48 protein-coding genes and 2 pseudogenes (2 of these 50 running past the window's edge) are annotated in these 57,671 nt (G+C 67.2%); 36 read left to right on the top strand and 14 right to left on the bottom strand.

Going from position 1 to position 57,671, the window contains the following annotated elements; translation table 11 throughout:
* Positions 1–211, bottom strand: partial view of a bacteriorhodopsin gene (locus CFE50_RS02585; RefSeq protein WP_027599977.1) — the start only. Its footprint begins 482 nt before the window's first position; only the first 211 of its 693 coding nucleotides appear in the window; it begins with the start codon at positions 209–211; its stop codon lies off the left edge, out of view.
* 217 nt (positions 212–428) lie between these two features.
* On the opposite strand from CFE50_RS02585, the gene CFE50_RS02580 reads away from it, so the two are divergent.
* The 3 genes from CFE50_RS02580 (at position 429) to CFE50_RS02570 (ending at position 4,974) form a co-directional block, all read left to right on the top strand.
* Entirely contained in the window at positions 429–821 is a 393-nt protein-coding gene (locus CFE50_RS02580; RefSeq protein WP_286730752.1) for a globin domain-containing protein, read from the top strand.
* 509 nt (positions 822–1,330) lie between these two features.
* The gene (locus CFE50_RS02575) at positions 1,331–3,193 is read left to right on the top strand and encodes a 3'-5' exonuclease (protein ID WP_286730750.1); all 1,863 of its coding nucleotides are present in this window, start codon (positions 1,331–1,333) and stop codon (positions 3,191–3,193) included.
* 107 nt (positions 3,194–3,300) lie between these two features.
* The gene (locus CFE50_RS02570; RefSeq protein ID WP_286730748.1) at positions 3,301–4,974 is read left to right on the top strand and encodes a hypothetical protein; all 1,674 of its coding nucleotides are present in this window, start codon (positions 3,301–3,303) and stop codon (positions 4,972–4,974) included.
* Positions 4,975–4,991: 17 nt separating this feature from the next.
* Here CFE50_RS02570 and CFE50_RS02565 read toward each other — a convergent pair whose 3' ends face one another.
* Positions 4,992–5,876 carry a LysR substrate-binding domain-containing protein gene (locus CFE50_RS02565; protein ID WP_286730746.1) on the bottom strand — a complete coding sequence of 295 codons (885 nt, stop codon included), beginning with the start codon at positions 5,874–5,876 and terminating at the stop codon, positions 4,992–4,994.
* 148 nt (positions 5,877–6,024) lie between these two features.
* Here CFE50_RS02565 and CFE50_RS02560 point away from each other — a divergent pair, with 148 nt between their 5' ends.
* The 22 genes from CFE50_RS02560 to CFE50_RS02455 all read left to right on the top strand — a co-directional run bounded on the left by CFE50_RS02560 (position 6,025) and on the right by CFE50_RS02455 (position 25,087).
* Positions 6,025–7,260: an MFS transporter gene (locus CFE50_RS02560; RefSeq protein WP_286730744.1), complete on the top strand. Its 1,236-nt coding sequence runs from the start codon at positions 6,025–6,027 to the stop codon at positions 7,258–7,260.
* Positions 7,261–7,627: 367 nt separating this feature from the next.
* A complete protein-coding gene (locus CFE50_RS02555; protein WP_278438666.1) occupies positions 7,628–8,350 on the top strand; it encodes a beta-ketoacyl synthase chain length factor in 723 nt (240 codons plus the stop codon).
* On the top strand, positions 8,347–9,114 hold the full coding sequence (locus CFE50_RS02550) for a lysophospholipid acyltransferase family protein (RefSeq protein ID WP_286730741.1): 768 nt from the start codon (positions 8,347–8,349) through the stop codon (positions 9,112–9,114). The genes CFE50_RS02555 and CFE50_RS02550 overlap by 4 nt, the downstream gene beginning before the upstream one ends.
* Entirely contained in the window at positions 9,107–9,367 is a 261-nt protein-coding gene (locus CFE50_RS02545; RefSeq protein WP_007161049.1) for a phosphopantetheine-binding protein, read from the top strand. Before CFE50_RS02550 ends, CFE50_RS02545 begins: the two co-directional genes overlap by 8 nt.
* A gap of 10 nt (positions 9,368–9,377) precedes the next feature.
* Entirely contained in the window at positions 9,378–9,632 is a 255-nt protein-coding gene (locus CFE50_RS02540) for an acyl carrier protein (protein WP_286730737.1), read from the top strand.
* A gap of 10 nt (positions 9,633–9,642) precedes the next feature.
* A complete protein-coding gene (locus tag CFE50_RS02535) occupies positions 9,643–10,215 on the top strand; it encodes a COG4648 family protein (protein WP_286730735.1) in 573 nt (190 codons plus the stop codon).
* On the top strand, positions 10,212–11,858 hold the full coding sequence (locus tag CFE50_RS02530; protein WP_286730733.1) for an ApeI family dehydratase: 1,647 nt from the start codon (positions 10,212–10,214) through the stop codon (positions 11,856–11,858). Before CFE50_RS02535 ends, CFE50_RS02530 begins: the two co-directional genes overlap by 4 nt.
* Positions 11,855–12,592, top strand: coding sequence for a glycosyltransferase family 2 protein (locus CFE50_RS02525; protein ID WP_027601013.1), 738 nt, complete (start codon positions 11,855–11,857; stop codon positions 12,590–12,592). Before CFE50_RS02530 ends, CFE50_RS02525 begins: the two co-directional genes overlap by 4 nt.
* Entirely contained in the window at positions 12,589–13,509 is a 921-nt protein-coding gene (locus CFE50_RS02520; protein ID WP_150339765.1) for a lysophospholipid acyltransferase family protein, read from the top strand. Before CFE50_RS02525 ends, CFE50_RS02520 begins: the two co-directional genes overlap by 4 nt.
* Positions 13,499–15,025, top strand: coding sequence for an HAL/PAL/TAL family ammonia-lyase (locus CFE50_RS02515; RefSeq protein ID WP_286730730.1), 1,527 nt, complete (start codon positions 13,499–13,501; stop codon positions 15,023–15,025). Before CFE50_RS02520 ends, CFE50_RS02515 begins: the two co-directional genes overlap by 11 nt.
* Entirely contained in the window at positions 15,018–15,452 is a 435-nt protein-coding gene (locus CFE50_RS02510) for an acyl-CoA thioesterase (RefSeq protein WP_286730728.1), read from the top strand. The genes CFE50_RS02515 and CFE50_RS02510 overlap by 8 nt, the downstream gene beginning before the upstream one ends.
* Complete coding sequence (locus tag CFE50_RS02505) at positions 15,440–16,024, top strand: outer membrane lipoprotein carrier protein LolA (RefSeq protein WP_286730726.1); 585 nt, start codon at positions 15,440–15,442, stop codon at positions 16,022–16,024. Before CFE50_RS02510 ends, CFE50_RS02505 begins: the two co-directional genes overlap by 13 nt.
* Positions 16,021–18,345 (top strand): MMPL family transporter, encoded by a 2,325-nt coding sequence (locus tag CFE50_RS02500; protein ID WP_286730724.1) that lies wholly within the window; start codon positions 16,021–16,023, stop codon positions 18,343–18,345. The genes CFE50_RS02505 and CFE50_RS02500 overlap by 4 nt, the downstream gene beginning before the upstream one ends.
* Positions 18,338–19,585 (top strand): NAD(P)/FAD-dependent oxidoreductase, encoded by a 1,248-nt coding sequence (locus CFE50_RS02495; RefSeq protein ID WP_286730721.1) that lies wholly within the window; start codon positions 18,338–18,340, stop codon positions 19,583–19,585. Before CFE50_RS02500 ends, CFE50_RS02495 begins: the two co-directional genes overlap by 8 nt.
* A complete protein-coding gene (locus tag CFE50_RS02490; RefSeq protein ID WP_286730719.1) occupies positions 19,582–20,082 on the top strand; it encodes a hypothetical protein in 501 nt (166 codons plus the stop codon). Before CFE50_RS02495 ends, CFE50_RS02490 begins: the two co-directional genes overlap by 4 nt.
* A complete protein-coding gene (locus CFE50_RS02485) occupies positions 20,079–21,263 on the top strand; it encodes a beta-ketoacyl-[acyl-carrier-protein] synthase family protein (RefSeq protein ID WP_286730717.1) in 1,185 nt (394 codons plus the stop codon). The genes CFE50_RS02490 and CFE50_RS02485 overlap by 4 nt, the downstream gene beginning before the upstream one ends.
* Positions 21,260–21,709: a hotdog family protein gene (locus CFE50_RS02480; RefSeq protein WP_183633332.1), complete on the top strand. Its 450-nt coding sequence runs from the start codon at positions 21,260–21,262 to the stop codon at positions 21,707–21,709. Before CFE50_RS02485 ends, CFE50_RS02480 begins: the two co-directional genes overlap by 4 nt.
* Positions 21,706–22,443, top strand: coding sequence for a 3-oxoacyl-ACP reductase FabG (gene fabG, locus CFE50_RS02475; RefSeq protein ID WP_007161063.1), 738 nt, complete (start codon positions 21,706–21,708; stop codon positions 22,441–22,443). Before CFE50_RS02480 ends, fabG begins: the two co-directional genes overlap by 4 nt.
* Positions 22,443–23,675, top strand: a complete 1,233-nt coding sequence (locus CFE50_RS02470) for a beta-ketoacyl-ACP synthase (protein WP_286730713.1) — start codon at positions 22,443–22,445, stop codon at positions 23,673–23,675. Before fabG ends, CFE50_RS02470 begins: the two co-directional genes overlap by 1 nt.
* A gap of 23 nt (positions 23,676–23,698) precedes the next feature.
* Positions 23,699–24,097, top strand: a complete 399-nt coding sequence (locus tag CFE50_RS02465) for a hypothetical protein (protein WP_007161065.1) — start codon at positions 23,699–23,701, stop codon at positions 24,095–24,097.
* A gap of 101 nt (positions 24,098–24,198) precedes the next feature.
* The gene (locus tag CFE50_RS02460) at positions 24,199–24,648 is read left to right on the top strand and encodes a hypothetical protein (RefSeq protein WP_007161066.1); all 450 of its coding nucleotides are present in this window, start codon (positions 24,199–24,201) and stop codon (positions 24,646–24,648) included.
* Between the two features lie 202 nt (positions 24,649–24,850).
* Positions 24,851–25,087 (top strand): hypothetical protein, encoded by a 237-nt coding sequence (locus tag CFE50_RS02455; protein WP_286730710.1) that lies wholly within the window; start codon positions 24,851–24,853, stop codon positions 25,085–25,087.
* A 504-nt stretch (positions 25,088–25,591) separates the two neighbouring features.
* Here the strand turns inward: CFE50_RS02455 and ilvA are convergent.
* Complete coding sequence (gene ilvA, locus CFE50_RS02450) at positions 25,592–27,118, bottom strand: threonine ammonia-lyase, biosynthetic (RefSeq protein WP_286730984.1); 1,527 nt, start codon at positions 27,116–27,118, stop codon at positions 25,592–25,594.
* Between the two features lie 113 nt (positions 27,119–27,231).
* On the opposite strand from ilvA, the gene rpiA reads away from it, so the two are divergent.
* The gene (gene rpiA / locus CFE50_RS02445) at positions 27,232–27,906 is read left to right on the top strand and encodes a ribose-5-phosphate isomerase RpiA (protein WP_058792673.1); all 675 of its coding nucleotides are present in this window, start codon (positions 27,232–27,234) and stop codon (positions 27,904–27,906) included.
* Positions 27,907–28,172: 266 nt separating this feature from the next.
* Here rpiA and serA read toward each other — a convergent pair whose 3' ends face one another.
* Complete coding sequence (serA, locus tag CFE50_RS02440; protein WP_027598764.1) at positions 28,173–29,402, bottom strand: phosphoglycerate dehydrogenase; 1,230 nt, start codon at positions 29,400–29,402, stop codon at positions 28,173–28,175.
* 224 nt (positions 29,403–29,626) lie between these two features.
* Here serA and CFE50_RS02435 point away from each other — a divergent pair, with 224 nt between their 5' ends.
* From CFE50_RS02435 to CFE50_RS02425, 3 genes are all read left to right on the top strand, one after another.
* A complete protein-coding gene (locus CFE50_RS02435) occupies positions 29,627–30,292 on the top strand; it encodes a fumarylacetoacetate hydrolase family protein (RefSeq protein WP_027598765.1) in 666 nt (221 codons plus the stop codon).
* 88 nt (positions 30,293–30,380) lie between these two features.
* Positions 30,381–31,286: an SdiA-regulated domain-containing protein gene (locus CFE50_RS02430; protein ID WP_286730704.1), complete on the top strand. Its 906-nt coding sequence runs from the start codon at positions 30,381–30,383 to the stop codon at positions 31,284–31,286.
* Between the two features lie 70 nt (positions 31,287–31,356).
* Positions 31,357–32,280, top strand: a complete 924-nt coding sequence (locus tag CFE50_RS02425) for an SdiA-regulated domain-containing protein (RefSeq protein WP_286730702.1) — start codon at positions 31,357–31,359, stop codon at positions 32,278–32,280.
* Positions 32,281–32,808: 528 nt separating this feature from the next.
* On the opposite strand, the gene CFE50_RS02420 is transcribed toward CFE50_RS02425, so the two are convergent.
* Positions 32,809–33,333, bottom strand: coding sequence for a gamma carbonic anhydrase family protein (locus CFE50_RS02420; protein WP_027598768.1), 525 nt, complete (start codon positions 33,331–33,333; stop codon positions 32,809–32,811).
* Between the two features lie 301 nt (positions 33,334–33,634).
* Between CFE50_RS02420 and CFE50_RS02415 the strand changes: the two genes are divergently transcribed.
* The 5 genes from CFE50_RS02415 to CFE50_RS02395 all read left to right on the top strand — a co-directional run bounded on the left by CFE50_RS02415 (position 33,635) and on the right by CFE50_RS02395 (position 39,928).
* Positions 33,635–35,086 carry an anion permease gene (locus CFE50_RS02415; protein WP_241808188.1) on the top strand — a complete coding sequence of 484 codons (1,452 nt, stop codon included), beginning with the start codon at positions 33,635–33,637 and terminating at the stop codon, positions 35,084–35,086.
* Between the two features lie 959 nt (positions 35,087–36,045).
* Positions 36,046–37,581 carry a succinyl-CoA:acetate CoA-transferase ScpC gene (scpC, locus tag CFE50_RS02410; RefSeq protein ID WP_286730698.1) on the top strand — a complete coding sequence of 512 codons (1,536 nt, stop codon included), beginning with the start codon at positions 36,046–36,048 and terminating at the stop codon, positions 37,579–37,581.
* A 240-nt stretch (positions 37,582–37,821) separates the two neighbouring features.
* Entirely contained in the window at positions 37,822–38,733 is a 912-nt protein-coding gene (gene pbpG / locus CFE50_RS02405; protein WP_502694665.1) for a D-alanyl-D-alanine endopeptidase, read from the top strand.
* 176 nt (positions 38,734–38,909) lie between these two features.
* The gene (locus CFE50_RS02400; protein WP_027598772.1) at positions 38,910–39,626 is read left to right on the top strand and encodes a carbonic anhydrase; all 717 of its coding nucleotides are present in this window, start codon (positions 38,910–38,912) and stop codon (positions 39,624–39,626) included.
* Positions 39,627–39,685: 59 nt separating this feature from the next.
* Entirely contained in the window at positions 39,686–39,928 is a 243-nt protein-coding gene (locus tag CFE50_RS02395) for a hypothetical protein (protein WP_027598773.1), read from the top strand.
* A gap of 12 nt (positions 39,929–39,940) precedes the next feature.
* On the opposite strand, the gene CFE50_RS02390 is transcribed toward CFE50_RS02395, so the two are convergent.
* The 9 genes and pseudogenes from CFE50_RS02390 to CFE50_RS02360 form a co-directional block, all read right to left on the bottom strand.
* Positions 39,941–40,375, bottom strand: coding sequence for an NUDIX hydrolase (locus CFE50_RS02390; protein WP_286730692.1), 435 nt, complete (start codon positions 40,373–40,375; stop codon positions 39,941–39,943).
* Complete coding sequence (locus tag CFE50_RS02385) at positions 40,375–41,385, bottom strand: AI-2E family transporter (RefSeq protein ID WP_286730691.1); 1,011 nt, start codon at positions 41,383–41,385, stop codon at positions 40,375–40,377. The genes CFE50_RS02390 and CFE50_RS02385 overlap by 1 nt, the downstream gene beginning before the upstream one ends.
* Before the next feature lie 131 nt (positions 41,386–41,516).
* Positions 41,517–42,458: a diguanylate cyclase domain-containing protein gene (locus CFE50_RS02380; RefSeq protein ID WP_286730688.1), complete on the bottom strand. Its 942-nt coding sequence runs from the start codon at positions 42,456–42,458 to the stop codon at positions 41,517–41,519.
* The gene (locus CFE50_RS02375) at positions 42,455–47,317 is read right to left on the bottom strand and encodes a PAS domain S-box protein (protein ID WP_286730685.1); all 4,863 of its coding nucleotides are present in this window, start codon (positions 47,315–47,317) and stop codon (positions 42,455–42,457) included. Before CFE50_RS02375 ends, CFE50_RS02380 begins: the two co-directional genes overlap by 4 nt.
* Positions 47,318–47,661: 344 nt before the next feature.
* Positions 47,662–48,426 carry a methyl-accepting chemotaxis protein gene (locus tag CFE50_RS22715; RefSeq protein ID WP_430695102.1) on the bottom strand — a complete coding sequence of 255 codons (765 nt, stop codon included), beginning with the start codon at positions 48,424–48,426 and terminating at the stop codon, positions 47,662–47,664.
* Between the two features lie 93 nt (positions 48,427–48,519).
* Positions 48,520–49,551, bottom strand: a pseudogene (locus CFE50_RS22710) (HAMP domain-containing protein); the annotation flags it as partial.
* Between the two features lie 121 nt (positions 49,552–49,672).
* The gene (locus CFE50_RS22705; protein WP_430695103.1) at positions 49,673–50,437 is read right to left on the bottom strand and encodes a methyl-accepting chemotaxis protein; all 765 of its coding nucleotides are present in this window, start codon (positions 50,435–50,437) and stop codon (positions 49,673–49,675) included.
* Between the two features lie 93 nt (positions 50,438–50,530).
* Positions 50,531–51,565 (bottom strand): annotated as a pseudogene (locus CFE50_RS22700) (HAMP domain-containing protein); the annotation flags it as partial.
* A gap of 182 nt (positions 51,566–51,747) precedes the next feature.
* Complete coding sequence (locus tag CFE50_RS02360) at positions 51,748–52,698, bottom strand: AEC family transporter (protein WP_286730681.1); 951 nt, start codon at positions 52,696–52,698, stop codon at positions 51,748–51,750.
* Positions 52,699–53,022: 324 nt separating this feature from the next.
* Between CFE50_RS02360 and CFE50_RS02355 the strand changes: the two genes are divergently transcribed.
* Together CFE50_RS02355 and pqqF are read left to right on the top strand one after the other, a co-directional pair.
* Positions 53,023–55,455, top strand: a complete 2,433-nt coding sequence (locus CFE50_RS02355) for a glucose/quinate/shikimate family membrane-bound PQQ-dependent dehydrogenase (protein ID WP_286730679.1) — start codon at positions 53,023–53,025, stop codon at positions 55,453–55,455.
* Positions 55,456–55,844: 389 nt separating this feature from the next.
* On the top strand, positions 55,845–57,671 hold the 5' portion of the coding sequence (gene pqqF, locus CFE50_RS02350; protein ID WP_286730677.1) for a pyrroloquinoline quinone biosynthesis protein PqqF. It continues 564 nt past the right edge of the window; 1,827 of the gene's 2,391 nt are visible here — the first part of the coding sequence; it begins with the start codon at positions 55,845–55,847; its stop codon lies off the right edge, out of view.

Genomic DNA, 57,671 nt, shown 5'->3' with positions numbered 1-57,671 from the left:
AGCGGGCGACATAGGTGATGCTGCCGTCCGGCTTGATCAGGTTGCCGACCCCCAGGTACATGGCCAGATAGGCCGTGGCGGCGATGAAGGGCACGGCGGCGTGGACCAGGGTATGGCCACGCAGCGGTCCGCGGTGGGCGCCCTTGGCATAGATGGCCAGGGAGGCGAGCGACATGATGACGAAGCCGATTAGCAGAGGGGTCGGACTCATGGGTTTCTCCAGGGGGACGATAGGGGCGCCGCGACGGACCAGGCCCTCTGGAGTAGGGGTTTCTCGGCGATCGCTGCGCTTAAGGTAGAGAAGCCGCCGCGCGAGTTGGTTCAAAATGTTTCAGCGCTGCCGATTGGCTGTTGCCTTGACCCGGATCAAGACGCCGGCCCCCGTCCCCAGGCAGGCTGCGCCGCTTCATGCCCGCCCAGGAATCCGCATGCTGCCGGCCCAGAACGTGATGCTGAGCTACGGACGCTGCTGCGCCAGCCCCGCCTTCTTCGATGACTTCTACCAGCGCTTCCTAGCCAGTTCGCCCCGGGTGCGGGAGAAATTCGCCCACACCGACATGGCCGCCCAGCAGTTGCTGCTGCGCCACGGCATCATGAACCTGGTCCTCGTCGCCCGCGGCATGCCCGCCACCCGGCTGCGCCAGCTCGGCGAAAGCCATTGCCGCGCCCGGCTGGACATCGACGCCGAACTCTACGACCTCTGGGTCGACTGCCTGCTCGCCACCCTGGCCGAGCACGACCCCGATTTCTCTCCCGCACTGCGCCAGGAATGGCGGGACGTGCTGGAGGCCGGGATCTCGGTGATGCGCAGCTACTACTGACCGGGCTGGGTCCTGTTGGGCTTCGCTGCGCTCAACCCAACCTACGCTCGCCACCGCACCATACCTGCCCCAAAAACTCTCCCTCGCCCATCACCGTAGGTTGGGTTGAGACAGCCTCACCGTCGAAGCCCAACACGCCACGGCACCCTACCCAAACGCCCCCTCCCACAGAGCGAGGACAGCCCATCACCGTAGGTTGGGTTGAGACAGCTCCACCGTCGAAGCCCAACAACCCTACCCACCGCACCCCGCCCAAACGCCCCCTCTCCCCCAGGGAGAGGGCCGGGGTGAGGGCAAACCAGACCTCGAACAACCCCTATACCCACCCAAGAGAACCCAATACCGGCCACCTGCCAGCCACCATCGGTCGGCCAACCGGTCCAGTCGCCCCGCAAACGGCCTCCCTCGCTTTACCCGCTTCGCCTGCGTGGCTAACGTATGACGAAAGGATTTTTGTGCGTCAGGTCTCGCTTTACTGCACCCTGACCCGCACCTCGGATGGATGACCGATGGCCCGCTTTTTCCCCGCTCGCAGCCAATGCCAGTTCGATACGCCCGGTGAACGCCGCTTCGCCGAACGCCTGGAAAAGCTGCTCGAAGACGACTACCTCTGCTGGAGCAATGTCCCGGTCGGCCCCAAGGCCCGCTATCCGGATTTCGTCGTGCTCCATCCACGGCGCGGCATCCTGGTGCTGGAGGTCAAGGACTGGAAGCTCGCCACCCTCGAATCCGTCACCCACGGCAAGGTGCGCCTGCACACCCAGGGCGGCCTCAAGACCGTTGCCAATCCCCTGCTGCAAGCCCGCTCCTACATCCTCGAAGTCGACCTGCTGCTGAAGAAGGATCCGTTGCTACGCCAAAGCGCCGGCTCGCCCCATCCGGGCCAGCTGATCATGCCCTGGGGCTGGGGCGTGGTGCTCACTGGCATCACCCGCCGCCAATTCGAGCAGACCGACCTCGCCGACGTCCTCGATCCCCAGCGGGTGCTGTTCCAAGACGAGATGACCGAGTCCGCCGACCCGGAAGCCTTCCAGCAGCGCCTCTGGGACATGTTCCCCCACGTCTTTCCCTGCGCCCTCAGCCTGCCGCAGATCGACCGAGTGCGGTATCACCTCTATCCCGAGGTGCGGGTCAACAGCCAACCCGGCCAATTCGGCCTGTTCGACGCCGCCCAAGCGCCCCTGCCCAGCCTGATCAAGGTCATGGACCTGCAGCAGGAACAACTGGCCCGCTCCCTGGGCGACGGCCACCGCGTCATCCACGGCGCCGCCGGCAGCGGCAAGACCATGATCCTCGGCTATCGCTGCGCCCACCTGGCCAAGGTCTCGGTTAAACCCATCCTGGTGCTCTGCTACAACAAGTCCCTGGCCGGCCGGCTGCGCCAGGTGATCGAGCAGAAGGGCCTGGGCGAGCGGGTGGTGGTGCAGAACTTCCACGCCTGGTGCGCCGAGATGCTTACCGCCTACCAGGTGGACAAGCCGGATCACCGCCTGCCGGTGGCGGCCAAGATGGAGCAGTACGTGCTGCGCACCATCGCCGGCGTCGAGCGCGGCCAGATTCCTCGCGGCCAATACAGCGCCGTGCTGATCGACGAAGGCCATGACTTCGCCCCCGAGTGGTTCAAGCTGGTGGTGCAGATGGTCGACCCCAGCACCCAATCCTTGCTGGTGCTCTATGACGACGCCCAGGCCATCTACCGCGGCAAGGGCGGCAAGAAGGCGCTGGACTTCAGCTTTGCCAGCGTCGGCATCCAGGCCCAGGGCCGCACCACTATCCTCAAGCTTAACTACCGCAATACGGTAGAAATTCTGTCCGTCGCCCGCGCCTTCGCCACCGAATTGCTGACCAGCCGCGACGCCAGCGAAGACGGCGTACCCCTGATCGCCCCGGAAAGCGCCGGTCGCCGTGGCCCCTTCCCCGAACTCATCCAGTGCGGCAGCGACCGCGAAGAGTGGGACCTGCTCATCGCCCGCATCCGCGACGAACAGGCCGCCGGCCGCCTGCTCAGCGACATGGCCATCCTCTACCGCAGCACCAGCCAGGCCCATCAGGCCGAATACGAACTCCAGAAGGCCGCCATCCCCTACCGCTCCGGCGCCAGCACCAGGGGCCGCGGCCAACTCTACGACGCCGAGGACAGCGTCAAGATCGTCAGCATGCACTCCAGCAAGGGACTGGAGTTCGGCTTGGTACTGATTCCGGGCCTAGGCGAGATGCCCAAGCAGGGCGAGCCGGAAGCGGATGAGGCGCGGTTGCTGTATGTGGCGATGACGCGGGCGATTGATCGGTTGGTGATGACGTATCAAGCCTCGTCAACAGCGACGATGAGAATTAGGAAAGCAATAGACCAAAATACTCCACCCCAACAATGAAAAGGATTTTAAATTGAACATAAATGACATATCAACAACCAAAAGCGCACAATTTTATAAACTTAAAAAACCTTTAACAAAGACAAAAATTATTTTAGCTTTAGGAAATGCTTCCGAAAAAAAAGATTGGCAATTACATTGCAAAAGAGATAAAAACAAACTACATCACACCAAGCCACATAGAAATCCATTACTCATTTGTATGTTTCAAAATCAGTACCGAACCCTCCTTTTTACAGGGAACAGACTTAAGAGAGATTAAATTTTCTTTTGTTCTTTTAATTGAATTTGACGATACCCTGGTGGTTTTCAAAAAAAACGCAGACCTACCAGAGACTGGTCTTTCTGAGTTTATTGAGGACTTCGAATACGAACAATTTTGCCATTTCCAAGGAGACAAAAATCCTGAATACGAGCGAGTAACCATGAAAAATATGAGCATATCAAATGCTGTTATACGCTCTCGGTCACTCGAAGCAAAAAATCTCGACGGAATAGTTTCATCGAATTACTCAAGCAGAGCCATACCAAGCAATTTCCGATTAAAATCAGGACAAGAAGTTTTCACCTTGACACCCAATACTGCCCGAATAGGATATAGAGACAAAAAATCCAATTTCGATCAAATAGTAGACTGGGCATTCGAGACAAAAGAAGAAATAAAAAGAACGACAAGATGCAGCACATTCATTAACAGCTTTGCATCCCCAATAAATCTGAGCGATATATTAGAAAAAGGATACAACCTATCAGCACTACTTATAGATACCAGTGAAATAGAAGAAAAAATAGAAAAGGGCGAGCTTTTTCTATACGTCAATGGGGCAACTCTTAGTCAAGAAAAGGCAAACCACTTATTTGGTGCACTGAAGTCCCCACTATTAATAGAAAATAATTTTCTAAAGTCAAAAGGACGCAATACGGGCTCGTCCGTAAAAACGTCAACTCGATCCATATCAATTAAAAGCAAAATTTTCGAAAGCATAACGTTGGCAGAGGATGGCGTTGCCGACATCACCCTAAATTCCTATCTAAACAAAACGAAACCCTTCTCTGCGGTTTTTGACACGCCCACTTACTCTTACTACTCTCGTTCCTGCTTCGAGGATAGAAATTTAGTCAATAGCCTGCCGTCAATACTAAACGTCTTTGATGACAGTTTTGATTTGGGAGAAATCTTCAGTGAAAAACAAAAGCCCCACCTCCCAAATATCACTGAATTCCCAGAAAATTCTCTGTTTAGATCTATCGAAAGCACATATTGTGAAGATCACGAAATCATCATCTGTGACGACATGAATGATGAGTGGGCTGACCACATAGCAATAGACTACACAAGCCCTACCCCATCAATATCCTTTATACATTCGAAGTTCATAAAAAAAGACTCCCAAGGAGCCAGTGCATTTCATGAAGTAGTTGCTCAGGCCCTAAAAAACATAGGCAGAACTCAAGCCAACACTGAAACTTATCGAATAAAATACGAGACCAAATGGATCAACAACTACGAAGACACCCAGATAAAAAGAGTGACACGCGCGAACGACTGGAACGAGCTTGAAAGCGCACTAAAGATAGTTGAAAACAACCCCAACTCATTAAAGAAAATAGTGCTAGCCACTCCTTTTATAAAGAAAACCGAGCTAATAGAATCATTTAGAGAAATCGAAGAAGGCATACAGTGCAAGCCGCACACAACTCAACTCATCTGGCTTATCAATACATTTATTAGCTGCTGTAAAGAATATGGCGTGCAGGCAAAAATACTATGCAAGCCCTAGAATTGATAAGTAACCCATCATTCATTGTGTAGCAACAACCCCACAAACGCCTCTGCCTGCGGCGACACCTCATCCCGGCGCCTGAGCAACCACACCGCCGAAGTCGCCTCCGGATCATCCAATTCCCGATACACCAGCCCTTCCATCTGGGTGCGCTGGTAGGTGGCGGGCAGCACGGTGACGCCGAGGCCCGCGGCGACCAGGCCAAGGATGATGAGGACCTCGCTGGCCTCCTGGACGATGCGCGGGGTGAAGCCGGCGCGGGCGGCGAGGCTGTGGAGCTGCTGGTAGAGACCGGTGCCGAAGCTGCGCGGGAAATACACGAAGGGCTCGGCGGCGAGGGCGGCCAGGGGCAGCGGGCCGCTGCCCCTGGCCAGGGGATGGTCGTGTCTCAGGGCGACAACCAGGGGTTCGCGGAAGAGTTCGACCGCCACCAGGGCGTCGGGCAATTCGATGGGGCGGATCAGGCCGATCTGCAGGTTGCCGGCGAGCATGGCGTCGATCTGTTCGCGACTGCTCATCTCCTGGAGTTGCAGGCGCACCTCGGGATAGGCGCGGCGGTAGGCGAACAGCGTCTTGGGGATGGTGGCGACGAAGGGCGAAGAGGCGCTGAAGCCCACCTGCAACTGCCCGGTCTCGCCGCGGCCGGCGCGACGGACCCGTTCGGCGGCGCGCTCGCTGGCCAGGAGGATCTGCCGGGCCTCGTCGAGAAACAGCCGGCCGGCCTCGGTCAGGGCGACGCGTCGGTTGGTGCGTTCCAGCAGGCGGGTGCCCAGTTCGCTTTCCAGGGCCTGGATCTGCTGGCTGAGCGGTGGCTGGGAGATGTTCAGGCGCTCGGCGGCGCGGCCGAAGTGCAGCTCTTCAGCCACCGCCACGAAGTACCTCAGGTGGCGCAATTCCATACGTCTTCCATTGAGTCGTAGAACCTATCAATCGAGACGGACAATATATTGGATATATGGCAGCCACCAGCCTAGGGTGGTGAGATCAGACCTGTCCTGAGGTACCCGTGAACACGTCCCGGTCGTCCGCCACGCCATCCACCCCACCTTGGCCACCCTGCCCGCCGCCAACGAAGCCCACCACGAACCGGACGTCTTCATCGAGAAGGGCACGCCGCAGTTCCTGCGCACCGCCCTGGCGCTGTTCTGCGGCGGCTTCGCCACCTTCGCCCTGCTCTATTGCGTGCAGCCGCTGATGCCGATCTTTTCCCAGGCCTTCGGCCTCACCGCCGCGGCCAGTAGTCTGTCGCTGTCCCTGGCCACCGGGTTGATGGCCTGCGGCCTGCTGGTGACCGGGCCGATCTCCGATGCCATCGGGCGCAAGTCGGTGATGGTCTATGCGCTGTTCGCTGCGGGCGCCTTCACCCTGCTCAGCGCCCTGATGCCCACCTGGGACGGCATCCTGGTGACCCGTGCGCTGGTCGGGCTGTCGCTGGCCGGGGTGGCGGCGGTGGCCATGACCTACCTGGCCGAGGAGGTGCACCCCGAGCACCTGGGCTATGCCATGGGTCTCTATATCAGTGGCAATGCCCTGGGCGGGATGTCCGGCCGGGTGATCAGCGGGGTGCTGGTGGACTTCGTCTCCTGGCGCATCGCCCTCGGCGCCCTGGGGGGGCTGGCACTGGTGGCAGCGCTGCTGTTCAAGCGCAGCCTGCCGGCGTCGAAACGCTTCCAGCCACGGCCGCTGCGGCCGCGCAGCCTGCTCGCCGGCTATGCGCTGCACTTTCGCGACGCTGGCCTGCCCTGGCTGTTCCTGGAGGCCTTCCTGCTGATGGGCGCCTTCGTCACCCTGTTCAACTACATCGCCTATCGCCTGCTGGCCGAGCCCTATCATCTCAGCCAGGCCTGGATCGGCGTCCTCTCACTGGTCTATCTGGCCGGTATCTACAGCTCGGCCAAGTTCGGCAGCCTGGCCGATCGCTTCGGTCGGCGGCGGGTGTTCGCCGCCGCCATCGTGCTCAAGCTCGGCGGCCTGCTGCTGACCCTGTTCACCCCGCTGTGGCTGGTACTGCCGGGGATGCTGCTGTTCACCTTCGGCTTCTTCGGCGCCCACTCGGTGGCCAGCAGCTGGGTGGGCCGCCGGGCGCGCCAGGCGCGGGGCCAGGCGTCGTCGCTCTATCTGTTCAGCTACTACGCCGGCTCCAGCGTAGCCGGCACCCTGGGTGGCTTCTGCTGGCACCTGGGTGGCTGGACCGGGGTCGGTCTGTTCATCGGCGCCCTGCTGCTGGCGGCCCTCGCCGTGGCGATTCGGCTGTCGCGATTGCAGCCACTGCCGAAGGCCTGATCGCGGGCCGCCGCTGCTCCAGGCAGGAGAAAACTGCCCTGGAGCCGCCGAATCGGCCCTAATCGCGATAACCTTCAGCCACAGCTTCGCCTTTACCTTCACCCCTCTCCCATAAATCGTGCTTTACGCTGCCGCTCGTCGCACGGAGCGGCGTTTCGTTCCCTGAAAAGGGGCCCTCTACCTCCCGCCACGCTAGCCTGTCTCTGGCTTGGCGGCGCGACTGTCACCCCTTCGCAAAGTTCAGACAAATGTTTGCCTAGGGTGGGAGCCGCTTGGATAATGCGCGCCGAACGCTGCAATACCCTGCTCATCAGGGATAGATGAAACGGCAAGCACGTAAGGCTCCGGGGTAGATTCGGCTGTGAACATGCACTTCCAGATTAGCGATTGGCGCGCCTGGGCACCTGGTCTTGGCGACCAGGACGCCTGGCGGCAGTGGTGCGCCGCGCCCTGGCGTCCGGCGGACGACGGCAGCCAGCCCGATGCCAGCTTCCTGCCGGCCATGCAGCGGCGCCGCCTGAGTCGGCTGGCGCGCATGACCTTCCAGGTGGCCTGGCCGCTGGCCGACGCCCATGGCGAGCCGCTGCCGCTGATCTTCGCCTCGCGCCATGGCGAGACCCCGCGCACCCTGGCCATCCTCCAGGAACTGGCCCGTGGCGAGCCGCTTTCGCCTACCCAGTTCAGCCTTTCGGTGCACAACGCCATCATCGGCCAGTGGTCGATCCTGCGCGGCGACCACAGCGAGATGAACGCCCTGGCCACCGGTCGCGACGGCCTCGAACACGCCGTACTGGAGGCCTGCACCCTGCTCGCCGAAGGCGCCAGCGGGGTGCTGGTGGTGATCGCCGAGGAGGCCCCGCCGACCCTCTATGCCCCCCAGATCGACGACGTCCCCTTTCCCTATGCCGTGGGCCTGCTGCTGACCCCGGGCGGCAGCCATGGCCTGAGCGGCGCGCCGGCTCCGGCGGAGGCCGCGACCAGCGCCTGGCCCCACGCTCTGGAGTTGCTGCGCCTGCTGGAAGCGCCTGGCGCCCTGCACCTCGCCTATGCCGGACGGGCCTGGCACTGGCAGGCGGAGGCCCGCGGATGAGCGGCCGCCTGGACTACGGCTACCGCCTGCTGGCCACGGGGCTCAACTTCGTGGTGTTCGGCTGCGGCGCCCTGGTCTTTCGCCTGCTGATCCTGCCGGTGCTGCTGGCGCTGCCGGGCGATCCCCTGCGCCGCCGCCAGCGCGCGCGGCGGGCCAATGCCCGGCTGTTCCGCTTCTTCGTCGCCTTCATGGTGCTGACCCGGGTGATGAATCTGCGCATCCAGGGCCGCGAGCGCCTGGGGCGTCCGGGCCAGCTGATCATCGCCAACCACCCCTCGCTGATCGACGTGGTGGTGCTCATCGGCCTGGTGCCCGACGCCAATTGCGTGGTCAAGCAGGGCCTCTGGCAGAACCCCTATCTCAAGCGGCAGATCCAGGCCGCCGGCTACATCAGTAACAACGGCAGCGCCGAGATGCTCGACGAAGCCGCCGACGCCCTGCGCGACGGCCAGACGCTGATCATCTTTCCCGAGGGCACCCGCACCACCCCCGGCGAGCCGCCGCGCTTCCATCGCGGCGCCGCGGCCATCGCCCTGCGCGGCGCCCGCTGCATCACCCCGGTAGTCATCCGCGTGGTGCCCAGCACCCTGACCAAGGCCACGCCCTGGTATCGCATTCCCGCGCGGCGCTTCGACTTCCAACTGGAGGTCGGCGCCGACATCGATCCCTCCACCTTCGCCGGGCGGCCATTGCCGCTGGCGTCGCGTGAACTCAACGACCAGCTGCACCAGCTCTACCTGAAGGAAACCGGCAACCATGACTGATCTCAATCTCGAGCTCAAAGGCCTGATCATCGAGGCGCTCGGCCTCGAGGACGTCACCGTCGACGACATCGGCGACGACCAGATCCTGTTCGGCGACGGCCTGGGTCTGGATTCGGTGGACGCCCTGGAGCTGGGCCTGGCGATCCAGAAGCGCTACGGCATCCGCATCGACGCCGAAGCCAAGGACACCCGCACCCATTTCGCCAACGTCAACGCCCTTGCGGCCTTTGTCGCCGCCCAGCGCGCCGCCTGAGGAGATCGCCATGCAAAGCCGTGAAGCCATCTTCGAGACCCTGCGCAGCGCCCTGGTCGAGCTGTTCGAGCTGGAGCCCGAGCGGGTGACCCTGGAGGCCAACCTCTACGAGGACTTGGAGATCGACAGCATCGACGCCGTCGACCTGATCGACCGCCTGCGCCGCCAGACCGGCCACAAGATCGCCGCCGAGCAATTCCGCCAGGTGCGCACCGTGGGGGACGTGGTCGAGGCTGTCCATCGCATCAGCCAGGCGGACGCCTGATCCGCCGCTTATGAGTGCCCTGCCTTCCCGCTCTCCCCTGGGCCTGGTCGCCAGTGCCCTGCTGCTCCTGCTCGGCCTGGCCTATCCCTTCGCCGTCTACTTCGGCCTGCAGCACCTCTCGCCGCGCCTCTTCGCCGCCGGCCTCGGCGCCCTCTGGGGCCTGCGCCTGCTGCAACCCGGTCTCAACGGCCTGCAGCGCGGCACCGCCCTGGTCGCCCTGGGCTTCTGCCTGCTGCTGGCCCTGAGCGACGCCGCCGTCCTGCTGCGCGGGTATCCGGTGCTGCTCAGCCTCTTCCTGCTGGCGGTGTTCGGCCTGAGCCTGCTGCGCGGCCAGCCGCTGATCGAGCGCCTGGCGCGGCTGCGCGAACCCGAGCTGCCGCCGCGCGCGGTGCGCTACACCCGCCGGGTGACCCAGGTCTGGTGCCTGTTCTTCCTGTTCAACGCCCTGACCGCCGCCGGCCTGGCACTGTGGGCGCCGCTGGCCTGGTGGACGCTCTATACCGGCGTCATCGCCTATGGCCTGATGGGCCTGCTGTTCGCCGGCGAATGGCTGGTCCGCCAGCGCGTGCGGAGGCTGCCATGACCTTTACCCCCCTGGCCGAATTGCTCGCGCCCGCGAGCCCGCTGGACCTGGCGCTCAGGCAACGCGCCCTGCAGCTGGCGGCCGCCTTCCAGAACGCCGGTCTCAGGCGCCTGGCCTTGCATCTGGACGATGCCGAAGACCTGGCCTGCGCCCTGCTCGGTGCCTGGCGCGCCGGGATCGAGGTGATCCTGCCGGCCGATGCCCAGCCTGCCACCCGCGCGCGACTGGCGCCGACGCTCGATGCCTGGCTCGACGACCTCGACGGCTGGACCGCTGCCGTGCCGCTGGCGCCCGCCCGGCTCGATCTGCAGGCGCCGCTGCTGACCCTGAGCACCTCGGGCTCCAGCGGTGAACCCAAACTCATCGCCAAGCAGCTGTTCCAGCTGGCCAACGAGGTCGCCGCCCTGGAGTGCCTCTGGGGCCCGTCCCTTGGCGCGGCGACCGTCCTTGGCAGCGTCTCCACCCAGCACATCTATGGCCTGCTGTTCCGGGTGCTCTGGCCGCTCTGCGCCGGGCGGCCCTTCGCCCGCCAGGCGCTGCCCTTCACCGAGGAATTGCAGCGCGAAACCGCCGCCCTGCTGCGCCAGGGCCGGCGCGCGGTGTGGATCAGCAGTCCGGCACTGCTCAAGCGCCTGGGCGAGAATCTCGACGATGCCGTGCTCGGCCAGGTGGTGCAGGTATTCTCTTCTGGCGGCGTGCTGCCAGGCGCGGCCGCCAAGGCCTGTCAGCAACGCTTCGGTCGTTATCCCACCGAGGTCTATGGCAGCTCCGAGACCGGCGGCATCGCCTGGCGGCGAGGCCCGCAACCCTGGCAGGCCTTTGCCGACCTGGAGCTGGGCCAGGATGCCGAGGGCGCCCTCTGGCTGACCTCGCCCTATCTGCCCCAAGGCGTGCGCGAGCAGACCATGGACGACGTGCGTCTGCTGGGCGACGGTCGCTTCGAGTTGCTTGGCCGCCTGGATCGCATCGTCAAGCTGGAAGAAAAACGCATCGCCCTGCCAGCCCTTGAGGCACGGCTGCTCGGCCATCCCGCCATCGCCGATGTCCGCCTGGGCGTGGTGCAGCAGGGTCGCGCCCTGCTCGGCGCCCTGGTGGCCCTGAGCGAGCGCGGCCTGCACCAGCTGCGCAACGGCGGTCGCCGCGTCCTGGTGGCCGAGCTGCGCGAACACCTGGTCGGCCATTGCGAGGCCATCGCCCTGCCGCGCCGCTGGCGCCTGCTGCTGGCGCTGCCCTACAGCGCCCAGGGCAAACTGGCCCAGGCCGAGGTGGAGCGCCTGCTGGCCCAGCCCCGGCCGGTGGAGATCGAGCCCCTCAGTGTCGAGCAGACCGCAGATGGCTGGCGGCTGGAGCTGGAGGTCGCGCCGGACCTGGCGTTCTTTTCCGGCCACTTCCCCACGGCTCCGGTGGTGCCCGGAGTGGTCCAGGTGGGCTGGGCCCAGCGCATGGCGCGCCAGCACCTGGATCTACCGGCGGACTTCGCCGGGATGGAGGTGCTGAAATTCCAGCAGCTGCTGCGCCCCGGCGATCGGGTGACCCTGACCTTCCACTTCGACGCCAGCCGCAGCAAGTTGCACTTCGCCTTTCGCCAGGGCACGGCGGCCTGCTCGTCCGGGCGCATCCTGCTCAAGGAGGCGCGGTCTTGAGCTTTCGTGCCTGCGCGGTGATCCCGGTGTTCGACCACGAGCACGCTCTGCCGCTGGTGGTCCAGGCGCTGCGCCAGCGCGCCCTGCCCTGCGTGCTGGTGGACGACGCCTCCAGCCCCGCCTGCGCACAGGTGATGGACGAACTGGCCACGCAACCCGACATCCATCTGCTGCGCCTGCCGGTCAACCAGGGCAAGGGCGGCGCGGTGATGGCCGGCCTCGCCGAGGCGCAGCGCCTGGGCTTCAGCCATGCCCTGCAGGTGGACGCCGACGGCCAGCACGACCTGGCCGACGTGGCCGCCTTTCTCGCCGAGGCCCAGGCTTATCCAGACGCGCTGATCTGCGGCTATCCGCAATTCGACGACTCGGTGCCCAAGGGCCGGCTCTATGCCCGTTACCTCACCCATGTCTGGGTCTGGATCAACAGCCTGTCGCTGGAGATCCGCGACAGCATGTGCGGCTTTCGCGTCTATCCGCTGGCACCGACCCTGGCGGTGATCCGCGCCGGCGGTCTGGGCAAGCGCATGGATTTCGATCCGGAGATCCTGGTGCGTCTGGCCTGGCGCGAGCAGCCCATGCGCTGGCGTCCGACCCGGGTGCACTATCCGCTGGATGGCCGCTCGCACTTTCGCCTCTGGCAGGACAACGTGCTGATCTCGCGCATGCACACCCGGCTGTTCTTCGGCATGCTGCTGCGCGCGCCGCGCCTGCTCTGGCGCCGGGTGCGCGGATGAGCAGCCACTGGGCGCAGCAGCGCGAGCGCGGCAGCCCCGTGCTGATGCGCCTCACCGCCTGGCTGGCGCGGCACCTGGGCCGCCGCGCCATCGCCCCGCTGCTGCGGTTGATCGTGCTGTACTTCTTTCTGTTCGGCGCCCGCGCCCGCCGTGGCATCCGCGAGTACCAGCAGCGCCTGGCCGACTGGAGCGGCCGTCCCGAGCTGCAGCCCAGCTGGCGCAGCGGCTATGCCCAGTTCATGGCCTTCGCCGAAGCCCTGCTGGACAAGCTCGATGCCTGGAACGGCCGTCTCGGCCTGGATCAGGTGCAGTTGCACGACCCGGATCAGGTGCACAGCCGCATGCACGGGCCGCGCGGCGAGATCCTGGTCACCGCCCACCTGGGCAACCTCGAAGTCTGTCGCGCCCTGGCCCAGCTGGGGCGGCGGGTACGCCTCAACGTGCTGGTGCACACCCGCCACGCCGAGGCCTTCAATCGCCTGCTGGAAGAAGCCGGCGCCAGCGACCTGCGGCTGATCCAGGTCAGCGAGCTGGACCCGGCGGTGATGCTGCAGCTGAGCGAGCGCCTGGAGCGCGGCGAGTGGCTGGCCATCGCCGGCGACCGGGTGCCGCTGCATGGCGGGCGCACCGTGGCGGTGGATTTTCTCGGCGCCCCGGCGCCCTTCCCCCAGGGACCCTGGCTGCTGGCCCACCTGCTGCGCTGCCCGACCAACCTGCTGTTCTGCCTGCGCGAAGCCGACGGCTACCACCTCTACCTGGAAGACTTCGCCCCGGCGCCAAGCTGGCGCCGCCAGGAGCGCGCCGCCGGCATCCAGGGCCTGGCCCAGGCCTATGCCGAGCGCCTCGCCGCCCATTGCCTCAAGGCGCCGCGGCAGTGGTTCAACTTCTATCCCTTCTGGAGTCGCGATGAACGCTAGTGTGCGCTTTGGTAGCCAGGCCCTCGCCCTCGAAGACCTGGTCGCCCTGGCCGAGGGCCGGGCCCGGGCCGACCTGCAGGACGATGCGGCCTTTCGCGACGGCATCGCCCGCGGCGCGCGCTTCGTCGAGTCGCTGCTGGCCCGCGAGGGCTCGGTCTACGGCATCACCACCGGCTATGGCGACTCCTGCGTGGTCGCCGTGCCCCTCGCCCAGGTCGAGGCGTTGCCACGCCAGCTCTATACCTTCCACGGCTGCGGCCTAGGGCGCCACCTGGATCCGGCGGCGACCCGCGCGGTGCTGGCGGCGCGGCTGCAGTCGCTGTGCCAGGGGGTTTCCGGGGTGCGCGTCGAATTGCTCGAACGCCTCACCGCCTTCCTGCGCGAAGACATCCTGCCGCTGATCCCCGAAGAGGGCTCGGTGGGCGCCAGTGGCGATCTCACCCCGCTGTCCTATGTCGCCGCCGCCCTCTGCGGCGAGCGCCAGGTACTCTGGCGCAACGAGGTGCGGGAAGCCGCCGACGTCCACGCCGAACTGGGCTGGACGCCCCTGGTGCTCCGGCCCAAGGAAGCCCTGGCGCTGATGAACGGCACCGCGGTGATGACCGGCTTGGCCTGCCTGGCCTTCGCCCGCGCCGAGTACCTGCTGCGCCTGGCGACCCGCATCACCGCCCTCAACGTGGTGGCCCTGGCCGGCAATCCCGAGCACTTCGACCAGCGCCTGTTCGCCGCCAAGCCCCATCCGGGCCAGGGCCAGGTGGCCGCCTGGCTGCGCGCGGACCTGGCCGCCGAAGGCCCGGCCGCGCCGCTGCACCGCCTGCAGGACCGCTATTCGCTGCGCTGCGCGCCCCATGTGCTGGGGGTGCTGGCCGACAGCCTGCCCTGGCTGCGCCAGTTCATCGAGACCGAACTCAACAGCGCCAACGACAATCCGCTGATCGACGCCGAGGACGAGCGGGTGCTGCATGGCGGCCACTTCTATGGCGGCCACATCGCCTGCGCCATGGACAGCCTCAAGACCCTGGTGGCCAACGTCGCCGACCTGCTCGACCGTCAGCTCGCCCTGCTGGTGGACGCGCGCTACAACCACGGTCTGCCGGGCAATCTCTCCGGCGCGCCGGCCGCGCGGGCCATGCTCAACCACGGCTTCAAGGCGGTGCAGATCGGCGCCAGCGCCTGGACCGCCGAGGCGCTCAAGGGCACCCTGCCGGCCAGCGTCTTTTCCCGTTCCACCGAATGCCACAACCAGGACAAGGTCAGCATGGGCACCATCGCCGCCCGCGACGCCCTGCGCGTACTGGAGCTCACCGAGCAGGTGGCCGCCGCCACCCTGCTGGCTGCCCAGCAGGGCGTCTGGCTCAGGCGCCAGCAGGGCACGGAGCCGCCCGCGCCCCTGGCCGCCATGCACCGCGAACTGGGCGAGACCTTTGCACCCCTGCGCGAAGACCGCGCCCTGGAGGCCGAATTGCGCCAGACCCTGACCCTGATCCGCGCCCGCCACTGGAGGCTCTATGCGTAAGACCGGTGCCCTGCAGGTCGAGGTGGAGATGCAGATCCCCTTCTTCGACGTCGATATGATGGAAATCGCCTGGCACGGCCATTACGTCAAATACCTGGAAGTGGCGCGCTGCGCCCTGCTCGACCGCCTCGATCACAACTACCTGCAGATGCGCGAATCCGGCTATGGCTGGCCGGTGATCGACCTGCAGATCCGCTACATCCGTCCCCTGCTGTTCCAGCAGCGCGTGCGGGTCAAGGCCGATCTGGTGGAGTGGGAGAACCGCCTCAAGCTCAACTACCTGATCAGCGATGCCGCCACCGGCGAGCGCCTGACCCGCGCCAGCACCGTGCAGGTGGCCGTGGACATGGCCAGCCGCGAAATGCAGCTGGCTTCGCCCAGGGTCTTCATCGACGCCGTGGAGAGGGCCCTGGCATGCGCAAGCTGATCGCTCTGCTGCTCATCTTCGCCGCCCCCTTGGCCCAGGCCTTCGACCTCGACGACCTGGCCGCCCAGCTGGCGCGTCCGGCCGCGGTCGCGGGCAGCTTCGTCCAGCAGCGCTATCTGCGCGCCCTGCCGCAGCCGCTCACCAGCAGCGGCCACTTCACCCTGGCCCGCGGCCTGGGCCTGCTCTGGCGGCTGGAGAAGCCGCTGACCCAGACCTATCGCATCACCCCTGGCGCCATCGCCAAAGAGACCCCCGCCGGCTGGACGCCGCTGCCCGGCAGCGACCTGGCCGCGCGCCAGAGTGCGCTGTTCCTCGCCGTGCTCGGCGGCGATCGCAGCGGCCTGGAGCGCGACTTCGAACTGGCCCTGAGCGGTGACGCCCGCCACTGGCAACTGCGCCTGACCCCGCGCGGTGCCCTGCTCAAGCAGGTGTTCGACGGCATCCTCATCGAGGGTGGTGAGCTGGTGGAGCAGGTGGAGATCCGCGAGACCCAGGGCGATCGCAGCCTGCTCAAACTGGACGGCCAGGCCCGCGACGCCCTCTCCGCCGACCAGCGCGCGGCCTTCCAGTGATCCGCCTGCAGCGCTCCTTCCTGCTGTTGCTCCTGGCCCTGCTGGCGCTCAGCGCCTGGCAGTGGCGGCACGGTCCGCCAGTGGCCGCCGATCTGCTGGCGCTCCTGCCCCAGGGCGCCGGTGATGCCCTGACCCTGCAGGCCGAGGCGCGCATGGCCGAGCCGCTCAATCGCGAGGTGCTGCTGCTGGTCGGTCATCCCCAGCGCGAGCGGCTGCCGGCCCTGGCCGAGCGCCTGGGCCAGGCCTTGTCGCGGGAGCCGCTGTTCGAAAGGGTGCAGTGGCAACTCACTCCTGACCTGCCCGGTCTGCGCCAGCAACTCCTGGCCAGTCGCCTGGCGCTGGCACCAGGACCGGCGCGCGACGAGCTGATCAAGACGCCCGACGCCTATCTGCAAGCCCGCGCCGCGGCCCTCTTCGATCCCTTCGCCGGCGCCGGTGCCCTGCCACTGGAGCAGGACTGGTTCGGCCTCGGCCTGCTGCTGCAGCGCCAGCTCACCCCGGCCAGCAAAGTGCAATTCGACGCCGGCAGCGGCCTGCTGCTGACCCAGGGCGACGGCCTGAGCTGGGCGCTGATTCGTGCTCGCACCCGCGCAGATGCCTTCGACTTCGATGCCCCACCGCGGGTGGAAGCCCTGATCGAGGCCGCGCGCCGCGAGGTGGTGGCCGACGGCGGTCAGTTGCTGGCCGCCAGCGGCCTGAGATACGCCGCCGCCGGCCAGGCCACCGCCAGTCGCGAGATGTCACTGATCGGCGGCCTCGCCACCTTCGGTACCCTGGCCCTGCTGCTGGGGCTGTTCCGCCGCTGGCGGGTGCTGCTCAGCCTCTTGGCGGTGGGCGTGGCCCTCTTGGCCGGCAGCGCCGCCTGCGTGCTGCTCTTCGGCCAGATCAACGCCCTCACCCTGATCCTTGGCGCCAGCCTGACTGGGGTGGCCGCCGATTATCCGCTGCACTATCTCAGCAAGAGCTGGAAGGGCGGTCCCTGGGACGCCACGGCCATCCTGCGCGAGACCCTGCCCGGTCTGTCCCTCAGCCTGGCCACCAACCTGCTCGGTTATCTGGCGCTGGCCTGCACGCCCTTTCCGGCGCTGACCCAGGTGGCGGTGTTTTCCGCCGCCGGCCTGATCGGCGCCTACCTCACCACCGTCTGCCTGCTGCCAGCCTGGTGGCAGCGCCTGGACCTGGCACCGCCTGCCGCGCCGCTGCGCGTCATGCAACGGCTGCTCGACCTGCGCCTGCGCCTGCTGGGCCGCACCGGCAGCCTGCCGCTGCTCTTGGCCCTGCTGGCCTTTTGCGGCGCCGGTGTCTGGCAGCTGCACCTGCAGAACGACCTGCGCCTCTGGCTCGGCCAGGACCCGACATTGACCCGCGAAGCCCAGGCCATCGCCCGTCTCACCGGCCTGCAACCCACCAGCCAGTTCTTCCTGGTGCGTGGCGCCGATGCCGACCAGGTGCTGGAGCGCCAGACCGCCCTGGGCCAGCGCCTCGACGCCCTGGTCAGCGCCGGCCAGCTGCAGGGCTATCGTGCGCTCAGCGGTCTGCTCGCTCCCGCCGCGGCCCAGGCCGAATTGCGCCAGGCCCTGGCCGGTTGGGGCGAACGCCTGCAACCGCTGCTGGCCGTGGGTATCCCGGCGGAGGCGCTGGAGGCCGAGCTCAAGCAACTGCAGCAGCTGCCCGACCTGAGTCTCGACCAGGCGCTGGCCGGCCCCCTGGGCGAACCCTGGCGACCGCTCTGGCTGGGCCGCACGACCGAGGGCGGCGCGGCCGGCCTGGTCAGCCTGCAAGGCCTGGGCAACGCCGAGGTGCTACAGACGCAGGCCGAGGGCCTGCCCGGCGTGCAACTGGTGGATCGCCTGGGCGAATTGCGCGGACTGTTCGTCCACACCCAGCGCCTGGCGGTGGAACTCAAGCTGCTGGCCTCGGGCGCCATCTTTCTCCTGCTGCTCTGGGCCTTCGGCCGCCGCGCGGCGCTGCGCATCGTCTGCCTGCCGCTGCTGGCGGCCCTGGCGGCCCTGGCCTGCCTGGGCTGGCTGGGTCAGCCGCTGACCCTGTTCAGCCTCTTCGCCCTGCTGCTCATCACCGCCATCGGCGTGGATTACGCCATCCTCATGCACGAGGCCATCGGCGGTGCGGCGGTCAGTCTGCTCGGCGGCCTGCTGTCCGGCGTCGGCAGCTGGCTGTCCTTTGGCCTGCTGATGCTCAGCAGCACCCCGGCCATCGCCAACTTCGGCCTGGCCATCAGCCTGGGCCTGGTGTTCAGCTTTCTGCTGGCGCCCTGGGCCTCGCCCCCCGTCTCCCACGAAAAGGACCTTCGTCATGGTTGAACATCATCCCCTGATCGTCATCGGTGCCGGCCCGGCGGGCGCCTTGGTCGCCGCCCTGCTCAAGCGCCGCGGCCATCCGGTGCTGGTCTTGGAAGCCCAGCACTTTCCGCGCTTTTCCATCGGCGAGAGCCTGCTCTCCCACAGCCTGGACTTCGTCGAGGAAGCCGGGATGCTGCCCGCGGTCGAGGCCGCCGGCTTCCAGACCAAGATTGGCGCGGCCTTCGCCTGGGGCGAGCGCTACACCGACTTCGACTTCCGCGACACCTATAGTGGTGGCCGCAGCACCTTCCAGGTCCAGCGCGGCCCCTTCGACAAGATCCTTGCCGACGACGCCGCGCGCCAGGGGGTTACGATCCGCTACGGTCAGCGCGTAACCGCCGTGACCCTGGGTAAAGACGGCGAAAGGACCCGGCTCGAGGTGCAGGGCGACGACGGCCAGGCCTATGCGCTGACCACCGACTTCCTGCTCGACGCCAGCGGCTACGGCCGCGTGCTGCCCCGCCTGCTGGATCTGGAGGCGCCTTCGGACTTCCCCGTGCGCCGCGCGCTCTTCACCCATGTCGAGGATCGCATCGACGATCCCGGCTTCGACCGCCAGCGCATCCTCATCACCACCCATCCGACCCTGCGGGACGTCTGGTTCTGGACCATTCCCTTCAGCGACGGCCGCACCTCCATCGGGGTGGTCGCCGCCGCCGAGCGCTATGCCGGACGCGCCGCCGATCTCGCCACCTGTCTGCGCGACTGGGTGGCCGAGACCCCGAGCCTGGCCCGGGTGCTGCACAATGCGGTCTGGGATACGCCGGTGCGCGAACTGGGTGGCTACGCCGCCAACGTCAAGCGCCTGCACGGCCCCGGCTTCGCCCTGCTGGGCAACGCCGCCGAGTTTCTCGACCCGGTGTTTTCCTCGGGCGTGACCATCGCCCTGCGCTCGGCCAGCCTGGCCGCACCGCTGGTGGATCGCCAGCTGCGCGGCGAGTCGGTGGACTGGGAAGCCGAATTCGCCCGGCCGCTCAAGGCGGGCGTCGATACGTTCCGTGCCTATGTGGAGGGCTGGTACGATGGCAGCTTCCAGGACGTCATCTATTTCGAACACGCCGATCCCGAGATCAAGCGCATGATCTGCGCCATTCTCGCCGGCTACGCCTGGGACGTTCGCAACCCCTTCGTCAAGGAGCCCCGGCGGCGCCTGCGCCTGCTCGTCGAGCTCTGTCAGCTGAATTCGGCCCATCCTGCATGACCCTGCCCCGTCCGTTCGTCTTCGCGCTGGCCTGCCTGCTGCTGCTCGCCGCCTGCGCCAGCCAGCCGCCGCTGCCCAGCAGTCCGCCGCCGCTGGCGCGTGCCCTGGTCTACCAGGTGGAGCGCCAGACCGCCGAGGGCGGCGACGCCCTGCTGCTGGCCATCCAGCCGGGAGGCGCCGCCCTGCGCTTTTCGCTGTTCGATCCCCTCGGCGTGCCCCAGGCGCGTCAGCAACTGATCGACGGCGCCTGGCACGCCGACGGCCTCTTGCCGCCCAATCCCCGGGCGCGCACCTTCTTCAGCGTGCTGCTGTTCGCCCTGACCCCGACCGACCAGTTGCCACGGGCCTATACCGCGGGCGACTGGCAGAGGGCCGCCGACGGCAGCCGCAGCCTCAAGGACTGGCAGGTGCGCTATCCCGCCGCCGACCGCCTGGAGCTGCAGGCGCCGGATGGGTCCAGCTATCGCCTGACGCTCTTGCCGGAGTCCACGCCTTGAGCGCCTACCTGAATGCCCTGGGCCTGCTCTGCGCCCTGGGCCAGGGCAAGGCCGAGGTGGCCCGTGGCCTGTTCGCCGGTGATACGGCCGGCATGCAGCCTACGGCGGGCTGGATTCCCGAGCGCCAGCCGCCGGTGGGCACCGTCACCGCGCCGCTGCCAGCCTGGCCGCTGGAGTGGACACCTTTTTTCAGCCGCAACAACCAGCTGCTGCTGGCGGCCCTGACCGAGATCGAACCCCAGGTGCGCCAGGCCATCGAGCGCCACGGCCCGGCGCGTATCGGCGTGGTGCTGGGCACCAGCACCTCGGGCATCCACGAGGCCAGCCTGGGCATCGCCGTGCACCAGCGCAGCGGCCAGTTGCCCGAGGGCTATCAGTACGCCCAGCAGGAACTGGTGGCCCCGGCGGATTTCCTCGCCCGCTACCTGGGCCTGAGCGGCCCCTGCTACGGCCTTTCCACCGCCTGCACCAGCAGCGCCCGCGCCCTGCTCAGCGCCCGCCGGCTGCTGGTCCAGGGGCATTGCGACGCCGTGCTCTGCGGCGGAGTCGACAGCCTCTGCGGCCTGACCCTGAACGGCTTCGCCGCCCTCGAAGCGGTCAGCGAATCGCTGTGCAATCCCTTCTCGGTCAATCGCTGCGGCATCAACATCGGCGAGGGGACGGCGCTGTTCCTGCTGACCCGCGAACCCGGCCCCATCGCCCTGCTCGGTGGCGGCGCCAGTTCCGATGCCCACCATATCTCCGCCCCCGATCCCAGCGGGCGCGGCGCCGTCCAGGCCATGCAGGCGGCCCTGCGCGCCAGCGGCCTGCAACCGGGGGACATCGGCTATCTCAACCTGCACGGCACCGCCACGCCGCACAACGACGCCATGGAAAGCCAGGCCACCCACCAGGTGTTTCCGGCCGGGGTGCCCTGCTCTTCCACCAAGCCGCTGACCGGCCATACCCTCGGCGCCGCCGGCGCCCTGGAAGCCGCCTTCGCCTGGCTGACCCTGGACCCGCGGCTCAATCCCGCCGGCCAGTTGCCGCCGCAGCGCTGGGACGGCCAGGCCGATCCGGCCCTGCCGCGGCTGGCGCTGACGGATGCCGACAGCCGCCTGGACGGGCGCCGCCACGCCATGAGCAACAGCTTCGCCTTTGGCGGCAGCAACGTCAGCCTCATCCTCGGAGCCACGCCATGATCCCCTGGACCCTCGCCGAGCTGGTGCCCCACGCCGGCGACATGCTGCTGATCGACGAGATCCTCGCCTGCGACGAGGGCGGCATCGAGACCCGCCTGGTGGTAAGGCCCGGCCTTTTCACCGATGCCGCGGGTGCCCTGCCGGCCTGGATCGGCGTGGAGCTGATGGCCCAGAGCGTGGCCGCCTTCGCCGGCTGCCAGGCGCGCCGTCGCGGCGAGGCGCCGGCGCTGGGCTTCCTGCTCGGCACCCGCCAGTTCGCCTGCGATGTGCCGGCCTTTCCCGCCGGTGGCGAATTGCGCATCCGCGCCCAGCCGGCGCTGGAAAACGACGATGGCATGGCCATCTTCGACTGCCACCTGCAGGGCCCTGGCTGCCAGGCCAGCGCTCGCCTGAACGTCTATCGTCCACCCCAGGTGGATCTGTACCTAGAGGAGCCCGCGCCATGAGCGTCGCCCCCGCTCCGGTCCTGGTGACCGGTTCCAGCCGCGGCCTGGGCCGCGCCATCGCCCTGCGCCTGGCCGCCGCCGGCCATGACCTGGTGCTGCACTGCCGCAGCCGCCGCGAGGAAGCCGAGGCCGTGCGCGCCGAGGTCGAGGCCCTGGGTCGCAGCGCCCGGGTGCTGCAATTCGACGTCGGCGACCGCGCCGCCTGCGCCGCCATCCTGGAGGCCGACACCGAGGCCCACGGCGGCTACTACGGGGTGGTCTGCAACGCCGGCCTGACCCGCGACGGCGCCTTTCCGGCGCTGACCGGCGAAGACTGGGATGTGGTCCTGCGCACCAACCTCGACGGCTTCTACAACGTGCTGCACCCGGTGGTCATGCCGATGATCCGCCGCCGCGCGCCGGGGCGCATCGTCTGCATCACCTCGGTCTCCGGGCTGATCGGCAATCGCGGCCAGGTCAACTACAGCGCCTCCAAGGCCGGCCTGATCGGCGCCGCCAAGGCCCTGGCCGTGGAGCTGGCCAAGCGCAAGATCACCGTCAATTGCGTGGCCCCGGGGCTGATCGACACCGAGATCCTCGACGAGCACGTGCCGGTGGAGAAGATCCTCGAGATGATCCCGGCCGGGCGCATGGGCACCCCCGAGGAAGTGGCCCACGCCGTGGCCTTCCTGCTCGCCCCCGAGGCCGGCTACATCACCCGCCAGGTGCTGGCGGTCAACGGAGGACTGTGCTGATGAGCGCGCGCCGCGTCGTGATCACCGGGATGGCCGGCGTCACCGCCCTGGGCAGTGACTGGCCGACCATCCGCGACCATTTCCTCGCCGGCCACAGCGGCATCCGCCGCATGGACGCCTGGGATCGCTACACCGAGATGAACACCCGTCTGGGCGGTCCCATCGTCGACTTCCAGGTGCCGGGCCACTGGACCCGCAAGCAGTTGCGCAGCATGGGGCGGGTCTCACAGCTGACGGTAGCCGCCGGCGAGCGCGCCCTGGCCGATGCCGGGCTGCTGGACGACCCGCGCATCACCGACGGCCGCATGGGCGTGGCCTGCGGCTCCTCCACCGGCAGCACCGACGACATCAAGGCCCTGGCCAACATGCTGCTCAGCGACGCCGCGGTGGGCCTCAACGCCAATACCTATGTGCGCATGATGCCGCACACGGCGGCCGCCAACCTGAGTCTGTTCTTTGGTCTCAAGGGCCGCTTGATCCCCACCTCCAGCGCCTGCACCAGCGGCAGCCAGGGCATCGGCTACGCCTACGAGGCCATCAAGTTCGGGCGCCTGCCGCTGATGCTGGCCGGCGGCGCCGAAGAACTCTGTCCCAGCGAGGCCATGGTCTTCGACACCCTCTATGCCACCAGCCTGCGCAACGACGCCCCCCACACCTCGCCGCGTCCCTACGACCGCAGTCGCGACGGTCTGGTGATCGGCGAAGGCGCCGGCATCCTGGTGCTGGAGGAGCTGGAACACGCCCAGGCGCGAGGTGCGCGTATCCACGCCGAGATCGTCGGCTTCGGCAGCAACGCCGATGGCCAGCACTCCACCCGTCCCGAGCAGGCCACCATGCAACGCGCCATGGAGCTGGCCCTGGAAGACGCCGGGCTGACCCCGGACGCCATCGGCTACGTCAACGGCCACGGCACCGCCACCGAACAGGGCGACATCGCCGAGACCCGCGCCACCCAGGCGCTGTTCGGCGCCCGCATGCCCATCAGCTCGCAGAAGAGCTACCTGGGCCATACCCTGGGTGCCTGCGGCGCCCTGGAATCCTGGTTCAGCATCGCCATGATGAACGAGGAGCTGTTCGTGCCCACCCTCAACCTCGACGAACTGGATCCCCAGTGCGGCGAGCTGGACTATCTGCGTGGCGGGCCACGCGCGCTGCGCACGGACCATGTGATGAACAACAATTTCGCCTTTGGCGGGGTGAACACCTCGCTGATCTTCCGCCGCTGGTCCTGATGACCCTATCCCGAGGTATGCCCATGTTGCGTCGCCTGCTGCTCGTCTCCGCTCTGCTGTTCCTGGCGGCCTGCACCCGCGCGCCCCTGGTGACGCCCCAGGAGGTCTTTCCGGCGGATCGGGTGGAGAACGCCGCCGATGTCCGCCGCGCCATCGTCGATACCCTGGAACGTCGTGGCTGGAGCGTCGGCCAGGAGAGCCCCGGCCTGGTGGTCGCCAGCATCGTGGTGCGCGATCGCCACCAGGCCTGGGTCGACATCCCCTACAGCACCAAGGGCTACCAGATCCGCTACCGCGACAGCGCCGGCCTCGACTACGACGGCGAGCGCATCCATCGCAACTACAACAAATGGGTCCAGCTGCTCGACGCCGACATCCGCCGGCAACTGCAGTTGCCGGCCCCCGCAGCCGCCGCGGAGTGACCATTCGCGGCCTGCGCGATAGCACAGAACGCCGGTCCCGCGGCTGACGGAGCGGGCGTTCTGGGTTAAACAGTCATCCCCACCACCACAAGGAAGTCACCATGCGTATCCTCACCTCCACCCTCGCCCTCACCCTGAGCCTGGCCGCGCTGCTGCCCGGCGCCGCCCAGGCCCGCGACACCACCCTGCAACTGCCCTTCGCCGAAGTCGTCCAGGAAGCCCTGGCCGCCAAGCGCCTGGATGGCAGCGTGAAGTTCTACCTGGCCGGCAACCCGGTGCCGGGCAAGGCCACGGTGGTCAACTCCAGCATCACCACCAACCAGAAGACCAACGCCTTCAACAAGACCGACGAGGTCGCCTGCCGCTGGGTGCTGCAATCGGCGCTGATCCGCCTGCAGGAAGCGGCCAAGGCCGCCGGTGCCAATGCGGTCACCGACATCACCAGCTACTACAAGAAGAACGAGTGGAGCGATCCCACCCGCTACGAGTGCCACGCCGGCGCCCTCATGGCCGGGGTCGCCCTCAAGGGCAAGCTGGTGATCCTCAAGTAAGAAGCTGTTCACGATCTCGCGAGCTAGAGCCAAACAAGGCGAAAATGGCTGAGGAAGGGGAGTTTACGAGTGGTAAATGAGCATTCCGAAGCTATTTTCAACGCCGTTTGGCCGACGCGCAGCAGATCGTGAATAGCTTCTAAGTCGGAACGGCGGTGCGTCCGGGGTAGTCTGTCTAGAGACCTAGCCAGAGGCTGCCGCCATGCCCACGTTTCGCGTCCACTACCGCAAGGACGGCGAGCCCCGCCAGCTCGACCTCGAGCATCCGCAGGCCAGTCTCGCCCCGCATGAAGCCGCCCTGGCCGTGCTGGAACAGCTGCGCGCCGACGCCGAGAACAGCCTGGCGCTGCCGCCCGCCGATGCCCCAGCCGCAGCCATCCTGCGCCAGGCGGAGGTGCACGGATTGACGGATATCCGGGTGGAGCCGCGGGCTTCGTAGGTTGGCGCTGCGCGCAGCGAAGCCCAACGGGCGGAGCTATCGGTGTCTGGCCACCCTCACCCCAGCCCTCTCCCAGAGGGAGAGAGGGCGGTTAAGCGCCGTAGCGTGGAAAACGACGCAGCCTTTTCCACTGACGAGCTGCGGTGCCAACGGCGGATAAGGCTGCGCCGTTATCCACCCTACCCGTAGGTTGGTGCTGAGCACAGCGAAGCCCAACGGGCAGGACTGGCGGTATCTGGCCGCCCTCACCCTAGCCCTCTCCCCGAGGGAGAGGGGGCGGTCTGGTCCAGCATGGGCTTGTGGGCGCATCGCGGCCATGGCGGTTCGCCGCTGCGGTCGCGCCTACAAAAACATCATTCCCTGTAGGAGCGGCCCATGGCCGCGATCATCGCCGTAGCGTGGAAAACGGCGCAGCCTTTTCCACTGACAGGCTCCGGTGCCAACGGCGGGCAAGGCTGCGCCGTTGTCCATCCTACCTGCAGCGAAGCCCAACACCACTAGACCTCAGCCCAGGAACAACCGGTACGCCGGATTCTCGGTTTCGTCCCAATAGCGATAGCCGATGGCATCCAGGGTCGCCAGCAGCTCTTCCCGCTCGGCCTGGCTGGCTTCCAACCCCGCAAACACCCGCCCATCCGCCGCGCCATGGTTGCGGTAATGGAACATGCTGATGTTCCAGCGCCCGCCCAGCTTCTCGAGGAAGTCGAACAGCGCCCCGGGGCGTTCGGGGAATTCGAAGCGGAACACCTGCTCCTGGCCGACCCGCGCCGCGTGGCCACCCACGGTGTGGCGGATATGCAGCTTGGCCAGTTCGTTGTCGGTCAGGTCCAGCACCGGGAAACCCTGGTCGCGCAGCCCCTGGATGAGGGCGTCACGCGGATCGCGCTGGGGATGGGTCTGGACGCCGACGAAGATGTGCGCCTCTTCGCCGGTGTGGTAGCGGTAGTTGAATTCGGTGATCTGCCGTCGGCCCAGGGCCTCGCAGAAGGCGCGAAAGCTGCCCGGTCGCTCGGGAATGGTCACGGCGATGATGGCTTCGCGCTGCTCGCCCAGTTCGGCGCGCTCGGCCACATGGCGCAGACGGTCGAAGTTGATGTTGGCGCCCGAGTCGATGGCCACCAGCACCTGGCCGCCGGAACCTTCACGCTCGGCGTATTTCTTGATCCCGGCCACGCCCAGGGCGCCCGAGGGCTCGGTGATGGAGCGGGTGTCGTCGTAGATGTCCTTGATCGCCGCACAGATCTCGTCCGAGCTGACGGTGATGACCTCGTCGACATAGCGCCGGCAGATCTCGAAGGTGTGGTGGCCGATCTGGGCCACGGCCACGCCGTCGGCGAACAGCCCCACCCGCGGCAGCACTACCCGCTCACCGGCGGCCATGGCCTGTTGCAGGCAGTTGGAGTCGTCCGGCTCGACGCCGATGATCCTGATCTCGGGGCGCAGGTATTTCACGTAGGCGGCGATACCGGCGATCAGACCACCACCGCCCACGGGGACGAAGATGGCGTCCAGGCGACCGGGATGCTGGCGCAGGATCTCCATGGCCACGGTGCCCTGACCGGCGATGACGTCCGGGTCGTCATAGGGCGGGACGAAGGTGTAGCCCTGCTCCTCGACCAGGCGCAGCGCCTCGGCCAGGGCCTCGGGAAAGGCGTCGCCATGCAGCACCACCTCGCCACCACGGGATTGCACGCCGATCACCTTGAGCTCCGGGGTGGTGCGCGGCATCACGATGATCGCCCGCACGCCCAGTTCGCGCGCCGCCAGGGCCAGGCCCTGGGCGTGATTGCCGGCGCTGGCCGCGATCACCCCGCGTGCCTTTTCCTCGGCCGAAAGGCTGGCCAGCTTGGTGTAGGCGCCACGGATCTTGAAGGAGAACACCGGCTGCAGGTCTTCGCGCTTGAGCAGCACCTGACAGCCCAGCCGCTCGGACAGCGCCCGCGCCGGTTGCAGGGGCGTCTCGATGGCCACGTCGTAGACGGGGGCGAGCAGGGTCTTCTTCACATAGTGTTCGAGCATCGGCGGGGCGATCCGGTGGGTGCGGCGGGGGCGAAAAGTCTACTACGGGCACCTCCGGGTGGGTTAGCCAGGCCGTCCGAGCGGCTATAATCGGCGACCCTCCACCCGTTTTCGCGGATACCCCCATGAATCAGGACCAGCTCAAGCAGGCCGTCGCCCAGGCCGCGGTCGACCTCATCCTCCCCCAGCTCTCCCGCGACAGCGTGGTCGGCGTGGGCACCGGCTCGACCGCCAACTTCTTCATCGACCTGCTGGCCAAGCACAAGCTGGAGTTCGATGGCGCCGTGGCCAGCTCCCAGGCCACCGCCGACCGGCTGAAAAGCCATGGCATCACCGTCTATGACCTCAACGGTGTCAGCGATCTGGAATTCTATGTGGACGGCGCCGACGAAGCCGACGGCCACCTCAATCTGATCAAGGGCGGCGGCGCGGCCCTGACCCGCGAAAAGATCGTCGCGGCGGTAGCACGCAAATTCATCTGCATCGCCGATGGCAGCAAGCGCGTCGACGTCCTCGGCGAATTCCCGCTGCCGGTGGAAGTCATCCCCATGGCCCGCAGCCACGTGGCCCGCGAGCTGGTGAAGCTGGGCGGCGACCCCGAGTACCGCGACGGCGTGGTGACCGACAACGGCAACGTCATCCTCGATGTGCACAATATGCACATCGTCGATCCGGTGGGCCTGGAAGCCAGGATCAACAACATCGTCGGCGTGGTCGCCAACGGCCTCTTCGCCGCCCGCCCGGCGGACGTGCTGCTCTTGGGCACCGCCCAGGGCGTGGAGCGGCTGGAGCGGAGCTGAGCCACCCGTAGCGTGGAAAACCGCACCAGCGTTTTCCACAGGTGAGCTCATGCACGGCCAGTGGATAAGGCTGCGCCGTTATCCACGCTACGGCGTTTATCGCGGCCATGGCGGTCCGCCGATGCGGCCGCTCCTACAAAAGCACGATATACCTGTAGGAGCGGTCGCTACGGCGCACCGGCATGGCCGCGATCATAGACACCACCTCACAAAAAAAGCCCCGGTCAGGCGAACCCGACCGAGGCTTTTTCATGCCACCTGGCGGCTTAGAACAGCACGCGGCAGCGGATGGTGCCCTTGACGTTCTGCAGCTTTTCCTGGGCCAGGTCGGAGTACTCGGCGTCGACGTCGATCACCACGTAGCCGACCTTCTCGTCGGTCTGCAGGTACTGACCGGAGATGTTGATGCCGCTCTCGGAGAAGACGCGGTTGATCTCCGACAGCACGCCCGGCACGTTCTGGTGGATGTGCAGCAGGCGGTGCTTGCCCGGGTGCGACGGCAGGGCCACTTCGGGGAAATTGACCGAGGACACCGAGGTGCCGTTGTCGCTGTACTTGACCAGCTTCTCGGCCACTTCCAGGCCGATGTTGGCCTGGGCCTCGGCGGTGGAGCCACCGATGTGCGGGGTCAGGATGACATTGTCCAGGCCACGCAGCGGCGAGACGAACTCGTCGTTGTTGGAGCGCGGCTCCACCGGGAAGACGTCGATGGCGGCACCGATCAGGTGCTCGTCCTTGATGGCGGCGGCCAGGGCGTCGAGGTCGACCACGGTGCCGCGGGCGGCGTTGATCAGGATGCCGCCCTTCTTGATGGCGCGGATCTCGCGCTCGCCGATCATCAGCTGGGTGGCGGGGGTCTCCGGCACGTGCAGGGTGACGATGTCGCTCATGCCGAGCAGTTCGGTCAGGGAACCGACCTGCTGGGCGTTGCCCAGGGGCAGCTTGGTGATGACGTCATAGAAGAACACCTGCATGCCCAAGCCCTCGGCCAGGACCGACAGTTGGGTGCCGATGGAGCCGTAGCCGATGATGCCCAGCTTCTTGCCGCGGATCTCGAAGGAGTTGGCCGCGCTCTTGATCCAGCCGCCGCGGTGGCAGGAGGCATTCTTGGCCGGGATGCCGCGCAGCAGCAGGATGGCCTCGGCCAGCACCAGCTCGGCCACCGAACGGGTGTTGGAATAGGGGGCGTTGAACACGGCGATGCCGCGCTCGCGGGCGGCCTGCAGGTCGACCTGGTTGGTGCCGATGCAGAAGCAGCCGACGGCGACCAGCTTCTTGGCGCAGTCGAACACCTCTTCGGTGAGCTGGGTGCGCGAGCGGATGCCGATGAAGTGGGCGTCGGCGATCTTTTCCTTGAGCTGGGCATCCGGCAGAGAGCTGGTGACGTACTCGATGTTGCTGTAACCCGCGGACTTGAGGATATCCACGGCGGACTGGTGGACGCCTTCCAGGAGAAGGAAGCGGATCTTGCTCTTGTCGAGGGAAGTCTTGCTCATCTGCGTTGAATCCAGAATGTCCAGGGAGAAGGATGCCGGCACGGCGCAGGCCAGGTCAGCCAGCGGCAAAGGGGTCGCTATCTTAGCATGAGCCACCGGATGCAGGTCCGGTTGCGACCTGAAGCTTTCTCAGGGCGACCATGAGCGCCTTGCGACCAGGACCGCGCCGCGGCCTCCGCTTTTGGTTAAGATCGCCAGCAGACGCCACTCACCAGGAGCACAAGATGGCCTACCAGCACCAGTACCTCGATGGCACCAAGATCCACTTCCCCCTGGGCAAGGTCGTCTGCATCGGCCGCAACTACGCCGAGCACGCCAAGGAGCTGAACAACCCGGTTCCCACCGAGCCCCTGCTGTTCATCAAGCCGGCCAGCTGCGTGGTGCCGGTGGCCGAGGGTTTCGCCATCCCCACCGATCAGGGTTCGGTGCACTACGAGGCCGAGATCGCCGTGCTGATCGGCAAGCCGCTGTCGAAGAAGCCGTCGGCCGAAGAAGTACGCGATGCCATCTCCGGCTTCGCCCCCTCCCTGGACCTGACCCTCAGGGACGTGCAGAGCCGCCTCAAGGAAAAGGGCTATCCCTGGGAGATCGCCAAGAGCTTCGACGGCGCCTGCGTGCTCGCGCCCTTCGTGCCGGGCGATGCCTTCGAAGACCTGGCCGACATCCCGGTGCGCCTGACCATCAACGGCGAGGTGCGCCAGGACGGCAACAGCCGCGACATGCTCAATCCCATCCTGCCGCTGATCCAGACCATCGCCGGGCACTTCTCCCTGCAACCGGGCGACGTCATCCTCACCGGCACGCCGGTGGGTGTCGGACCTCTCAACGTGGGCGATGACCTGGTGCTGGAGTTGCCGGACGTTAGCCGCTTCGAAACGCGCGTGCTATAACCCCGCCACCCACCGTCGCCTGGCCGGTGCCTGGCGACGGTGTGTCGGCACGGCCGCGACGCTCTAACAAGAAGCCGTCCGAGCCCGCATGTCCAGACTCCCCCGCCTCCTCCTGTCGCGCCTCCTTCCCGCCTTCGTCCTGCTGGTGCTGATCATCCTCACCTTCGTCTGGCACTGGAACGACCGGGCGCTGCTCTGGTGGCAGGAATACCGCACGCCGCCGGAAGTCCGCGCCCAGGCGGTCTGGCTGCCGGACTACCAGGCGGTGATCCAGGGCAAGCCGCTGCCGGGTCTGGCCGAGGCCGAGACCTCCGACCTCACCTACGATCCCCGTACCCGCACCCTCTTCGCCGTCACCGGCAGCACCCCCTACCTGGTGCAGCTGAGTCTGACCGGCGACATCCTCAGGCGCATCCCGATCCGCAACGTCTCCAACCTCGAAGGGGTAACCGCACTGGAAGACGGGCGCCTGGCCATCGTCGACGAGCGCCAGCGGCGGCTGTCGCTGTTCCAGCTGGCCGACGACACCCGCGAGCTGGACGCCAACACCTTCGAACACCACGACCTGGGCTTTCCCGACGCCGGCAACAAGGGCTTCGAAGGCATCGCCTGGGATCCGCGGCGCCAGCGGCTGATCCTCAGCAAGGAACGCGATCCGGCCGCCCTTTTCACCCTGGCCAGCGACGGTCGCGGCGTCTCCGGCAGCCTGCAGCCCTTTGCGCTCAAGCAGTTGGTGATCGACTATTCCGCGGTGGCGGTCGATCCGCGCACCGGTCACCTGCTGGCGCTGTCCGACCAGTCCCACACCCTGGTAGAGCTGACCGCGGATGGCCAGCCGGTCAGCTTCATCAGCCTCAGAAGCGGCCTGCACGGCCTCAAGGCGACCATGGAGCAACCGGAAGGCGTGGCCCTCGACGAAGCCGGCAATCTCTACATGATTGGTGAACCCAATCTCTTCCACGTGTTTCACAAGGTGTCCGGCGCGGCGCAATGAGCGCCTATTCAGCTTGAATTCAGGGTCGCGCCCTTAGGCTGCGCGGCATTACCGCCTCAGGACCCTGTCGATGTTTTCGCTGTTTTCCCCTCGCACCCTGGGCGCCCTGCTGGGCGGGGCCCTGCTGCTGGCCCTGACCCTGGTGGCCCAGCAGCACCGGCTGTTCGAGCGCCTATGGTTCAACGTCCAGAGCCAGCTCCAGGCCGAAAGCCGCCAGGCCCGCTCGCTGTGGCTGCCGGGCTACCGGGTCACCGTCGAGGCCAGGCCCATCGGCGACGGCATCACCGACGTCTCGGCGCTGAGCTTCGATCCGGATCGCCGTACCCTGGTCAGCGTCACCAACAAGCCGGCGCGCTTTCTCGAACTGAACCTGGACGGCCGCCTGCTGCGCCAGGTGGAGCTCAGGGGCTTCAGCGATCCGGAAGCCATCGAGTACATCGCCCCCGGCGTCTACATGATCAGCGAAGAGCGTCGCCAGCGCCTGGTACGGGTACGCATCGGCGCCGACACCCGGGTGGTGGACATCGACGACCGCCAGGTCAGCCACCCCTTCAGCCTCAGCGACGTGCAAAGCGACAACCGCGGCAACGAGGGCCTGGCCTACGACGCGGCGCGCGAGCGCTTCTTCGTCGCCAAGGAAAGCGATCCGGTACGCATCTACGAGATCGAAGGTCTCGGCAGCGAAGCCTTCGAAGGCCTGCAGGCGCTGTCGCTGCGCACGGATCCGCAACGCGATCGCCGGCTGTTCGTGCGCGATCTCTCCAGCCTGCAATTCGATCCCGGCACCGGCCACCTGCTGGCGCTTTCGGATCAGTCGCGCTTGGTGCTGGAACTGGACGACGACGGCAAGCCAATCAGCTCGCTGTCACTGCTGCGCGGCCAGCACGGCCTGAGCCGCAGCGTGCCCCAGGCCGAAGGCGTGGCCATGGACGACCAGGGCAAGCTCTATGTAGTCAGCGAGCCGAATCTGTTCTATCGGTTCGAGAAGCCGTGAGGTAGAGGCTTACCGTAGTCGCCAATGGCGCCAAGCGCCTGCTCGAACGGCCCCCTCTCCCCCCGGGAGAGAGTCGGGGTGAGGACGCGCCTGGCACGATCTATCCTGTGGAAAAGGCTACGCCGTTTTCCACGCTACGCAGCCGGTGTTGGGTTTCGACGATGAAGCCGTTTCAACCCAACCTACGGGTATCGCCGTAGGTTGGGTTGAGCGCAGCGAAGCCCAACAGGCTGGAGCGGCTCGGCCCAAACGCCTGCTCGGACAGCCCCCTCTCCCCCTGGGAGAGGGTCGGGGGTGAGGGCGCGCCTGGCACCTGATCTCCCTGTGGAAAAGGCTGCGCCGTTTTCCACGCTACGCAGCCGGTGTTGGGCTTCGACGATGGAGCCGTCTCAAACCAACCTACGGGTATCGCCGTCGGTTGGGTTGAGCGCAGCGAAGCCCAACAGGCTGGAGCGGCTTGACCCTCACCCCGGCTCTCTCCCCGAGGGAGAGGGGGTCATCCAGCGCGAAGCGCGGCTCTCGGTCGCCCTACTCCCCCTGCTCGAACAATTCCTCCAGATAGCGCCGCGCATTGGCCACATAGACCTGGGCATTGGCTGCCAGCTGCGCCTGCTGGGCTTCGCTGAGGGCGCGGACCACCTTGGCCGGCGAGCCGAGCACCAGGGAGCCGTCGGGAATCACCGCGTTTTCGGTGACCAGGGCATTGGCGCCCACCAGGCAGTTGCGCCCAATGCGCGCGCCGTTGAGCACCACGGCGTGGATGCCGATCAGGCTGCCGTCGCCGATCTCGCAGCCATGCAGCATGGCCTGGTGGCCGACGGTGACGCCGCGTCCCAGGGTCAGCGGCGAGCCGGGATCGGTGTGCAGCACGGCGCCGTCCTGGACATTGCTGTCCGGGCCGATATGGATCAGCTCGTTGTCGCCACGCAGCACCGCGCCGAACCAGACGCTGGCACCCTCATCCAGGCGTACCTTGCCGATCACCGCGGCGGTGGGCGCGACCCAGCTCTGTGGATGGGCCTCGACCCGCTGTTCTCCCAGGCGGTATTTCATGGTGTCGCTCCTCGTATTGTTGTCGTTGGCGGAACGCCTGATTGTTCGCCAGCGCAGGGCCTTGGCGCAATCGACGCCGACAGGAGCCCCGGCGTTGTTGCAAGTAATTCTCGATAGCGAAAGAATGCCAGGGGAACCTAAGCCCGCCCGACTGCGACGAATGACCACGGCCAGAACGCTGGGAAAGGCCCGCGGCCTTTGCAAAGCTGGCGGCCGCTGACCGCGCCGCCCCTGGAACCGCAGCGTCAGCCGTCCCGGCCCAGGCCGGTTTCCCGAGACCACCGGAATCTGCGAGCGCCCGATGCGTACCACCTGGAAATTCCTGCTGCCCCTTGCCGTCACCGGACTGCTGGCGCTGCTGCCGGCACCCGACGGCCTGCCCGTCCATGCCTGGCTGTACTTCGCCCTGTTCGCCGGCGTGGTGGTGGGGCTGATCCTCGAGCCCCTGCCCGGCGCGGTGATCGGCCTGATCGGCGTGGCTCTGGCGGCCCTGCTGGCGCCCTGGGTGCTGTTCAGTCCGGCGCAACTGGCCACCCCAGGCTTCCGCGCGCCCCAGGAGGCGCTGAAATGGGGCCTGGCGGGCTTTTCCAACAACACCGTCTGGCTGATCTTCAGTGCCTTCATGTTCGCCCTGGGCTACGAGAAGACCGGCCTCGGGCGGCGCATCGCGCTGCTGCTGGTCAAGGCCATGGGCCGGCGCACCCTGACCCTGGGCTACGCGGTGATGCTGGCCGATCTGGCCCTCGCACCCTTCACCCCGTCCAACACCGCCCGCAGCGGCGGCACCGTCTACCCGGTGATCCGCAACCTGCCGCTGCTCTACGATTCCAGGCCCAACGACCCCAGCGCGCGGCGCATCGGCTCCTACCTGATGTGGGTGGCGATCTCCTCCACCTGCGTCACCAGTACCCTCTTCCTCACGGCCCTGGCGCCCAACCTGCTGGCCGCCGCCCTGATCGAGAAGACCGCCCAGGTGCACATCAGCTGGGGCCAGTGGTTCATCGCCGCCGCGCCCATGGGCATCCTCCTGCTGGCCCTGCTGCCGCTGCTGGCCTACTGGCTGTATCCGCCGGAGATCAAGCGCAATGACCAGGTGCCGCTGTGGGCGGCCAAGGAACTGGCCGCACTCGGCCCGCTGACGCGCGACGAAAAGCTGCTGCTGGCCCTGGTGATCGGCGCCCTGGCGCTGTGGATCTTTGGCGCCGCCTGGGCCGATCCGGCGCTGGTGGGCATCCTGGTGATCGTGCTGATGTTGCTGCTCAGGGTCATCACCTGGAACGACGCCCTGGGCAACAAGGCCGCCTGGAACACCTTCGCCTGGTTCGCCACCCTGGTGGCCCTGGCCGACGGCCTGACCCGGGTCGGCTTCGTTGCCTGGTTCGGCCAGTGGGTCGCCGGGCACCTGGGCGGCTTCCATGCCGGTACCGCCATGGTGGTGCTGGTCGCGGTGTTCTATCTCGCCCACTACCTGTTCGCCAGCTCCACCGCCCACACCACCGCGCTGCTGCCGGTGATGCTGGCCGCCGGCATGGGCATCCCCGGCATCGACCTGCCGGTGTTCGCCCTGCTGCTGGGTACCTCCCTGGGGCTGATGGGCATCATCACCCCCTACGGTACCGGGCCGAGCCCCGTGTACTACGGCAGCGGCTACCTGCCCAGCGCCGACTACTGGCGGCTGGGGACGATCTTCGGGGCGCTGTTCCTGCTGGTGCTGCTGGGGATCGGGGTGCCGTGGATCATGATGGTGGCGTGAGGGGTAGTTGGGCTGTCGGTGCCCAATGCCCGGGTCGTGGTGATCCGGGCGGATCGGCGTAGGTTGGGTTGAGCGATAGCGAAGCCCAACACTTTGGTGCCCTAGCTACTTGTAGGGGTTTGCTGGCGGCTCTTGTTTCGCCTGGCCGGCGACTCACTTTTCTTTGCTTGTGCAAAGAAAAGTAAGCAAAAGAAAGCACACCCCCAACAGTTCGGCCCTCCGCTGCGCTCCAGGTCCCCTCTTTCCGGCGCCGCTCTGGGGGCCCGGCACGAAGGGGCCTCCTGCCCCTCGCGCCTTGCTCGGCGTCCTGCCTCGCATCCCCCTCCGCGACACCTGCACTCGGCCTCACTGACGGGGCGGGGCGCAAGCCTGGGAATTCGAAGTTCAGAGGTCGTAGCGTGGAAAACCGCGCAGCGTTTTCCACTGCTGGGCACCGACGCCATCAGTGGACAAGGCTTCGCCGTTGTCCACGCTACGGGTTACGGGTTATTCAACCAACACTTTCAGGCTGGCGAATCGCCCCGTTCAGGAGGGCGAACGCCAGTGTCGTGGAGTGGGTCGAGCCGCATGGATGCGGCGAGAGGTCCAGTGGGCCATGGACGGCCCATCTGGACCGACCCCGGAACGGCACTGGCGTGAGCGGACCTGGAGCGAAGCGGAAGGCCGGATGGTCGGGGCAAGCGTTTTTGCTTACTTTTTTCGCGACTGAAAAAAGTGAGTCGCCCGGGTGGGCGAAACAAGAGCCACAAGCAGACCACGATGAACAGCTAGGACACCATTAAGCCAAGGCACTTCGACCGACCTTCGCGATGTTGGGCTTCGCTGTCGCTCAACCCAACCTACGCCCCACTCCCCAAAATTTCCCCTCCCACCCGACCTTTTGCTTAGGGACCTAAGCATCCCTTCGGCGTAGAATCCACATTCTTAGTGTGCTTTCGATAACACCCGCAGAGGTCGTCATGCCCCACCGTATTCGCCACCCCGGTTTCGCCGCCAAGCGCCAGAGCACCGAGCAGGCCGCGCAGTTCATTCGTCACGGCATGACCGTGGGCATGAGCGGCTTCACCGGGGCCGGTTATCCCAAGGCCGTGCCCGGCGCCCTGGCCCAGCGCATCACCGCCAGCCACGGCGCCGGCGAGCCCTTTCGCATCAAGGTGCTGACCGGCGCGTCCACCGCACCGGAGCTGGACGGCGCCCTGGCGCGGGTCGATGGCATCGAGTTGCGGGTGCCCTTCCAGTCCGATCCGGAGCTCCGCAGCCGCATCAACGCCGGTGGCCTGGACTACATGGACATCCACCTGGGCCAGCTGGCGGAAAAGGTCCGCTATGGCTTCTTCGGCAAGATCGACGTGGCCGTGGTGGAGATCGCCGCCATTCGCGAAGACGGGCTGCTGGTGCCCTCCTCCTCGGTGGGCAACAACAAGACCTGGCTGGACATGGCCGATGCGGTGATCCTCGAGGTCAATCGCTGGCAGCCCGACGCCCTGGACGGCATGCACGACATCTACACCGACGGCGCCCTGCCGCCCCACCGCACGCCGATTCCACTGGCGCACCCCGGCGACCGCATCGGCTCGCCCTATCTGGAAGTGCCGCTGGACAAGGTGGTGGCCGTGGTGGAGACCGACGCCCCCGACCGCAACAGTCCGTTCAAGGCGCCGGACGCCGCCTCCCAGGCCATCGCCACGCACCTGCTGGACTTCCTCCGCTTCGAAGTCCGCCAGGGACGCATCCCGGCCAATCTGCTGCCCATCCAGTCGGGGGTCGGCAACATCGCCAACGCCTTCATGCAAGCCCTGGCCGAGAGCGAATTCGAGGGGCTGACCGCCTTCACCGAGGTGATCCAGGACGGCATGCTGGAACTGCTCATCAGCGGCAAGATGGAGCTGGCCTCGGCCACCTCCTTTTCTCTGAGTCCGGCGGGCATCGAGCGCTTCGTCGAACACGCCGAGTCCTTGCGCAAGCGCATCATCCTGCGCCAGCAGGGGGTCAGCAATCACCCGGAACTGGTGCGGCGGCTGGGGTGCATCGCCCTGAACGGCATGCTCGAAGCCGACCTCTATGGCAACGTCAACTCCACCCACCAGATGGGCACGGGGATGATGAACGGCATCGGCGGCTCCGGCGACTTCGCCCGCAACGCCTATCTGTCGGTGTTCATGGCGCCGAGCACCGCCAAGAACGGGCTGATCTCGACCCTGGTGCCCATGGTCAGCCACGTCGACCACACCGAGCACGATGTCTCGGTGATCGTCACCGACCAGGGCTTGGCCGACCTGCGCATGCTCAGCCCCAAGCAGCGTGCCCGGGCCATCCTCGAACACTGCGTGCACCCGAGTTTCCGTCCGGCGCTGGCGGATTACTTCGAGCGCGCCCTGGCCGGCAGCCATGGCAAGCACACCCCGCACCTGCTGCCCGAGGCGCTGGCCTGGCACGAGCGCTATCTGGTCACCGGCAGCATGCTTGGCCCCGCCGCCAAGGAAGCCCACGACTGAAAGGCAAGGCGCCCGAGGCCTCTCGGGCGCCCTTTCGCTCCCTCATCCCTGCCGTCCGTCGCCCATCTGCAACTAATTGTGACTTTTTGCCAGCGCGCTGTGTAAAAAGCTGCCTTGTCGGATTCCCAGCCGACATTCCGGGTGATAAAAGACGTGAAATCTCTGAGCAATGTCCTTGATCTGCAAGGGGCATTGCCGTTCGCGGTTGTTCTAATCCCGCCCCCTTTGAGAGCTACCACCGTGAAGATCTGTCATCAACTTGCCGGCCTGCTGCTGGCTGGCTTGGTCGGGCTGAGTCCGGCCGTCCTGGCCCAGACCCCACCGAAGGTCAAGGCCGCGGCTGCCGCCACCGCCCAGCGCCTGGCCTCGAACCATGCTCTGGTCGTCGACCTCAAGACCAACCAGGTGCTGTTTTCCCAGAATCCCGACCAGGTTGCCCCCATCGCCTCGGTGACCAAGCTGATGACCGCCATGGTGGTGCTCGATGCCAAGCTGCCGTTGGAGCAGACCATCGACATCGACATCAGCGAGAATCCGGCCATGCGCGGCATCTTCTCGCGGGTGCGTCTGGGCAGCCAGCTGACCCGCCGCGACATGCTGCAACTGGCTCTGATGTCCTCGGAAAACCGCGCCGCCACCAGCCTCGCCCACCACTATCCGGGTGGCCAGAGGGCCTTCGTCGCCGCCATGAATGCCAAGGCCCGCGCCCTGGGCATGAAGAACACCCGCTACGCCGAACCCACCGGTCTGTCGCCGCTCAACGTCTCCACCGCGCGTGACCTGGTCACCCTGCTCAAGGCCACCGAGCACTATCCGCTGCTCGGCCAGCTCAGCACCACCCCGGAAAAGACCCAGGCCTTCCACAACCCCAACTATGTGCTGGGCTTTCGCAACACCAACCACCTGGTCTACAACGCCGACTGGAGCGTGCAGCTGACCAAGACCGGCTACACCGACAAGGCCGGTCACTGCCTGGTGATGCGCACCGTGATGGCCGGTCGTCCGGTGGCCTTCGTGGTGATGGACGCCTTTGGCAAGTTCACCCACATGGCCGACGCCACCCGCGTCCGCCGCTGGCTGGAAACCGGCGCGCTGAGCCCTCTGCCCGGCGCACCCAAGGCCGGTCGCAGCACGGTACTGGCGCGGCAGTGACGCCCGCCTGAGCAGGTCCCGAAGCCGCGTCTCGACGCGGCTTTTTCTTGCCCGGCGCCTTTCCGCAGGTCGGATACCGGGCGCCGCGCCTGGCGGGATCGGCGGCGGACGACAATAGTTGTCTCAAGCGCTGGAGACCGCAGTACCGGCACGCCCCCACGCCAAGAGGTGTCCCGATGAAGCCCACCCTGTCGCGTCGCCAAGTCCTCCAGTGCGCCTGCTGCCTGCCGCTGGCCGCCGCCCTGGCACCCCTGGCCCTGCCCGCCCTGGCGGCCCCGACCAAGGCCCACACGACCCTCACCGCCGAGCAGGCCCTGCAACGGCTGATCGACGGCAATCAGGGCTTCATGGACGACCAGCCGCTGCACGGGGAAACCAATCGCGACCGGCGCCTGGCGATCGCCAAGGGCCAGACGCCCTTCTGCGTGCTGGTGTCCTGCTCGGATTCGCGGGTCTCGCCGGAGCTGCTGTTCGGTCGCGGCCTGGGCGAGCTGTTTATCGTGCGCAACGCCGGCAACACCCTGGACACCACCGCCCTGGGCTCTGTGGAATACGCCATCAGCCAGCTGGGGGTGCCGCTGATCGTGGTGATGGGCCACGAGAAGTGCGGCGCGGTGGAGGCCGCGGTGGCGGTGGTGGAGCAGAACGCCCTCTATCCCGGCGCCATCGGCGCCATGATCGAACCCATCCTGCCGGCGGTGCTCAGCGCCCGGGTCGGCAATCCGCCGGATCTGCTGGAAGCGGCGGTGCGCAGCAACGTGCAGCGCACGGTCAGGCGGCTGCGCGCAGCCTCCGAACCAACCCTGCTCGCGCCGCAACAAAAGGGCCAGGTCAAGGTGGTGGGTGCCTACTACACCCTGGAAAACGGCCACGTGGATTTCTTCGACGTCTGAGGCGGGCACCCCCGCCGTCAGCGGCGGTCTAGGGCTGTATCCCCTGCCTGGAACGCCCCATGAGCAAAGATGCGATCGCCCACGAGTACTACGAGACCGTCACCGGCCGCTGCTGGCTGGATGACGTGCGCGAATGGCGCCGCCTGCAGGCCGAAGCCCAGGCCGCCGCCGACCGCTACCTGGCCTGCCCGGAGGATCTCGAAGCACCCGAACGCCTGCGCCTGGAACAGACCTGGCGCGCCAGCAACGAGGAGGCCGGCGCCTTCTGGCAGCGCATGTGGTCGAATCTGGATCGTCAGTGAGGGTGCGCGGCTTCAGGTAGCGCTGGCGAGAAGCGCCAGCAGGCCTTCGGGTACCAGCCGACAGGTGTCGTCGAAGGAATCGAGTGAGCGCCAGGTAGCCACGAAGGCCTCACCATCGCTCTCCTGACCGGGCAGCTCCGCCTGCGCATAACGTTGCCGATCGGCAAATTCGGCGGCGTAGACCAGCACCACCTCATGCCCCGGCCGTCCCGCGTAGCTGAACAGCGATTCCAGGGTGCCCAGCAGCCTGACCTCGGTCAGCTCGGCGCCCAGTTCTTCGCGGATCTCGCGCCGCACCGCCGCCTGGCTGGTTTCACCGAACTCCACGCCACCGCCCAGGGGCCGACAGAAGCGTCGGCCATCATGCGGGTCCTGCGTCTCACGCACCAGGATGCGGTCATCCTGACGCAGGATGCAGAGCGCCAGGACGCGGATCTGACCGCCCATTACACCAGCCCTTCCGCCTTCAACTCGCTCTTGAGATAGGCGTAGTACACCGGCGCCGCCACCAGCCCCGGCAGGCCGAAGGCCGCCTCGAACACCAGCATGGCCACCAGCAATTCCCAGGAACGGGCGCTGATCTGGCCGCCGACGATGCGGGCATTGAGGAAGTATTCCAGCTTGTGGATGGCGATCAGGTAGCCCAGCGCCGCCACCGCGACCCAGATCGACAGCGACAGACCGGCGATGAAGATCAGGGTGTTGGACATCAGGTTGCCGATCACCGGCAGCAGGCCGAGGATGAAGGTGAGGATCACCAGGGTCTTGGCCAGCGGCAGGTGGACGTCGAACAGCGGCAACACGCCGAGCAGGAAGATGCCGGTCAGGGTGGTGTTGAGCAGCGAGATCTTGATCTGGGCGAAGACGATGTTGCGAAAGGCCTGGGCCACCAGGCCGAGACGCACCAGCAGGGCGCCGGACAGCGGCCGCAGGCGCTCGGGATCGGGGGTGGACTGCAGCGCGACGATGGCGCCGAGGATCATGCCGATCAGCACGATGACAAAGGTCCGCGCCGCATCGCGACCGAACAGCTGCAGTTGCGCCACATGGGCGCGCACCCATTCCACCAGCTCCTGCTTCATGCTGTCGGCGTTGGCCGGCAGGTAGGCATCCAGCGACGGCGGCAACTGGGCGCGGGCGCGCTCGGTGAGCACCATGAACTTGTCCAGCAGGCGTCCGGGGTTCTGCACTTCCTGGATGATGAAGCTGGTGAACCAGACAAAGAACAGCGTCAGCAGGCTCACCACCAGGGTGCCGAGCAGGGCCACGGCGAGCCAGCGCGCGCCGCCGCCGGGCAGATGACGCTGCAGGCGCCCGGCCAGGGTGTTGACCAGTTCGTACACCAGCAGGCCGGCCAGCAGGCTGGGCAGGAGCTTGAGCGGGAGAACCAGATAGAGCGCGGTGAAGACGATGATCCAGCTGGCCAAGATGGCCTGGCGTTGCGTGAAGGCGTACATAGATTACCGGCGGCAGAATCCCTGCCCGCAGTCTGCCAGTCCGCCGCCTCGCCGCCCAGCCTGGACAGCGAAGAAAGCCACGGCCTCTGTTACCCGGCGTTACCCGAGCGGGCGCTTTGGCGGCCCTCGCCTCAGCCGACCAGTTCCGCGGCGCAGACCCGGGCGCGGCCCTGGTGCTTGGCGGCATAGAGCTGGGCATCGGCGGCGGTGATCAGGGCGGCCGGATTGACGGCGGTGGGCGGCAGCGCCGTGGCCACCCCCAGACTCAGGGTGACGTAGCCGGTCACCGAGGAATAGCCATGGGGCAGGCGCTGGTCGCGCACCTGCTGCAGCAGTCGCTCGGCGACCTGGGTGGCGCCTTCCAGATCGGTGCCCGGCAGCAGGCAGCCGAATTCCTCGCCGCCATAGCGCGCCAGCAGGTCGTAGGGGCGGAACAGCCCCTGCCCCAGTGCCTGGGCCACCTGGCGCAGGCACTGGTCGCCGGCCAGGTGGCCATAGTGGTCGTTGTAGGCCTTGAAGTGATCGATATCCATGAGAATCAGCGAAAAGGGCGTGCCTTCGCGCTGACTCTGGCGCCAGCCGCGCAGCAAGGCCTCGTCGAACTGGCGGCGATTGGCGACGCCGGTGAGGCCATCGACCAGGGCGATGCTGCGCAGGGCGTCGCGCTGCGCCTTGAGGGTCAGCTGGGTGCGCACCCGGGCGCGGACGATGACCGGATTGATCGGCTTGCTGATGAAATCCACCGCGCCCAGCTCCAGGCCGGTCACCTCTTCGTCGGGGCCCTCCTGGCCGGTGACGAAGATCACCGGGATGGCGGCGGTGGCCGGATCGGCCTGCAACCGGCGCAGGACCTCGTGACCGTCGAGCTGGGGCATCATCACATCGAGCAGGATCAGGTCCGGCTGCTGGGTCAGGGCCAGTTGCAGGGCCTGGGCGCCGCTGGTGGCCATCAGCGTCTCGCAATCCTGGCGAAAGAGTTCGTGGAGGATGCGGATGTTCAGCGGTTGGTCGTCGACGATCAGCAGTTTGGGTTTGCTGCGCCGCCCAGCGGCCTCGGCGGTCGGCGGAGTCATAGGGCTTCCTTCAGGTCAGGCAGGGTGGTGAGCGCCGCCGCGAAGTCGAGGGTCTCGACCTGGGCGCGCAAGAGGTCGTAGCGCACCTGGGCTTCGGCGCGGCAGTGCACGGGCAGCTCGGCGATCAGCGCCAGGGCGTCGAGATTGCCCTGGCTGAGCAACGCTTCGAGTTCGTCGAGTCGGGCGCGCCAGTCGACCGGGGTGTCTCCGTCGGTTGGGCTGTCCGCTTCGGCAGGGGCAGGCACGGCAGGCGGCAGGACCTCGGCCAAGGCGCTGCGCAACTCGGCCAGGGCCTCGTCGAGCAGCTGTCGCAGGGTCGTCAATTCCACCGCCACCTCCAGGGGGACACCCGCGCCGGCCTTGCCGGCGCGTTCGCCCTCGGCGGCGCGCGCGGCCAGGCGCTGGGCACCCATGGTGCCGGCGCTGCCCTTGAGGGAGTGTAGTACCGCCACCGCCGCCTCGCTGTCGGCGGCCTGCCAGGCGTTCGCGAGGCCGTCCAACAGGCTGACGGAATCCTCGGCGAAGCGTTCCAGCAGCGAGCCGAACAACCGGGCATCGCCGCCGAAGCGGCGCAGGACGAGGCTCAGGGGTTCCACCTGGCGATCTTCGACGACCGGCACGGCAGCGGGCGCGGCGCTCACCTCCTGGCCGGTCAGACGCCGCAGACGGGCGACCAGCAATTCCAGGTCGATGGGCTTGCCGATATGGTCGTCCATGCCGGCGGCCAGGCAGGCGTCGCGATCGGTGTGGGAGGCATTGGCGGTCATCGCCAGGATCGGCAGAGTGCGGAAGCGCCCATCGGCGCGGATGCGCCGGGTCGCCTCCAGGCCGTCGATGTCGGGCATCTGCATATCCATGATGACCACGTCCAGCGGCGCGCCGGAAAGCACCCGCTCGACGCCTTCCAGGCCACCTTCGGCCAGTTCCACCTGGGCACCCTGGGCCAGCAGCAGCTCGGCGGCCACCTGACGGTTGAGGGCATTGTCTTCCACCACCAGCAGGCGCAGGCCGGCCAGGCGATGGCTTTCGTCGACCACCGCGGCGGCGTGCACGCCGGCCGGGATCTCCGCGCCCAAGGCGCGCTCCACCACCTCGACGATCTGCGCCGGGGTCACCGGCTTGGTCAGGTAGTCGTCGAAGGGCGCATCGTCGCTCTGCTGGGCCTCGGTAAGGAAGTCGCGGCCGAAGCCGGTGAGCATGATGACCTTGGGGCGGTGGTCGGCCTGCCGCTCGCGCAGCTGCCGGGCCGCCAGCAGGCCATCGCCGTCGGGCATGCGCCAGTCCATCAGCACCGCCTCATAGGGCTGTGCCTGCTGCTGGGCCTGGGCGACCCGCGCCAGGGCGGCGGCGCCGCTGGTGACCAGATCCACCTGCCAGCCGAGGGCCGCCAGGGTCTCCACCAGCACCTCGCCGACCAGGGTGTTGTCGTCGGCCAGCAGTACCCGCCGGCGCACCGGCGCCAGCTGGGCCTCGCCCTGGCTGTCTACCGCCAGGGCGGCATCGAACCAGAAGCGGCTGCCCACGCCCAGTTCGCTTTCCACCTGCAGCTGGCCATCCATCAGCTCCACCAGGCGCTTGCAGATGGCCAGGCCCAGCCCGGTGCCACCAAAGCGCCGGCTGATCGACGCCTCGGCCTGGGTGAAGCCCTGGAACAGCTGTTCCTGCTGGGCCGGACTGATACCGATGCCGGTGTCCTGCACCGAGAATTCCAGGCGCAGCTGACCGTCCACCTGGGATAGCCGACGCACGCTGACCAGCACCTGGCCGGCCTCGGTGAACTTGAGGGCATTGCCGGCCAGGTTGATGAGGATCTGCTGCAGGCGCAGGCTGTCGCCGATCAGCGCGGTGGGCAATCCGGCCTCGAGCTGGTAGTTGATCTCGACGTTCTTCTCGCCGCTGTTGCCGGAGAGCACCACGCCCAGGTTGCGCAGCACCTGCTCCAGGCTGAAGGGATGGACGTCCAGTTGCAGCTTGCCGGCTTCGATCTTGGAGTAGTCCAGCACGTCGTTGAGCAGGCCGAGCAGCGAACGCGCCGCCTGCTGGGCCTTGGTCAGGTAGTCGCCCTGGCGGGCGTCCAGGGCGGTGCGCTGCAGCAGTTGCAGCATGCCCAGCACGGCGTTCATCGGCGTGCGGATCTCGTGGCTCATGTTGGCCAGGAAGGACGACTTGGCCTGGCTGGCCAGGTCGGCGCGGGTGCGTTCCTCGCGCAGCCGGTGTTCCAGCTCCAGCTGTTCGGTGATGTCGCGGTTGATGCCCACCACCCGCAGCACCCGGCCGCGCGGATCCCGTTCGGTGCGGGCGCCGGCGATGATGTGGCGCAGCGAGCCGTCCTGGCGGCGCACGCGGAACACCGGATCGAACACCGCGCGACCGGCCATGGCGGCGCCCAGGCGCTCTTCGGCGCTGGCCAGGTCGTCGGGGTGCACGCGGCAGCGCCAGTCGTTGTAGGTGATGCCGGCGGCGCGCTGGGCATCGGTCCACTCGTAGAGTTCGAACATCCGCTCGTTGCACTGCACCTGGCCGGTGTCGGGGTGCCAGCACCAGATACCCAGCTGGGCGACGTCGGCGGCCATGGTCAGCTGGTCGCGGGTCTGCACGAGCGCCTGGCGCTGGCGACTCTGCTCGGTGATGTCGGCAATGATGGCCACTGCCAGCCGCTCGCCGTCGGTCCACATCACCCCCAGACTCAGGGTGAGGGGGAAGACGCTGCCGTCCGCGCGGCGCCCTTCCATCTCCTGGCCCTGCGGGCCGGCCTGGTCGTCGGGGATTTCCTGCGGGCAGCTGAACAGCGCCTCGTAGCCGGCCAGGTAGCCGGGAATCAACCGGCGGACCGGTTGCCCCACCACCTCGGCGGCGCGATAGCCGAAGATGCGCTCACCAGCCGGGTTGAAGGAGCGCACCAGGCCGGCGCTGTCGACGGTGACGATGGGATTGACCGCGGTGTCCAGGATCGCCCGGGTCAGTGCCAGGCTGGCGGCCAGCTCCTGCTCGGCGGCCTTGCGCTCGGTGACGTCCGAGGCGATGCCCAGGTAACCGCTGACCTGCCCGGCGCCGTCGCGCATGGTGGTCACCACCAGGCTGATATCGCGGTGCTCGCCGTCGCGGCGGACGTAGGTCCACTCGCGCGCCTCGGCGCCGACGCGTTCGGAGCGCTCCACCAGCACGCGGAAGCCGCTGACCGGCGCGCCATACTGGGCGCTCAGGGCCTGGCCCTGGGCTTCCAGCTCCGCGGTCAGGTGGAAGGCGCTGGCGTGCCAGGTGCCGACCACCTCGTCGGCGCGATAGCCGAGCAGCCGCTCGGCGCCTTCGTTGAACAGGGTGATCAGGCCGTCGCGATCGGTGGCGATGACGCCCACCTCGGAGGCCGCGCGCAGCACGTCGCCGAGCAGGCGGTTGGTCTGGCTGAGTTCGGCGGTGCGCTGGGCCACCTGCTCTTCCAGGCGGGCGTTGAGCGCCAGGATCTCGGCCTGGGCGGCCTTCTGCAGCGAGATGTCGCGTACCGTCTTGGAGGCGCCGACCACCCGACCGTCACGGCCACGCATGGGCGAGACGCTGACCAGCACATCGATCAGGTGTCCGTCGCGGTGCTGGCGACGGGTCTCGAAGTGCGGCACCGGCTCGCCGCGGCCGATGCGTTCGAGCACCGACCACTCCTCGTGTTCGAGCTCGGTGGGCACCACCAGGTCGAGCAGCCGCTGGCCCACGGCCTCGCTGGCGGTATAGCCGAACAGCTCTTCCGCCGCGTGGTTCCAGCTCAGTACCACGCCCTGGAGATCCTTGCTGATGATGCCGTCGGAGGAGCTTTCCACCACCGCGGTGAGGTTGGCCTGGTCCTGCTGATACTGGCGGCGGCGCTGACGGGTGGTGAGCAGGGCGAAGGTGAGGCCGGCGGCCAGCAGGCTGACCAGTTTGCCGACCAGGTGCACCAGAGGTATGGAGACCAAGTTGAGACCGGCGACGAAGGCCGGGGTGGCGGTAAAGGCCATCTGCCAGCGCCGCCCATAGACATCACGGGTAGCGATCACCTCCGAAAGTCCTTCGGCCGCCAGCTCACGGGTATCGCCACGGGTATAGAACGGCGTGGGCCTAGCAGGCTCGGTCACGTCGGTCAGGCGGATCAACAGACCCGGAATGTCCAGGCGCAGGCTGCCGAACAGCTCCTCGATGCTCAGGGGCACATAGGACCAGCCCAGGGTGGCGCCCTCGCGTTGCGCCGGGTCCTTGGGTAGCAGGCCGTCACGATAGATCGGCAGCATCAGCAGCAGGCCGCGCTCCGGTGGCTGATAGGCCTGCAACTCCACTGGCCCGGACAGGTGCATGCTGCCGCGTTGCATGGCCAGCACCGCCGTTTCACGGCGGACCGGCTCGGACGCCGCATCCATGCCGACGGCGCGCTGGTTGAGCGCCACCGGCTCGACGTACTGGACGACAAATCTGTCACCGTCGTGGGGCGCGAAGCTGCGAATGGCGAAGTCCGGCCAGCCATCGGCGCGTGCGGCGTGGACGAAGCGCTCCTCCTCGCCGGCGGGAACCCGGCGGATGAAACCTATGCCACGCGCACCGCGAAACTCCTGGTTCAGGTCGTGGGTACGACCATAGTGCTGCAGCAGTTCCCGCGACAGCCCCGCGCCGGCCACCACGATGACGTCACGCATGCCGCTCAGGCTGTACTCATAGACCCGCAGTCGCTCGGCGATCTGCTCGCGCACGTCGGTCGCCGCCGCGTTGAGGGCCGCCTGTACCTGTCGCTCGTTGCGCTCGGTCAGATGGCGCATGGTCAGGCTGGTCAGCAGGACGCCGAACAGAAAGACGCCGAGACTCCAGCGTACGCGAGAGGATTTGCACAGCCTGCTGAACATGGAGCCCCTGGTGGCAAAAGGTGCCACGCCGTTGGTTAGGCGGTGCCAGGAGCGGGAAGCGCGAACGGAACGGGGCCTCCACCAGACCTGGCGGTAACAGCTAGCCCATCGGCGGGAAAAAAGGCTTTCTTGATACCGCGGATCGGCCGCCGGGCTGAAGCGCAGCGGCGGGTGCGTGCAAAGCGGCAGTCCAGAGCAAGTTCACGCGCTAATTAGTTTTACTGTTTCTGACGAGTGGTCGAGGAAAGATCGGCATTCACGCAAGTCTTCCTGACCTTCCGGACAGCAAAAAGGGAGAGCCGACCTGACGTCGACTCTCCCTTTTAGCGGACTTTTCGCGCGAATCAGATGCGGAAGCCACCCACCAGGCGCTGCAGGCGACCGGCCTCGGCTTCCAGGGCGGTACAGGCCGCCAGGGTCGCCTGGAGGTTGTCGACACCCTGCTGGTTCAGCAGATTGATCTCGCTGATGTCCATGTTCAGGGTCTCCACCACCGAGGTCTGCTCCTCGGTCGCGGTGGCTACCGATTGGTTCTGGCCGTCGATCTCGCCGATGCGCTCGGTCACGCTGCCCAGCCGCTCGCCGGCGCTCTTGGCCACCTGCATGCTGTGGGCACTCTGCCGCTGGCTCTCCTGCATCAGGGCCACGGCGTCGCGCGAGCCGCTCTGCAGCTCTTCGATCATCTGCTGGATCTGCTGCGCCGAACTCTGGGTGCGGCTGGCCAGGGAACGTACTTCATCTGCTACCACGGCGAAGCCACGCCCGGCCTCCCCTGCCCGCGCGGCCTCAATGGCGGCGTTGAGCGCCAGCAGGTTGGTCTGCTCGGAGATGCCGCGGATGACTTCGAGGATCTGACCGATGTTGGCGGTCTTGCCGTTGAGCGCCTCGATATGCTCGCAACTGGTGCCGATCTTGGCGGACAGCGCCTGCATGGCGTGCAGGGCTTCGTCCAGCACCTCGCGGCCTTCCTCGCCCTGAGCGCGGGCCGTGCTGGCCTCGCCGGAAGCATGAGCGGCGTTGCGGGCGATCTCCTGGGCGGCGGCGCCCAGTTCGTTGATCGCCGCGGCCACACTGGTGGTGCGCTGGGCCTGCAGATCCGATTGCTGCATGGAGGATTGCGACGACTCCAGCACGCGCCGAGTGCTCTGATTCAGCTCGCCGGTGGTCTGAGCCACATCGCGGATCGAGGTGTGGATGCGCGCCACGAACTTGTTGAAGGCCTCGGCCAGGGCGCCGAATTCGTCACGGGCCTGCACCGGCAGGCGGCGGGTCAGATCGCCCTCGCCTTCGGCGATGTCGTCCATGGCACGGGTCAGGTCATGCAACGGGCGTAGCAGAACGCGGATCAGCAGGCCCAGCAGCAGGATGATGGCGATCACCGCCACCAGGGTGGCGACGATGGCCAGGTTGCGCGCCTGGGTCACCGGGGCATAGGCCTTGGCCTGGTCGATGGACAGGCCCAGGTACCACTTGACCGAGGGCAAGCCATTAACCGGGGTAAAGCTCACCAGGCGCTCGCTGCCATTCTGGGTGACGGCGTGCAGACCGGGCTGTAGGGACGGAGTCTGCTCGGGGAAGACGTCCTTGAGGGTCTTGAGCACCTGCTCGGGATGGCTGCTGACCAGCACCTTGCCGTCACCGTCGACCAGGAAGGCTTCGCCGAGACCGCCGACGTTGAGCGAGGTGATGATTTCCACCAGCGCCGACAGGTTGAGGTCGCCGGCCACCACGCCAGCCAGCTGGCCGTCACGCTGCAGCGGGGTGGCGATGGTCACGCCCAGCTGTCCGGAGGAGGCGAAGATATAGGGCGGGGTCAGCACCGTGGCACCGGCGGCGGTGGCCGCCGCATACCAGGGCCGCTTGCGCGGATCGTAGCCGGCCGGCAGGTTGCGCAGCGGACGGGTGGTATAGGTGCCGTCGACCTCGCCCAGGTAGGTGGAATCGAAGGTGCCGGTGTAGATCTTCTGATCCAGCAGACCGACCAGGCCGTCGGGCGAACGATCGCGCGCCAGGGTCTGGGCTTCGCCTTCGATGAGCTTGACCCGCGCGTCCAGCCAATAGGCGATGTTGCCGGCGGTGACCCGGCCGGTTTCCGCGAGGTTGGCACTCAGGCTCTGGTCGATGGCCTGGCGTTGCAGATAGGCATTGAAACCGGCGGAAGCGGCCAGCGCGGTGGTGATCACCAGCGCCGCGACCAGCAGGATCTTGTGGCTGAATTTCAGGTGTCGCTTCATACAGGTCTGCGTCCGTTGCCAGAGTGGAGCCATGCCGGATTCAGGGCATGGCGGTCACTCGTTATCGGGCACGTACGTTACGACTTGAGCGGAGCGGCACGCTCTTTTCAGCTGGCCCGCGCTAGATCCGGAAGCCACCCACCAGGCGCTGCAGGCGACCGGCTTCGGCTTCCAGGGCGGTACAGGCCGCCAGGGTGGCCTGGAGGTTGTCGACGCCCTGCTGGTTCAGCAGGTTGATCTCGCTGATGTCCATGTTCAGGGTCTCAACCACCGAGGTCTGTTCCTCGGTCGCGGTGGCCACCGACTGGTTCTGGCCGTCGATCTCGCCGATGCGCTCGGTCACGCTGCCCAGGCGCTCGCCGGCGCGCTTGGCCACCTGCATGCTGTGGGCGCTCTGGCGCTGGCTCTCCTGCATCAGGGCCACGGCGTCGCGCGAACCGGTCTGCAGCTCTTCGATCATCTGCTGGATCTGCTGCGCCGAACTCTGGGTGCGGCTGGCCAGGGAGCGTACCTCGTCGGCCACCACGGCAAAGCCGCGACCGGCCTCCCCCGCGCGGGCCGCTTCGATGGCGGCGTTGAGCGCCAGCAGGTTGGTCTGCTCGGAGATACCGCGGATGACCTCGAGGATCTGGCCGATGTTGGCGGCCTTGCCGTTGAGCGCCTCGATATGCTCGCAACTGGTGCCGATCTTGGCGGACAGCGCCTGCATGGCGTGCAGGGCTTCGTCGAGCACCTCGCGGCCTTCCTCGCCCTGGGCGCGCGCCGTGCTGGCCTCGCCGGAGGCATGGGCGGCGTTGCGGGCGATCTCCTGGGCGGCGGCGCCCAATTCGTTGATCGCCGCAGCCACACTGGTGGTGCGCTGGGCCTGGATATCGGACTGTTGCATGGACGACTGCGAGGCTTCCAGCACCCGGCGGGTGCCCTGGTTGAGTTCGCCGGTGCTCTGGGCCACGTCGCGGATCGAGGTGTGGATGCGCGCCACGAAGTGGTTGAAGGCCTCGGCCAGGGCGCCGAATTCGTCGCGGGACTGCACCGGCAGGCGGCGGGTCAGATCGCCCTCGCCTTCGGCGATGTCGTCCATGGCGCGGGTCAGGTCATGCAGCGGGCGCAAGAGGACGCGGATGAGCAAGCCCAGCAGCAGGATGATGGCGACCACCGCCACCAGGGTGGCGACGATGGCCAGGTTGCGCGCCTGGGTCACCGGGGCATAGGCCTTGGTCTGGTCGATGGACAGGGCCAGGTACCACTTGACCGAGGGCAGGCCCGCGACCGGGGTAAAGCTCACCAGCCGCTCGCTGCCGTTCTGCAGGACGTGATGGAAGCCCGGGGCCAGGGTCGGGGTCTGCTCCGGGAAGACCTCCTTGAGCGATTTCAGCACCTGGTCGGCGTGGCTGCTGACCAGGATCTTGCCGTCGCCGTCCACCAGGAAGGCTTCGCCCAGACCGCCGGCGTCCAGCGAGGTGATCATCTTCATCAGGCTGTCCATCACCAGGTCGCCGGCCACCACGCCGATCAGCTTGCCGTTCTGCAGGACCGGCGCGGCGATGGTGATGCACAGAAAGCTCTGCGGCGGCGCGGTCAGGTAGGGCTCGGTGAGGATGGGACCGCCGGCGCTGACCGCGGCCTTGTACCAGTCGCGCTGCCGGGCATCGTAGCCGGCCTCCATGGGGGTATGGGGGCGGTCGGTAAAGGTGCCGTCGACCTCACCCAGGTAGGTGGAGTCGAAGTTGCTCGTGTAGAGCTTCTCTTCCAGCAGGCCCACCACGTTGGCCGGGCTGCTGTCGCGGCTGAGCGCCTGGGCCTGGCTGTCGATCAGCTTGACCCGCGCGTCCAGCCAGTAGGCGATGTTGCCGGCGGTGATGCGGCCGATCTCGCCCAGCGAGGCTTCGAGACTCTGGGTGATGGCCTGGCGCTGCAGATAGGCGTTGAAGCTGGCGAAGCCGGCCAGGGCCAGCGTCACCACCAGGGCGGCCGCCAGCAGGATCTTGTGGCTGAATTGGAGCGAGCGTTTCATGGATACCACGCGGAAGGCTGGAGAGTGGGCGGCCGCCCTCCCTGCAACTACTTATTGCGATAGGCATCGAGAGGGCGAACCGACCGGGGGACGATCGATGTCGCACTATTACGCTCAAATCTGACTTTTAGCCGGATACAACCGATAAACGTTCTCACATCGCCGATGTCTGGCCGGCCGGGCTAGAGCAGGCTGAATCCCTTCAGCAGGAGCAGGCCGAGGTTGGTGGTCAGCATCCCGCCCAGGGTACTGAGCACCACGATGGTCGCCGCCAGCTGGGCATTGCTGCCGGCGGCACGGGCCATGACGAAACTCGACGCCGCCGTCGGGCACCCCAGGTAGAGAAAGAGGATGCCCAGCGCCGGCCCCTGGATGCCCAGCGCCAGGGCGCCCAGCACCCCCAGCAGCGGAATCCAGACGATCTTCCACAGGCTGGCGCCCACCGCCAGGCCGCTGCTCTCGCGCAATGAGGCCAGCGACAGGGTGGCGCCGATGCACATCAGCGCCAGCGGCAGGGTGAGCCCGGCGAAATAGCGCGCCGAGGTGTCCAGCCAGCGCGGCAGCTGCCATTGGAAATAGGCGAAGGGAATCGCCAGCAGGATGCCGATGATCAGTGGATTGCCGAGGATGCTGCGCAGCAGGGTGCGCCAGTTGGCCTCCAGGTGCGGACTGTAGAGCGCCAGCACGATGGCCGAGAGCACGTTGTAGAAGAGGATGACCATGCCGGCCATGATCCCGCCCACCGACAGCCCATAGTCGCCGTACTGGGTCGCCGCCAGGGCCAAGCCGACGATGCCGCAGTTGCCGCGAAAGGCGCCCTGCACGTAGACCCCGCGATCGGCATGGGGGCAGCGCCAGATCGCCCAGCCCCAGGCGGCCAGGAAACTCGCCACCGTGGCCAGGGCGAAGTAGCCCAGCAGCAGCGGCTGCAGCGCCTCGCCGAGATCGGCCTTGAGGATGCCGAGAAACAGCAGGGTCGGCATGGTGGCGCGAAACACCAGGGCCGAGGCGGTGTTGATGAAGGGGGTGTCGATCCAGCCCAGCCGCTTGAGCACGCAGCCCAGCAGCACCAGGGCGAAGACCGGGGCGGTGACGTCGAAGGTCGCCTGGACCAGGGCAAGCGCAGCGGACATGGCGGAAGGCATCGCGGGAACGGCTCGCGATGGTAGCAGGCACGGCGCGCCACGGGGCCCTTCCTTCCGTCATCGCGAAGTGACATCAGTCAATGCTTAGCTTACTATCTACCCGCCCGATTCAGACGACGCCCCCGATCCATCCCCCGCTTCGCCTCAGCGCGACCGCTCTAGCTTCCTGCCAGGGAAGCCGGCGAAGGGGTGGAACAATAAGATAGACAACAGGTTCAGACGTAGCAGACGACAGATCCGCATGCGGTTCCGATTTGCGATGTCGTCGATCGAGTCGAAGTCTCTTTTCACGATTGCATTGCGAGCGCTGCCATGACTGTCACTTCCAACGCGAGACCGGGAGGCCTGCCTGCCAGGTTACTCGGCATCCTGTTCATCCTCCTGGGCCTGGCCCTCTTGGGGCTGGGCATCAAACTGGCCACCCTCGGGGGCTCCCTATACTACCTCGGCGGCGGCGTGCTGCTCGCCCTGAGTGGTTACCTGCTGTGCATCCGGCGGGCCAGCGGGGTCTGGGTCTATGCCTTCTTCCTGGTGGTCTCCACCGCCTGGGCCGTTCTGGAAGTCCAGTTCGACTGGTGGCAGCTGGTGCCGCGCCTGGCGCTCTGGTTCGTCCTCGGCCTGGTGCTGCTGATCCCGGTGTTCCGCCGTCCGCTGGACAGCCGCAGCGGCGGCCTGCCGCTGGTCGGCTCCCTGGTGATCGCCGCGGTCGTCGCCCTGGTCGCCCAGTTCGTCAACTACAACCGTCTGGACGGTGACCTGGGCCGCGACACCGCCGGCACCCAGAGCGCCGCGCCGACCGCCGCCGATGGCGACTGGCCCTCCTATGGCCGCACCGCCTTCGGTGATCGCTACTCGCCGCTCAAGCAGATCGACGTCAACAACGTGAAGGATCTGCAACCGGCCTGGACCTTCCGGACCGGCGACATCCCCGGCCCGAACGATCCCCAGGAGACCACTGCGGAAAACACCCCGCTCAAGGTCAACGGCATGCTCTATGTCTGCACGCCGCACAGCCAGGTGATCGCCGTGGATCCCGACAGCGGCAAGGAAATCTGGCGCTTCGATCCCAAGTTGAGCACCCAGCACGCCGACAGCTTCAAGGGCTGGGCGCACATGACCTGCCGCGGCGTGGCCTACCACGACGACGCCACCTATGCCGGCACCACCACCGCGGGCCAGAGCCCGGCCACCGGCAGTGCCGTCCCGGTCGACGAGCAGAGCACCCCGGCCGCCAGCAGCTGCCCGCGCCGCCTGTTCCTGCCCACCGCCGACACCCGCCTGATCGCCATCAACGCCGACACCGGCAAGGTGTGCAGCGACTTCGGCGACAACGGCCAGGTCGACCTGACCGCCAACATGGGCAGCTTCACGCCCGGCGGCTACTACTCCACCTCGCCGCCGGCGGTGACCCGCAACCTGGTGATCATCGGTGGCCACGTCACCGACAACGTCTCCACCGACGAGCCGTCCGGCGTGATCCGCGCCTACGACGTGCACACCGGCAAGCTGGTGTGGAACTGGGACAGCGGCAATCCGGACGCCACCGCGCCCATCGCCGCCGACGGCATCTACACCCGCAACTCGCCCAACATGTGGTCGATGATGGCCGTCGACGAAAAGGTCGGCATGGTCTATCTGCCCATGGGCAACCAGATGCCCGACCAGTGGGGCGGTAACCGTACCCCGGCCTCCGAGAAGTACAGCGCCGGCGTGGTCGCCCTCGACATCGCCACCGGTAAGGTGCGCTGGAACTACCAGTTCACCCACCATGACCTCTGGGACATGGACGTGGGCGGTCAGCCGACCCTGGTGGACATCAAGACCGAAGGCGGCGTGAAACCCGCGCTGATGGCCTCGACCAAGCAGGGCAGCATCTATGTGCTGGACCGCACCAACGGTCAGCCCATCTACCCAATCACCGAAACCCCGGTGCCCCAGGGCGCGGTGGAAGGCGACCATACCTCGCCGACCCAGCCGGTCTCCTCGATCAACCTGGCCGCGCCGACCCTCAAGGAAAGCGACATGTGGGGCGGTACGCCCTTCGACCAGGCGCTGTGCCGCATCGCCTTCCGCGAGCACCGCTACGAGGGCATCTACACCCCGCCGTCCACCCAGGGCTCGATCGTCTACCCGGGTAACTTCGGCGTGTTCGACTGGGGCGGCATCTCGGTCGATCCGGTGCGCCAGATCGCCTTCCTCAACCCCAGCTACATGGCCTTCACCTCCAAGCTGGTACCGCGTGAAGAGATCGCCAACCAGCCGGCGCGCAAGAGCGAGACCGAGGGCATCCAGCCCAACAAGGGCGCGCCCTACGGCGTGATCCTGTCGGCCTTCCTGTCGCCGCTGGGCCTGCCTTGCCAGGCACCCGCCTGGGGCTATGTGGCAGGTCTCGACCTGACCACCGGCAAGCTGGTCTACAAGCACAAGAACGGCACCGTGCGCGACAACTCGCCGGTGCCGCTGCCCCTGCCCATGGGCGTGCCCAGCCTGGGCGGCACCGTCACCACCGCCGGTGGCGTGGCCTTCCTGAGCGGCACCCTGGACCAGTACCTGCGCGCCTATGACGTGAAAAACGGCAAGGAACTGTGGAAAGGCCGCCTGCCGGCCGGTGGCCAGACCACCCCCATGACCTACACCGGCAAGGACGGTCGCCAGTACGTGCTGGTCTATGCCGGCGGCCATGGCTCGCTGGGCACCAAGCAGGGCGACTACGTGATGGCCTTCGCCCTGCCCGAGAAGAAGTAAGGGCGCCCGCGCCCGAGCTCCCCTCTCCTCCGGGAGAGGGTTGGGGGCGAGGATGCTTCGAGCATTTTTGACATCCTGTTGGAATCCCCCTCGCCCCACCCCGAAATCCCGGCCCAGCCGGGATTTTTTTCGCCTGGGTTTTTTCTTTCCATGAGAAGGGCTTTGCTCCTTCCGGAAGAGCGCGGGGATGAGAGCCCCCTGGCACCCAGGGCTCCAGTGGAAAAGGCTGCGCCGTTTTCCACGCTACGGTGTCGAGACTGCGCCTCATCCCCAGGGAGAGGGCAAACCAAGCACAGCTCTCGCTCTTCCCCCTCTCCCCCTGGGAGAGGGCCGGGGTGAGGGCAAACCCCGCGCCATCACCTTCCCTCGGACTCGGTTAAGCTACCCCCATGCCCACCTCCGCCCCCCTCCACCGCCGGCTGCGCCTGGCCAATGGCCTGGCCGTCGCCCTGCGGCACGATCCCGAGCTGCCCCAGGCCGCTGCCCTGGTGCGCATCGGCGCCGGCAGTCACCAGGCGCCGCGGGCCTTTCCGGGGCTGGCGCACTTTCTCGAACATCTGTTCTTTCTCGGCAGCCGGCGCTATCCGGCGGCGGACGGCCTGATGCCGCTGGTGCAGCGCCTGGGCGGCGAACTCAACGCCAGCACCCGCGAGACCACCACCGACTTCTTTTTCGCCCTCGCTCCCGAGCACCTGGCCGCCGGACTCGCCCGGCTGCTGGACATGCTCGCCGCGCCCCTGCTGGCAGCGGACGCCCAGCGCCGCGAGCGCGAGGTGCTGCATGCCGAATTCATCGCCTGGTCGCGCAGCGCCGATACCCGCCGCGACCTGGCCCTGGCCACCGGCCTGCCCGCCGACCATCCGGCCGCCGGCTTCCATGCCGGCAACCGTTACAGCCTGCCGCTGCAGAGCCCGACCTTCCAGGCGGCCCTGCGCGACTTCCAGCACCAGTACTACCGGGCGGAAAACGCCCTGCTAATGCTGGCCGGGCCGCAACCGCTTGCCGAACTGGCCGACCTGGCCCGCGAACTGGGCGCCCTGCTGCCCCCTGGCCCGGCGCCCAGCGCCGTAGCGCCCCAAGCGCTCCCGGCTCCAGGCGAACGCTGGCAGACCACCGCCACAACGCCCCCGACGCTGGCGGTGCAATTCGCCCTCGATGACCTGCCACCCGGCAGCTGGGAAGCGGCGGAGCTGCTGGAAACCCTGCTGCTCGGCGACCATCCCGGCGGCCTGCCCGCCCTCCTGCGCCAGGCCGGCCAGGCCGAACGACTAGGCCTCGCCTGGCCCTATCGCCAGGCGCACCAGGGCTTGCTCCGGCTGGATCTCGCGCCCGGCCCCCAGGCCAGTCCCAGCCACCTGACCGGCATCCTGTTCGCCTGGCTTGACGCCCTGCGCCAGACACCCCTCGCCGCCCTGCAGCAGGGCCACGCCGAACGCATCCAGCGCCTCTGGGCGACCCTGCCCGCCCTGGCACTGGTAAGGCGCCTGGGTGAGCGCCTCTGGCTGGATCGGCCCGGAGACGCCTGGCCACAGCCGGCGCTCTCCCCTGCCGCCCGGGCCGCCTGGCCACGGCTGCTCGCGCAACTGGTCCCGGAGCGCCTCAGCGGCTTCGCCGCCGGCCTGACCGATGCACCGAACCGGGCGTCGCCCGTCACCACCACCTTTGCGCTGCCATCGCCCAATCCGCTGCTCATTGAGCCCAGCACGCCAAGCGCCCCGACGAGGCAGCCCTGGCCGATCAGCCAGGCCCTCGCCCCTCAGCAGCGCGAAGGCCTGCTGTTTTTGCGCTGGCAATGGCCGGGACCGGCACCGGTCGCGCCCGATGTCCAGGTGCTGGGCGCGCTACCCCGGCTGGCCGCCGAAGCGGGCGTCAGCCTGCGCTGGAGTCCGCCCGGGGCGCCCTGGGAATTGCGGCTGCAAGGGTGGGCCACGGCGTTGCCGGCGGTGCTGGAGCAGGCGCTCGACCGCCTGACGAACGCGCTGGACCTTTCCCAGCCGGCCCCCGCAGCCTCGATCGAGCCCATGCTGATCCGCCAGTTGCTCAAGGTCCTGCCCGAGCGACTGATTGCGGTCACGCCGCTGACAGTGCATGAAGAAGGCGCGCGCTTGCAGGCCCTGGCCTGTGGTCTGCCCAGGGCGGCACAGGCGTCCCTGGCCGCCGTCACGCCGCCGCCTCGGCCCCGGGCAGCGCCGCTGGGCGAACCGCCCGGCTGCACC

This window comes from Pseudomonas sp. PGPPP4 (assembly GCF_002256045.1).
Classification (GTDB): domain Bacteria; phylum Pseudomonadota; class Gammaproteobacteria; order Pseudomonadales; family Pseudomonadaceae; genus Chryseomonas; species Chryseomonas oryzihabitans.
The sequence above is the reverse complement of the archived record's forward strand: the minus strand, read 5'-3'. Positions and strand labels throughout refer to the sequence as shown.

Bases quoted from the DNA above. Each gene is read 5' to 3' on its own strand.
- serA (WP_027598764.1), bottom strand. From the start codon at position 29,402: ATGAGCAAGACTTCCCTCGACAAGAGCAAGATCCGCTTCCTTCTCCTG.
- CFE50_RS02360 (WP_286730681.1), bottom strand. From the start codon at position 52,698: ATGTCCGCTGCGCTTGCCCTGGTCCAGGCGACCTTCGACGTCACCGCC.
- CFE50_RS02385 (WP_286730691.1), bottom strand. From the start codon at position 41,385: ATGTACGCCTTCACGCAACGCCAGGCCATCTTGGCCAGCTGGATCATC.
- CFE50_RS02400 (WP_027598772.1), top strand. From the start codon at position 38,910: ATGAAGCCCACCCTGTCGCGTCGCCAAGTCCTCCAGTGCGCCTGCTGC.
- CFE50_RS02580 (WP_286730752.1), top strand. From the start codon at position 429: ATGCTGCCGGCCCAGAACGTGATGCTGAGCTACGGACGCTGCTGCGCC.
- CFE50_RS02480 (WP_183633332.1), top strand. From the start codon at position 21,260: ATGATCCCCTGGACCCTCGCCGAGCTGGTGCCCCACGCCGGCGACATG.
- CFE50_RS02520 (WP_150339765.1), top strand. From the start codon at position 12,589: ATGAGCAGCCACTGGGCGCAGCAGCGCGAGCGCGGCAGCCCCGTGCTG.
- CFE50_RS02575 (WP_286730750.1), top strand. From the start codon at position 1,331: ATGGCCCGCTTTTTCCCCGCTCGCAGCCAATGCCAGTTCGATACGCCC.
- CFE50_RS02570 (WP_286730748.1), top strand. From the start codon at position 3,301: ATGCTTCCGAAAAAAAAGATTGGCAATTACATTGCAAAAGAGATAAAA.
- CFE50_RS02375 (WP_286730685.1), bottom strand. From the start codon at position 47,317: ATGTTCAGCAGGCTGTGCAAATCCTCTCGCGTACGCTGGAGTCTCGGC.
- CFE50_RS02435 (WP_027598765.1), top strand. From the start codon at position 29,627: ATGGCCTACCAGCACCAGTACCTCGATGGCACCAAGATCCACTTCCCC.
- CFE50_RS02550 (WP_286730741.1), top strand. From the start codon at position 8,347: ATGAGCGGCCGCCTGGACTACGGCTACCGCCTGCTGGCCACGGGGCTC.
- CFE50_RS22715 (WP_430695102.1), bottom strand. From the start codon at position 48,426: ATGCAGCAATCGGATCTGCAGGCCCAGCGCACCACCAGTGTGGCCGCG.
- CFE50_RS02425 (WP_286730702.1), top strand. From the start codon at position 31,357: ATGTTTTCGCTGTTTTCCCCTCGCACCCTGGGCGCCCTGCTGGGCGGG.
- CFE50_RS02455 (WP_286730710.1), top strand. From the start codon at position 24,851: ATGCCCACGTTTCGCGTCCACTACCGCAAGGACGGCGAGCCCCGCCAG.
- CFE50_RS02390 (WP_286730692.1), bottom strand. From the start codon at position 40,375: ATGGGCGGTCAGATCCGCGTCCTGGCGCTCTGCATCCTGCGTCAGGAT.
- CFE50_RS02420 (WP_027598768.1), bottom strand. From the start codon at position 33,333: ATGAAATACCGCCTGGGAGAACAGCGGGTCGAGGCCCATCCACAGAGC.
- CFE50_RS02555 (WP_278438666.1), top strand. From the start codon at position 7,628: ATGCACTTCCAGATTAGCGATTGGCGCGCCTGGGCACCTGGTCTTGGC.
- CFE50_RS02545 (WP_007161049.1), top strand. From the start codon at position 9,107: ATGACTGATCTCAATCTCGAGCTCAAAGGCCTGATCATCGAGGCGCTC.
- CFE50_RS02535 (WP_286730735.1), top strand. From the start codon at position 9,643: ATGAGTGCCCTGCCTTCCCGCTCTCCCCTGGGCCTGGTCGCCAGTGCC.
- fabG (WP_007161063.1), top strand. From the start codon at position 21,706: ATGAGCGTCGCCCCCGCTCCGGTCCTGGTGACCGGTTCCAGCCGCGGC.
- CFE50_RS02460 (WP_007161066.1), top strand. From the start codon at position 24,199: ATGCGTATCCTCACCTCCACCCTCGCCCTCACCCTGAGCCTGGCCGCG.
- CFE50_RS02470 (WP_286730713.1), top strand. From the start codon at position 22,443: ATGAGCGCGCGCCGCGTCGTGATCACCGGGATGGCCGGCGTCACCGCC.
- CFE50_RS02415 (WP_241808188.1), top strand. From the start codon at position 33,635: ATGCGTACCACCTGGAAATTCCTGCTGCCCCTTGCCGTCACCGGACTG.
- CFE50_RS02465 (WP_007161065.1), top strand. From the start codon at position 23,699: ATGTTGCGTCGCCTGCTGCTCGTCTCCGCTCTGCTGTTCCTGGCGGCC.
- CFE50_RS02380 (WP_286730688.1), bottom strand. From the start codon at position 42,458: ATGACTCCGCCGACCGCCGAGGCCGCTGGGCGGCGCAGCAAACCCAAA.
- CFE50_RS02530 (WP_286730733.1), top strand. From the start codon at position 10,212: ATGACCTTTACCCCCCTGGCCGAATTGCTCGCGCCCGCGAGCCCGCTG.
- CFE50_RS02490 (WP_286730719.1), top strand. From the start codon at position 19,582: ATGACCCTGCCCCGTCCGTTCGTCTTCGCGCTGGCCTGCCTGCTGCTG.
- CFE50_RS02355 (WP_286730679.1), top strand. From the start codon at position 53,023: ATGACTGTCACTTCCAACGCGAGACCGGGAGGCCTGCCTGCCAGGTTA.
- CFE50_RS02540 (WP_286730737.1), top strand. From the start codon at position 9,378: ATGCAAAGCCGTGAAGCCATCTTCGAGACCCTGCGCAGCGCCCTGGTC.
- CFE50_RS02505 (WP_286730726.1), top strand. From the start codon at position 15,440: ATGCGCAAGCTGATCGCTCTGCTGCTCATCTTCGCCGCCCCCTTGGCC.
- CFE50_RS02395 (WP_027598773.1), top strand. From the start codon at position 39,686: ATGAGCAAAGATGCGATCGCCCACGAGTACTACGAGACCGTCACCGGC.
- CFE50_RS02565 (WP_286730746.1), bottom strand. From the start codon at position 5,876: ATGGAATTGCGCCACCTGAGGTACTTCGTGGCGGTGGCTGAAGAGCTG.
- scpC (WP_286730698.1), top strand. From the start codon at position 36,046: ATGCCCCACCGTATTCGCCACCCCGGTTTCGCCGCCAAGCGCCAGAGC.
- CFE50_RS02515 (WP_286730730.1), top strand. From the start codon at position 13,499: ATGAACGCTAGTGTGCGCTTTGGTAGCCAGGCCCTCGCCCTCGAAGAC.
- CFE50_RS02495 (WP_286730721.1), top strand. From the start codon at position 18,338: ATGGTTGAACATCATCCCCTGATCGTCATCGGTGCCGGCCCGGCGGGC.
- rpiA (WP_058792673.1), top strand. From the start codon at position 27,232: ATGAATCAGGACCAGCTCAAGCAGGCCGTCGCCCAGGCCGCGGTCGAC.
- CFE50_RS02510 (WP_286730728.1), top strand. From the start codon at position 15,018: ATGCGTAAGACCGGTGCCCTGCAGGTCGAGGTGGAGATGCAGATCCCC.
- CFE50_RS02430 (WP_286730704.1), top strand. From the start codon at position 30,381: ATGTCCAGACTCCCCCGCCTCCTCCTGTCGCGCCTCCTTCCCGCCTTC.
- CFE50_RS22705 (WP_430695103.1), bottom strand. From the start codon at position 50,437: ATGCAACAGTCCGATATCCAGGCCCAGCGCACCACCAGTGTGGCTGCG.